The organism is Mycolicibacterium peregrinum (assembly GCF_001665625.1).
GTDB lineage: Bacteria > Actinomycetota > Actinomycetes > Mycobacteriales > Mycobacteriaceae > Mycobacterium > Mycobacterium peregrinum_B.
In genome coordinates this window covers 1-56892 of record NZ_LZSY01000044.1, presented here as the reverse complement: position 1 = coordinate 56892, position 56892 = coordinate 1, and the positions used below count along the sequence as shown (strand labels likewise).

Below are 56892 nucleotides of genomic sequence, written 5' to 3'. Positions count from 1 at the left end.
CCCGATGGAGCGACGGTGATACCGGTGAGCAAGGTCCGGCACCGGTCCGACAGCGGGCGAACCAGCTCAAGGCCGCTGGGGATTTTCGTCGTCAAGGACGGGACACCCACCTGGGTGCCCGCCGTCGACAACACGCGAATCGCCTTGCTGGGTGAACTGATCGGGTTGGTGGCAGCAACTTTGGCCACGGCCGCTATGGTGCGTCGTCCGCCGTGGCCGGACGTGCGTGGCGAGTTCTCGCGGCGACTCTGACCCGCCGGGTACGCCACCCGAGTCCGAGCACGACCAGTGTCAGCAGGGCGAGCACCCAAGGCCATGCGCCGTGCCGATGTACCCATCCCGCCAGGGCGCCTTGGACGCGTCCGGCGGCTGCGATCACCGGGTCAGCGGGATTTCCTGCGGCGCCGAACAATTGGATTTCATACCAGCCGTAGTAGGCGACATAGGCGCCGACGGCGATCAGCAGGGCTCCGCTGATCCGGCTGATGTACGGGACGACGCTGCGCAACCGGTCGATCACGACGGTGCCGGCCAGCGCCGTGGCCACGGCCAGCACGCCGACATCGAGGGCGAAACCCCCTGCGTAGGCGCCGAACACCGCCACGCGGTGCAGTGCGGTGTGTGATTCGAGGGTGGCACCGGTGACCGCCAGGAAGGGGCCCACCGTGCACGACAGCGATGCCAGCGCATAGCCGACGCCGTAACCGGCCATCGAGCCCAGCCGTGCGGTGGGCGCCCAGCCGGGGCGGCCCGCCACCGCATCGGGCAACAGCAACCCGAGCCTGCGACCGGCCAGCAACCAGACCCCCAGCCCGAGCAGGATGATCCCGATGACCAAGGTGACGTACGGAAGGTAGCGCTGCACCGTGTTTGCGGCGGCGACCGTCAGCAGCCCGAAGGTGCCGAACACGGCAACGAATCCGGCGGTCATCACGATAGTGGCGACCAACGCCCGTCCCAGCGCGTTCACCGGCCCTCGCGGCGAGGCGCCCCGCACCACCAGCGCCAGGTACCCGGGCAGCAGTGCAAAACCGCACGGATTGAGTGCCGCGACGAGTCCGGCGCCGAACGCCAACCCCACAAGGTTGTCTGGCACGCCGGGCGGCTAGCTCTTCAGGGCCGCGACCCGATCGGCCAGTTCCTGCTGCGGCATCGCCGACGTGGGGTTGTTGACGAACGTGGACGACCCGTCGGCGCGGTAGAAGACGTAGGCCGGCTGCCACGGGACGTTGTAGCGGGCCCAGATCGACCCGTCGGCGTCATTGAGGTTGGGGAAGTTGAGGTGGTACTTGTCGACGAACCCCTGCATGGCCCCGACATCGGAATGTGCCGCCACACCGACGAAGCTGACCTGTGGATTGGCCGCCGCGACCTGGCTCACCGACGGTGCCTCGGCATTGCAGAACGGGCACCACGGCGTCCAGAACCACAGCACTGCCGGCCGCCCGGCCAGGCTCGACCCGTTGAACGGGGCACCCGACAAGGTGGTGCCGGTGAACTGCAGCCGGTCGTCGGCGGCTGCGGTCGGCGCGAGCACCAGCGCCGACACCATCGCGATCGTGGACAGCAGGCCGGCCAGCACGGATATGACCGATGGGCGCAACTGCGGAAATCGAAGTCGCATCCTCATGACAGTCTCCTTCGCTCAGGGCGCAGCGCACGCTCGGCCTGCACATACCCCCTGACACGACTGTTGACACTCTCCGGTTCAAAAGCAGACCGGCCTCAGTCCTGCCGCGGCAACAGCTCGGTGGTGAACCGGTCCAGGAACGCGGCGCGACCGGTGGGGCCTGCCGCCCTGATCACGAACTTGGTCAGGCCGGCGGCCAGATAGCCGTCGATCTGGCGGTGCAGGTCGGGCCAGTCCGCCGCCACCAGTTCGGCCGGGTCGACGTCGGGCCTGCGACGACGCACCGCGGCGAGCAATTCGGCCGGCAGTTCGCCGTCCCCCACCGCGAGGCTGATGCCGTAGTGGTCGGGTTCGATGGTCCGGCCCGCGGCCTCCGCCGCGGCCTCGATGCCCCGGCGCGCCACCGCCGCCTCGTCCGGGGTGAGGAAGCTGCCCAGCCACCCGTCGCCGAGTCTGCCGATGCGGGTCAGCGCGGCCGGCGCCGATCCGCCCAGCCAGATGTCGATCGGTTTGGTGGGAAGCGGCTGCACCTGTGCGGAGCGGACGGTGAAGTACTCCCCCTCGAACGACACGTCGTGGCCGCTCAAAACGGATCTCAAGAGCTCGAGCGATTCGTCGAACACCGCGGCCCGGCGGCGGTCGGGAACCACGAAGATGTCCCGCTCGGCGGGCAGTGCCGAATGAAGCCCGAATACGGGCAGGACCCGCTTGGGCGCGAGTGCCGCCAGCGAGGCCAGTTGTTTGGCCACCAGCACCGGATGACGGCCCGGCAGGATGGCCACCGAGGTGCCGACCTTCAACCGCCGGGTACGCGCCAGCGAGTAGGCCATGCCGATGAACGGATCCACCGCCGGGGTGTAGACCAGTTCGGAGAACCACAGTGAGTCGACCCCGGAGTTCTCCAGGTGATCGACGATGCCGCCCAATTCGTCCGGGGCCGTGTCGGCGCCCACTCCCACACCGAACCGGACCTTCATCGGACGTTTCCCATGTCATCCATGATTGACGCAACACCGAGCGAGCGCCTCTTGTGCCCGGTCGTCCGGCGGTACAGAGTAAGACAATGAGCGAACAATGGATTCAAGGGTGCTTGGTCCAGCGGATCGCATTTCGCGATGGCCTGGTGCTCAACCTCGATGACTACAACGAACTGGTCATCTCGGTCCCGCTGGAACTGACGCTGCCGGCCATCGGTGCCGACGCCTCGGAAGTGGTGTCGCTGGACCCGCGGTCCCTGCGTAACGAGGTTCGGCCACTCTTCGATTTCGCGGGGCAGCGCTGCACACATGCGGACTGGGACGACAACGGCAGCCTCCACCTGAGCTTTTCCGACGGCCACCGCATCGATGTCCGGCCCGAGGAGAACCGGACATCGTGGGAGCTGTACGGGAAGTACCACGGCTACGCCGCGTGCCTGCCCCACGGGCGGGTCCGCGTCGTCCGTCACGATCAGGATGACTTCGATCAGGACGGTGACGAGGGACCCACCCGCGAAAGCGGCTGACCGCTACCGACAGGGCATCAGCCGACGCCGAGGATTGGGACCCAGACGCCGAACAGCCATACACCCCACTGCCGGAACCCGTTGTCCCACACTGGGTTCAAGTTGTATCCCCAGTAGTTGATGGTCGGTGGAAGCGGGCCGCCCCGCCATTGGAACGGCGGCGGTGGGCCCCACCCCCACGGCGGCGCGCCCCGGCGGTCGTCCCACCAGTCGTGCCGGTTGTTCGCCCACCACGGACCCTTGTCGTCCCAATGGTCGCGGCGGTCGAAGTCAGGGCCGCGATCGGGCCCACGCCCGCGACTGTCGAAGTCGCGATCATGCCCGGGCGGCCCACCGTTGCAGAACGGGAAACAGTCGTCGTTACCGTGCCCCGGCTTGAGCGGAGCGGGCACAGCGGGCGACGCCGACGCCACCGGGACCCCCAGTCCGGTGATGCCCATTGCGAACGCGCCGGCTGTCAGCGCTCCCGCCACGAACTTGGCCAGTTTCATACCTGAACCTCCTACAGTCTCGTGACCCCGGCGCCGGCCATCCCCCAATGGCCCGGCGCCGCAACGCCTTGCAACTCACCTGGCTGCGAGCGGCGAAACGTGCACCCCAGAGGGGTATCGCCACGGCTGATCCGAGCGTTACCCGTTTTCCGGGTCCGCGCGGCCCTACCCTGGCGGGGTGGGTATCGCACCGCGGATCAATGGGGCGCGTCCCGGCGACGTGCCGCGCTCGGAGATCGACCTCGGATCGTGGCAGTTCTGGCGGGAGGATGACGATGTCCGGGACGGCGCATTCGGTGTGCTGCGCCGGGAGGACCCGATCTCCTTCCACCGGGCCTGCGTCCTCGACGGTTCCCCGGAGAGCGCCGGGCACTGGGCGGTGACCAGGTACGACGACGTCTTCCACGCCAGTCGCCATCCCGACATCTTCAGCTCCGCCTCCGGAATCACCATCGGCGATCAAACCCCGGAACTGGCAGAGTATTTCGGCTCGATGATCGCGTTGGACGATCCCCGTCACACCCGGCTGCGCAACATCGTGCGCAGCGCGTTCACGCCGCGGGTGGTGGCGCTGATCGAGGATTCTGTGCGTGACCGGGCCCGGCGTCTGGTCAGTGACATGGTGGCCAGGAATCCCGACGGGACCGCCGAGCTGGTCACCGAGCTCGCCGGCCCCCTACCGCTGCAGATCATCTGCGACATGATGGGTATCCCCGAACACGACCACCAACGGATCTTCCACTGGACCAACGTGATCCTGGGATTCGGCGACCCGGACCTGACCACCGATTTCGACGAGTTCGTCACGGTCGCGACGGACATCGGCGCCTATGCGACCGCGCTGGCCGACGAACGACGCGCGGCGCCCACCGAGGATCTGACGACCAGCCTGGTCCAGGCCGAGGTCGACGGGGAACGGCTGACATCGGCCGAGGTGGCCTCGTTCTTCATCCTGCTGGTGGTCGCGGGCAACGAAACCACCCGCAATGCCATCAGCCATGGCGTGCTCGCGCTCACCCGCTACCCGGAGCAGCGGCAGAAGTGGTGGTCGCGGTACGACGAGCTGGCCCCCACAGCGGTGGAGGAGATCGTGCGCTGGGCGTCGCCGGTGAGCTACATGCGCCGGACAGTCACCCGGGACACCGTGCTCGGCGGGACACCGCTGCCCGCCGGCGCAAAGGTGACGCTTTGGTACGGATCGGCGAATCGCGACGAGTCGAAGTTTGCCGATCCGTGGATGTTCGACGTCACCCGCCGCCCCAACCCTCATCTCGGATTCGGTGGCGGTGGGGCGCATTTCTGTCTCGGAGCAAATCTGGCGCGCCGTGAGATCACCGTGGCGTTCGAAGAGCTGCACCGCCAGTTGCCCGACATCGTCGTGACCGAGGAACCCGACCGACTCCTGTCGCCGTTCATCCACGGCATCAAGCGCATGCCGGTGGCCTGGCCCAGCCGCGCAGCGTCTACTTGACGGTCAGAGTGCCCAGCATCGCGGGGTGATAGAGGCAGTAGAACGGGTACTCCCCAGGCTCCTGCGGAGCCGTCAGCGTCGCCCGTCCCTTGCCGTCGACGTGGACGTCGAACGCGCCCTTGGTCCTGGACGTCACCGAATGCTCGACCTCGTCCTTGTTGAGGATCGTGATTTCGGTTCCCGGCGCCACCGGCCCCAGTGCACTGAATCCCATACCTTCGATCGCGATGACGGGGCCGGTCGGCATGGCCGTACCCGGACTGGTGGTGACCGCCTCGGAATGCCGGCCGTGATCGGATGGCGAATTGGCTTGCCCACAGGCAACAGTCGTGCCGGCGAGCAGGAACAGCGGCACGACCAACACTGCGAGTCGATACATCCGGCACCCCCTGGGAATCGTCTGAGACCGCAGACAATTATCGGCCCCACCGAGGGTGCGATGTGCCGGATTCAGCCGACCCGGCGACCCACGACCACACCGGCCGTGAACGCAGCGACGAGGACACCGATGATCACCCAGGCCAGCACGCTGGAACCGCCGACCAGGTCGTTCAGGTTGGTCAGGATCAGCACCAGTGCGCCCAGCAGCCCGGCCAGACCCAGCGCGGGGGCGACACGCACGCGCCACAGTGAATGGCCGTGCCGGTCACGAGCGAAGAAGACCAGGACCGCCACGCTGGTGGCGATCATCAGCAGCACCACGCCGACCGTCGTCGCCCCGGCGAACCAGGTGTAGAACTGGGCGGCCGGGTCCAGCCCGAACACCACCGCCACGAGGACGCTGATCGCCACGACCCCGGAGATCCACAGCGAGGCCTGATGCGGTGAGCCGTGCCGATCGTGCGGTCGGCTCAGCCGCGCGGGCAGCACGTCACGCTGCGACAGCGCGAACACGTAGCGCGAGGCCACGTTGTGGAAGGCGAGAATGCAGGCGAACAGACTGGTGAAGTACAGGACCGTGATGATGTCGGCGCCCGCCGTGCCGATGTAGCGGTGCGCGGTGTCGCCGAGGAACGTGGCGCCTGAGTCGGTGGCGCGGGCGACGGCCTGCTCATCGCCCCAGCCCGAGATCATGGCCCAGCTGGTGACCGCGTAGAACACCCCGATGAGCATCAGCGCCAGGTAGGTGGCCCGGGGAATCGTGCGCTCGGGCGTGCGGGCCTCGTCGCGGAAGATCGCGGTCGCCTCGAATCCGACGTAGCTGATGATCGCGAACAACAACCCGATGCCCAGCGACCCGGAGAAGATCGCACTCGGATTGACGATGCCCGAGGACAGGCCGTGCTCACCGCCGTTGGCCACGATCACCAGGTCCAGCACCAGCACGATCGCGATCTCGGCGGTCAACAGCACGCCGAGTACGCGGCTGGACAGCTCGATGTTGCGGTATCCGAGGTAGGTGGTGACGGCGAAACCCACCGCGGCGAACACCCACCAGGGCAGCGTCGGCCCACCCACCAGCTCGACGACGCTCGCCCCCGCCGGGCCGAGCAGCCCATACACACCCGCCTCCAACGCCACGTAGCTGACCAGCGCCACGAATGCGATACCGATGCCGGCCGGCAGCCCGAGCGACTGACGAACGTAGGAGAAGAAGGCGCCCGCCTCGTCGACATACGGAGTCATCGCGGTGAAACCCACCGCGAACAGCAACAACACCAGCGTGGCTGCGATGAACGTGGCGGGGAATCCGGCTCCGTTGCCCGAGGCGATACCCAAGGGCACCACCCCGCCGATCACACCGAGTGGTGCGGCTGCGGCCACCACCATGAAAACGATCGAGGCCACTCCCAGGTTGCCGCGCAGTTGGCGCCCGGCCGCAGGCGGCGGATAGTCCAACGATTCTGGGGCTGTGGTGGTGGTTTCGGACATGCTCGACCGTCCTTCAGGCAGCGTGCGCAAATATGACCCGCGGAACATAGGGCCGGCACGGGGCCGCAGACCAGGTCTGGCGTCAGCGTGCGCAAAACCCGGCTTGTTACCCGGCCCCGAGCACGTCGAGCATTCCCGCCGCCGACCGCGGCCAGGTGAACTGCTCGGCACGCTGACGCGCTCTGCTGCGCCGCAGCGGTTCGGGCCGGCCGATCACGGAGGTGACGGCCTGTGCGATGGCACGTGGGTCGTTGTCGGCGGTCGCTCCGCTGTCGCAGGTGAGGATCTCGGCCAGCGCCGACGTCCGTGACACCACCGCGGGAGTTCCGCAGGCCAGCGCTTCCAGTGCGGCCAGACCGAACGTTTCGTGCGGGCCCGGTGCCAGCGCGACGTCGGCCGAGGCCAGGATGGTCGCGACGGTGTCGCGGCAACCGACATATCCGGTGAAGGCCACCGGCAACCCGCTGGCCTGTCTCTCCAGTCGGGCCCGCAACGGACCCTCCCCGACGACCACCAATTGCGCGTCTACGCCCGAATCACGGAGCGCGGCAACGGTATCGATGCTTCGATGAGCGTGCTTCTCCACCGACAACCTGCCGCAGTGCACCAGAAGGGTCTGCTGTGGCGCAGCCCAGCGCCTGCGCATCTCGGCGCACCGGCGCCGTGGGTGGAACTGCTCGAGGTCCACCCCGAGTGGCACGGTCGCGACATTGTCCGCACCGATGCGGTCGAACTCCTCCCGCGCAAAACCCGTCGTGCACACCACCGCGTCGTAGTTCGCCGCGGTGCGGCGGTTGGCGAAGTCCGCCACCATGACCGCCGCCGATCGCGGCAGTACCTGACCGACCAGCCGGTCCAGGCGTTCGTGGGAAATCATCACGGTGGCCACCCCATGCCTGCGGCCCCACGGTCCCAGCGACCGCAGGGTCAACCGGTCCGAAACCTCGATCGCATCCGGACCGAGCTGTTGAAGCAACGCGGTCACCGGCCCCGGCAGCACCGCGCGGTAGCCCGCGGTGAACGGGATGAGCCTGGCGGGCAGGGAAATTCGCACGACACCGCTGCCGAGGACGTGCCGCTGCGGATGTGAACCCGGAACGATGAGGTAAACCTCGTGGCCCAGCGCGCAGTACTCCGCGCCGAGGCGGTCGACCGCGGTGCGCAGACCACCCGATCGCGGGCCATAGAAGTTGGCAACCTGGACAACCCGCATGTCACGATGAGAACCGGGCCGCGTGTGCGGTCAACAACGACGCCGCAACCGGGGCCTGAACAGCCGCTGAACAAGCCCGGGGATCAGGCCAGATGCGCCCCGAACCAGTCATGGATCCGGCGCCAGGCATCGGTCGCGGCCGCGGGGTTGTACCGCTCGCCGGTGTCGTTGAAGAACGCATGGTTGGCGTCGGGTTCGGTGATCAGCTCGTGCACCATGCCGGCGCGTTCCAACGCCGCGCGTACCGTCGGTTCACTCGCGTTCACCCGCTGGTCCAGGGCACCGTAGAACGCGAGGACCGCGGCATCACGGGAACCACTGAAATCCAGATCGTCGGGAGCCGGGCCGTAGAACGGCACTGCGGCGGCCAGCGCCGGCGTACCGGCCGCCAGGAGTCGCCAGACCAGCCCGCCGCCCATGCAGAAACCGACAGCGGCGACCTTGTGGCCCGGCACGCGGCGTTGTACCTCTTCGATGCCGGACAACAGATCGGCAATCAACTGCGGCGGCTCGATCCGACTCAACGCAGCGGTGGCACCCGCCGGGTCGGCGAACGCCGCCGTGCCGCCCTGGCCCGAGAGCAGATCGATCGCCAGTGCCGAGTACCCGCTACCGGCGAACCTTCCGGCCACCGAACGGATGTGGTCGGTGAGCCCCTTGTTCTCGTGGATCACCAACACCGCGCCTCTGGGTTCCGGCGCGGCGGCCCAGGCTCCCTGCAACTCCCCCACCGGGCCCGACCAACTGACGGGCGTGGTGGGCAGCGCATTTTGCAGTCCCGGCGGCTGTGCCGGTCCCGGTGGCGCGCTGGGGGCGGTGACGGGCGCCGGCTCCTTCGCCTCGCCGCAGGCGGCGATCAGCGAGGCTGCCGCGGCCGCACCGATTCCCAACAGCGCCAGCCGGCGCAGCGCCTCACGACGCGACAAAAGTCCGTCGAGGTGATCGGTCGCGATTTCCTCGGCAATGTAGCGCTGAAGTGGAGTCACCTCAGCCAGTATGGGCTGAAATGCCGAACTGCAGCTATAGAACTGCGCGCGGCGGGATACTCATCGGATGGCCTGGACACCCGACCCGGAGGCGCTGCGCGGACGCATCGCCGTCGTCGCCGGGGCCACCCGTGGCGCGGGTCGGGGCATCGCCGCGGCTCTGGGCGAGGTCGGCGCGACCGTGGTGTGCACCGGCCGCAGCAGTAGATGCGGTAGCCGCGACTCCGACTATGACCGGCCCGAAACCATCGAGGAAACCGCCGAATTGGTCACGGAACTGGGCGGTTCGGGCGTCCCAGTACAGGTCGATCACCTCAGCGTGGCGCAAGTACGCAAGCTGGCCGGGCGGCTCAAGGCCGACTACGGCCACATCGACATCCTGGTCAACGACATCTGGGGCGCCGAGGTGCTCAAGGGACCGCCGGACACCTGGGGCCGGCCGATGTGGCAGCACGACCTCGACGACGGGTTGCGGATGCTCCGTCTCGGACTGGACACGCACCTGATCACGTCGCACTGCCTACTACCGCTGCTCGCCGACCGTCCTGGTGGGCTGTTGGTGGAAATCACGGATGGTACAACCGAATTCAATGCCGAGAACCCACGACTGTCGGTGTTCTACGACCTGGTCAAGAACGCGGTGAACCGACTGGCGTTCAGCCACGGGCACGAACTCGCCGCGTTCGGCGCCACGGCGGTCGCGGTCACGCCGGGATGGTTGCGCTCGGAGATGATGCTCGACAACTACGGCGTCAACGAGGCCAACTGGCGGTGCGCACTCGACCTCGCCCGCACCGACGGTTACCCGGCCGCACCGCCGGGATTCGCCGAATCCGAGTCCCCCCGTTTCGTCGGCCGCGGCGTCGCCGCCGTGGCGGCCGACCCGCACCGGGCGCAGTGGAATCAACGTTCCGTCAGCTCGGCCGCACTGGCGCGCCAATACGGCTTCACCGACCTCGACGGACGGGTACCGGATGCCTGGGCACCGCTATAACCCCTGGTCAGACCGCGCCGTCGGCGTTCAGTAGACATTTTTTCAAATCTGTTCACCATTTTCATTGACACTGCCACCAACGGGACTGTTCTATGACTGGGTGAGCTTCGACACAATCATTCGCAACGGCCGATGGTTCGACGGCACCGGAGCCCCGTCAGCGGTGCGCAACATCGGAATTCGTGACGGGCACGTGGTCACCATCTCCCCGGACCTTCTCGACGACACGGACTGCCCTCAGGTCATCGACGCCACCGGCAAGTGGGTCATGCCCGGCATGTTGGACATCCATACGCACTACGACGTCGAGGTCCTGGGCGGCCCGTCGTTGTCGGAGTCGCTGCGCCATGGCGTGACCACCGCGATGCTCGGGTCCTGCTCGCTGTCGACCGTGCACGTCGGCGGCGTCGACGCGGGCGACCTGTTCGGCCGGGTCGAGGCGATCCCGCGCGACCAGGTGATCGCCGCCGTCGACGACAAGAAGACGTGGACCACCTGCGACGAGTACGTGTCGGCACTCGAATCACTACCGCTGGGCCCCAACTTGGCCGCCTTCATCGGGCACTCCGACATGCGGACCGCGGTGATGGGACTCGACCGGGCGACCCGCAAGGATCAGCGACCGACGGCAACCGAACAGGCCCGCATGGAGCAGATGCTCAAGGAGGCCCTCGACGCGGGCTTCGTCGGGATGTCCTCACAGCAACTGCTTTTCGACAAGATCGACGGCGACACCTGCCGATCCCGCACGCTGCCGTCCACCTACGCCAAGTCCCGCGAGCTCCGCCGGCTCAAGTCGATGCTGCGGCGCGCCGGCCGGGTGCTGCAGTCGGGTCCCGATATCCAGAATCCGCTCAACCTGGCCTCGCAGGTGGCCCAGTCACTCGGCCTGTTCCGCAAGCAACTGAAGACCAGCCTGCTCTCGGCTGCCGACATCAAGGCCAACCCTTATGCGATCTGGATGATGGGCCCACTGGCCAAGGCTGCCAATGCGCTCGGCGGCAACTTCCGCTGGCAGCATCTGCCGGTGCCGTTCGAGGTGTATGCCGACGGTATCGATCTGGTGGTGTTCGAGGAATTCGGTTCCGGCGCAGCGGCTCTGCATCTGCGTGACGAGGTCGAGCGCAACGAACTGCTGCGCGACGAGTCCTACCGGCGCAAGTTCCGCAAGGACTACGACAGCAAGTTCGGCGTGCGGGTCTGGCACCGGGACTTCTTCGACGCCGAGATCGTCGCCTGCCCTGACGAATCCGTGGTCGGCAAGACGTTCGGCCAGGTCGGGCAGGAGCACGGCGAACTGCATCCGGTCGACGCCTTCCTGGATCTGGTGCTCGAGCACGGCACCGCGCTCCGCTGGCGGACCACCATCTCCAACCACCGTCCCGAGGTGCTCAAGAAGCTCGCCCGGGATCCGGGTATCCAGCTCGGCTTCTCCGATGCCGGCGCCCACCTGCGGAACATGGCCTTCTACAACATGGGACTGCGCCTGCTGCGGCACGTCCGCGACGCCGAGCAGGCCGGTACGCCGTTCATGTCGATCGAGCAGGCCGTGCACCGGCTGACCGGTGAACTCGCCGACTGGTACCGGATCGACGCCGGCCATCTACGCATCGGGGACCGCGCCGATGTGGTGATCGTCGATCCCGAGCACCTCGACGACTCGCTCGATGCGTACGCCGAGGAGACCGTCGACCAATACGGCGGGCTGTCGCGCATGGTCAACCGCAACGACGACACCGTCACCGCGGTGCTCGTCGGCGGACGCACCGTGTTCGCCGACGGTGCGCTGACCGACCTGGTGGGCCAGCAGCGCACCGGCCAGTTCCTGCGGGCCGCGCACCGCGTCCCGTCGATCTCCGCCGAGGATGGGAAGTTGACCAGTGTCCGTTGAAGACATCTCGATCGAGGAAACCGTCCACGGCATGTGGAAGGCCCTGTCGGAACGCGACTGGGACCTGCTCAAGACATACCTGTCGGACGACTGCATCTACCTGGACATGCCGGTAGGCGCAGCCGCTGCCGCCAGAGGCCCGGAGGACATCGTCAAGCGGCTCAAGATCGGCCTCGAACCGCTGGCGTCCTACGAGAACTTCCCGGGCCTGCTGGTCGATAACGGCCGTGATGCCATGTACGAACACCACGAGGAATGGCACTGGGCCACAGGCGAATCCGCCGTCCTCAAGTTCGTCACGGTGCACCGGGTCGAGAACGGCAAGGTGACGCTGTGGAAGGACTACTGGGACATGGGCGCCCTGGCCAACCACGCCCCGCCGGACTGGCTGGACAACTTTGCCACCGCCGACATGTCGTGGGTGTTCGACGCCACCGGGCTGGTCTGACCGCAGCCGCTCAGTCGATACCCCACACCAGGCAGAACGGGTGGCCGGCCGGATCCCGGAACACCCGGAACAAGGTCTCCCCGACGGCATCGGTGACGCGGGTTGCGCCCAGGGCCAGCACCTGGCGTTGGGCGACATCCGGATCGTCGACCTGGATGTCCAGGTGAATCTGCTGCGATCCCCGCGGATCGGGAAACAGCGGCGGCTCGTGCTGCGGTGAGTACTGGCAGGCGAGCCGCCGGCCCGCCGGGTCGGTGACGACCACCCATGTGTCGTCCTCGGCGGCGACGTCGCCGCCGAGGACTTCGGCGTAAAAGGCCGCCAGCGCACGAGGATCCCGGCAATCCAGCACGATGGAGCGAAGGCTTCCGATCATGGCATGCGGTATTGCCGTCACGAAGCCTGGGTAAACCGGGCCGTGATCGCGCGGGTTACAGCGTGATCCTGCAGGTTTGACCGATGTCGAGGGTCCGCAGCATCCGGCCCATGCCCAGCCACATCGCACACGACAGCGCCAGGTCGGTGAGCAGTTCGGCATCGAACTGCTCATTGGCGCGATCCCAGAAGTCCTCGTCGTCGCGCAGTCCGGTGTGATCGCTCGCGAAGCGCTCGGCGAACTCGGCGGCGATGCGCTCCTGCGCGCTGTAGCCCGGCCAGGTCCGCCACTCGGCGGCGTGGTCGTAGAGGTCCTCGTCCACTCCTGCTGCCGCGCCGTCGGAGTCGCGGGTGTTCTGGCACACCACGCACTCGTTGTTGAGTGCGATCACCATCCGGGCGAGTTCGCGCACCCGGAGGGGCAAGCGGCCCTTGGTGTACACCGCGTTGGTGAAGTTGGCCATCGCGGTGCCGATCTCGGGAGACTTCAAGATCCAGCCGGCCACGTCGTCGTCGGGAAATTCTCCGATTCGGCTCATGGCCGAATCGTACGCAGATTCCGGGAGTTCTGGAACAAGTTCTAGTTTTTGGTTCCCGAGCCGGTCAGCTCGGTGGCGCGGTCGTCGTCTCCCCAGTCCCGCTGCACCACAATCCGGTGCGCGATGCGCTCGAGCGCGGCCTCGACCTGGGCCCGGTCCGGGCGGCCCTCGTACGTCGACGACTCCCCCAGTTTGTCGACGATCCGACCCACCAGCGCCGCCGAGACACCCTCGACCTGCCGCACCCCGGCCTGGGTCAGCCACAGATTGTCCCCGGTACGCAGCACATAGCCGTCCTGCACCAACCGGTTGAAGGTCGGCTCGAGCACTTCGAAGGGCACAACCAGGCGGTCGGCGATCTCGGTCAGGCGAGCCGAGCCGAACACCTGACCGTGTCGGTAGATCTTGAGCAGCGCCCACAACCCCGCGACATCCAGCTCGCACCCCGGCCCTCCGGCCACATTTCGCAACCGGATCTCAGGTGAACTGCGCATCAGCCGGCTGACCACGGTTTCGAGCACCTGGTCCGCCGATTCCGAGCTCGGCATGCCGAAGCCCTCGCCGAGATCCGCCGCCATGGTCGCCTCGGCCTCCAGCAGGGGCACCTCCTTGAGGAACAGCGCCACGATCAGGCCGATCAGCGCCACCGGTGCGGCACAGAGGAACACCAGGTCCAGCGCGTCGGCATAGGCGTTGACGATCGGGGCGGCGACCTCGGGTGGCAGTTCGTGCAGCGCCTTGGGTGAAGCACCCGCCACCGCCGGCGCACCGCTGGCAGCCAGTGCACCGGGCAGGCGATCCGACAGGAAGCCGACGAACAACGAACCGAAGATCGCCGCACCGAACGAACTGCCGATGGTCCGGAAGAACGTCACCCCCGAGGTCGCCACGCCCAGATCGCTGAAATCGGAGGTGTTCTGGACGATGAGGACGAGCACCTGCATACACATGCCGATGCCGGCGCCCAGGATGAGTAGATAGAGCGACTGGATCGGAATCGGTGTCGCGGCATTCATGCGCGACAGCAGCACGAAGCCGACGAGCATGATCGCCGTGCCGGCGATCGGGTAGATCTTGTACCGGCCGGTGCGGCCCACCAGACTGCCGCTGACGGTCGAGGTGACGAGCAGCCCGATGACCATGGGCATGGTGCGCAGCCCGGATTCGGACGGCGATACGCCGTCGACGAACTGCATGAAGGTGGGCATGAACGTCAGGGCGCCCAGCATGGCGAAGCCGACGACCAGCGACAGCACGCAGCACATGGTGAACACCGGATTGCGGAACAGCCGCATCGGCAGAATCGGTTCGACCGCCCGGGTTTCCGCCCGGACGAACATCGCCAGCGCCAGGACAGAACCGATGACCAGCCCGATGATGGTCGGCGAGGTCCACGCGAGTTCGCCGCCCAGGCTGGTGGCCAGCGTGAGACCGGATGCCCCGATTCCGACCCACACGATTCCGGCGTAGTCGATCACCGGGCGCGCACCACGGGACGCCACTGCCGGGATCGTGGCGGCCGCGACGATCAGCACGACGACGCCCACCGGGATGCTGAGCCAGAACGCCCACCGCCAGCCGAGGTGATCGGTGACGAAGCCGCCCAGCAGCGGGCCGGCAACGGTGGTGACACCGAAGACCGCACCCAGCGCACCCTGGTAGCGCCCGCGGTCCCGCAATGGGATGACCTCGGCGATCAGTGCCGAGGACGTCACCATGATCGCGCCGCCGCCGATCCCCTGCAGCGCCCGCGCGGCCACCAGCATGGCCATCGATCCCGACAGTCCGCTGAGGACCGATCCGATCAGAAAACACAGGACCGCCGCCTGGTACACCACTTTTCGGCCGAAGATGTCGCCGACCTTCCCGACGACGGCGGTGACGACGGTGGAGGCCAGGAGATAGCTGGTCACCACCCACGCCTGATGGCCCGCACCGCCGAGGTCCGCCACGACAGTGGGCAGCGCGGTGGCGACGATTGTCTGGTTGAGCGAGGCGAGCAGCATTCCGAGCATGACGGCAACGAACACCAGGTTGCGCCTGCGCACGCTCAGGATCGGGGCGCCGGTCGGCTGCTCGCCGGTGGATGTTGTCGGGGTGGTCATAACTTCCTTTCGCCGGCCTGCCGGTTCACCAGCGATATCGTTAGATAGGCTATGAAAGTTACAGCACGAACAAAGCCGCCCCGAACAGCCGGCGGTTCACCGGCTACCCAGGGCGGCTTGGATTGAAACGGACCGAGCTGCCCGAGCTTATTGGGGCGGGCGGGAGACGCACTGCGCTGCGTAGAGCGCGTCACCCAGCTTCTCCATCAACTCGAGCTGGGTTTCCAGGTAGTCGATGTGCCCTTCCTCGTCCGCCAGGATCGTTTCCAGGATCCGCGCCGACGTCGCGTCCTGCTTTTCGCGGCACATGATGATCCCGGGCTTGAGGCGGGCAACCACCTCGTACTCGATCGCAAGATCGGCCTCGAACTGTTCCCGAAGTGTCTGCCCCACGCGCAGCGAAAAGAGTCGCTGATAGTTGGGCAAGCCGTCGAGGAGCAGGATTCGGTCGGTGATGGTCTCCGCGTGCCGCATCTCTTCGAAAGACTCGGAACGGGTATGTTCGGCCAGTTCGGTAAATCCCCAATTATCTTGCATCTTCGAGTGCAAGAAATATTGGTTAATCGCAGTGAGTTCGCTCGTCAATTGCTCGTTGAGCAATTTCAGAACATCTGGATCGCCTTGCATCGTCACTCCTAAGCACCTTGAGGGCTGGTCAAGTGTTGCCGTTTGCCGTGCACATCCAATCTAGTCCAGGAAGCACGGTGTGACGCAATGATTAACGACCAATTCGGCGTGTTCGTGCGACGCTTCCGGACCCACGGGGGCACCGAGCCTCAAGCGTGGCCACGAGGAGTGGACTGGCTGTCCTAACTAAGGTTAGACTGCGCTAATCTGCCATCGCGCCCCGAAAGAAAGGTCGGCAACAAATGAGTGAGTACGATTTACACTCGCTCATTCTGTCCTGCGATTTCCGCGTCGACGACGTCGACGAAATGTGGAAATGGATGCGGAAACATCGCTCGGGACTATTGTCGATCGGCGCGCATCATGTCGTGCTTTACAAATCAATTTGGGAGCCGGGCCGGGTATTGGTGACAATCGGCATTCGGCATGCGCGGTCCATCCGCGACGTACTGCGTTCACCCGCAATTTTCGAGTGGTTCGATATTTCCGGCGTCGAAGATATTCCGCCGATATTCGGCGGCGAAGTGGTGGAGAAGATCGACCTGACCGGCCCGTCGCCGCAGGGCCACGTGGCCGGGGTGATCGTGGGTGCGGTGGCCACCGTCGACGACGTACCCACCTTGATGCGCAAGGTGCACGACGGCCTCGAGCGCTTCGAGCAGGGCGGCATCCGCAAGATCTGGGTCTACCAGGCACTCGACGACGGCCAGGAAGTGATGATCCTGCAGGAGGTCGCCGACGAGATCAGCGCCCGGCAATGGATCGACCATCCGGATGCGGCGGCCGAGTGGATGACCACGGCGGGTTTCGGTGCCTACCCCAGCCTGTTCGTGGGCAAGTTGGCCCACATCATGAACGTCGACGAGCAGGACGACTGATGTTCGTCTGCCTGTGTACCGGGGCGACCAGTCAGGTCGTCAACGAGATCATCGAGTCCGGCGCCACCACCTCGAAAGAGGTGGCCGAGGCGTGCGGCGCCGGTGCAGACTGCGGCCGGTGCCGACGCACCATCCGCGCCATCATCGCCGCCCATCAGGCGGCCGAGGGGTGCCCCACCCAGTTCAACGGTTGCCCGTCACGGGCCACCCACTAGCGCTTGCGGTCGGCGAACTGAGCCAGCGCGTCGACGTTGGCCGCCGCACCCACCAGTTCGACGAACAACGCCTTCTCGCGCTCCACGGCCGCCGCGATCTGGTCGCGGATCGGAGCCACCATGGCCTGCTTGACGGCCACCAGGCTCGAAATAGGCTTGGCCGACAGGGTTTCGGCGTGTTTCCGAGCCTCGGTCAACAGCGCGTCGGGCTCGCAGACCTTCCACACCAGACCCATCTCGCGGGCCTCGGTGGCGCTCACCCACTCCGAGGACATCAGCAGCCACGCGGCATTCTGCCTGCCGAGCAGTCGGGGCATCAGATACGAGGAGGCCGCCTCGGGCGCCACACCCAGGCTGGTGAACGGGCACTTCAGCCGCGCCGCCGACGACATGAACACGAGGTCGGCGAACCCGAGGATGGTGGCGCCGATACCCACGCCTACCCCGTTCACCGCACAGATCAACGGCTTCGGGAAATCCGCGAGAACCTCGAGCATCCCGTAGAACCCGTGCTCGCCCGGGGTGGATTCCGGGTTGGTGATGCGCTCCTGCATCTCGACGAGGTCGTTGCCCGCACTGAATCCCCGGCCGGCGCCCGTCAACAGCACCACTGCGACGTCGGGATCCTCGGCCGCCGCACGCAGGGCAACGGTCGTCGCGTCGTACAGCGCCTCGTTGAAGGCATTGAGCGCGTCGGGGCGGTTGAGGGTCAGCGTGCGGACCCGGTTGTTGTCCTCGATCAGCAGGGTCATCTCTGTCTCCTCGCGTCGCGCCGTGGCCGCTGCAGCCTAACTAGAACACGTTCCACTCTTGTCGGCCGGGTCCGGTGAGCCGACGAACGGGCTGGAGTAGACGTACCGACTGGTCGGCACGGTGTCGATGTTGCTACTGGCGCCGAACGCATCGGTGCTGGCGACCATGCGGCGCATCCGATCGGCCAGATCGTCGTCGTCGGCGGCGCCGAAGAACGCGTGCAGATCCGACACGGCCTGCTGCCGGAACAGTTCCTCCACGATGCCGTCGATCGCCGGGGCGCCCTCGGTGAGGGCACGCACGACGGTGTTCTGGGTGTAGCCGAAGGTGTCCTGGGTTTCGATGGCCACCGCGGTGTGGTCGACGTGCCAGCGGTGCAGCCAGGTGGCCTGATCGAGGTCGGCGGGCCGGCGCAGCAGCGCGATATTGGCCAGACCGTCGGTGCGCTCACCCACCCCGGTCGGCGGCGCAGGCATCGGGACCGATTCGGTCACCAGGTAGGCGGCGAGTGAATCACATTCGGCAGCAAGCACTTCCAGCGCCTCAGAAATCTGCTCGCCGTAATACTGCCGGGCCCACAGACTGACCACCGCGACCACCGGAGGGTCCAGCGTGGTCAGTGTCATCAACGAATCCCGCACTGCGTCGTCGCGGACGTTGATCGTCAGGCCGGGCAACCCGAGCGCCAGCAACTGACCGGCGACGGTAGTTCGCAGCCGCTCACACCACTGCTGATCCGATTGCGGGGCCCGTAGCAGAACGATGACTTTCTCCACAGACGGAGAACCTACCGGCGGACCGATCCGCGCCACGCGCGGGCGGATGTGCCACCGGCAGCCCGTCGCGAGTGAGAATGGTGGGGTGCACACGGGTGGACAGGCAGCCGACGCACTCCGGCTCAACACCCCCGACGCCGGTGCGGTGGCCCGAAGCCTGATCGGCGTCCTGGCGGTGACTGGGGTCGCCCTGGCGTGGGGTTCCGGCGCGACAGCGATGTGGACGCTGGGCGGCGGCGTGATCGCGAGTGCCATCGCGCTGCAACGCAGCCCCGGGGGCCGGGTCCCGCTGGTGGTGACCGGCTCGATCGAACTGGCCATCGCAGTACTGCTGGGCACCCTGGCCGGGGGGTACAGCCCCGTCTTCATCGCGGTGGTTGCGCTGTGGTGTTTCGCCGCGGGCATGCAGTGGTCACTCGGAGCCAACGCGGGGCTGGTGGCCTCGGCGGCCAGCGCACTGCTGGTGCTGGCGCCGCCGGTCGCACCGACATTGGGCCAGTCACTGCTGGCACCTGTTCTGGTCATCGTCGCCGGAGTGGTCCAGGCCGCGCTCATCGCGGTATGGCCGCCCCGACGCTGGCGCGCCCAGCGCGACGGACTCACCCGGGCGTACCAGTCGTTGGCCGGTGACGCTCGCAACGTCGCCGCCGACTGCACCGCGGCCGTCGACGACGCCCCGCTCACGTGGTTGCGCGAGGTGTTCGCCGACAGCCAGGTGAGTCAACGGCCACGCGCCTACCACGGCGGCTATCGGCTCCCGGAGCGCCTCGCCGGCACCCTCGCCTCGTTGCGTTCCACCGCGGACCGCGACACCTCCACCGATGACGAGAACCCAGGTGACAGCGGACTCCCCCAGTTGCTGACCGCCGCCGCGGTGCTGCTCGACGCGATCGCCGACCACGGACACACCGCGCGCCGCGATGCCGAGCACGCACTGGTCCGCGTCCACACCGCAGCCGCCGCCGTCACCGGGCCAGAAGCGGCGCTGGCACAACGCTTCTGCGAACAGCTGCGCGAGGCCGCGGTGCTGAGATTCGGGCAGCTGCACCGGCCCGACCTGATCGGCTCGCTGGCCTCGGCGCCCGCCGTGGTCCGATCACACCTGACCTGGACCTCGCCGATCCTGCGCCACGCCATCCGGCTGTCGGTGACCACCGCGCTGGCGGTTGCTGCGGCCCGCTACGGCGGGCTGGAGCACGGCTACTGGATGCCACTGACCGCCGTGGTGGTACTGCGGCCGGAAACGGCGCACACCTACACCCGGTGCGCCGGGCGCATGGCCGGCCTCGGCGTCGGCATCATCGTCGCCTCGATCCTCACGTTCGTGTGGCAGCCCGGGCCGATCGGTTCGGCCGTGTGCGCGCTGGTTTTCGTCGGACTGGCCTACGGCGTCGCGCAGTTCGGTTATCTCGCGGTCGGCGCGGCCGTGGGCGCGATCGTCATGTTCGCGGTCGGCGTGAGCGCGTCCGCGCCGTGGTCGGGCAACACGGACCGACTGTTCGCCGTGATGATCGGCGGCGCCCTGGCCGTGATGGCCCACGTGGCCCTGCCCGACCACGCCCTCATCCGGTTACGCCAACGCGCCGGGGAACTGCTGATGACCGAGATCGACTACGCCGCACTGGTGATCAAGGCATTCGTGCACGAAATCGACCACCCGGCAGAGATCCTGTCGGCGGCCTGGCAACGGGCCTTCCGGGCCCGCGCCGCATTCGAGGCCGCGTGGGGCGCCACCAGCCTGGAGCCGCCGGTCCTGCGGCGTTGGCTGCGGTCCTACCGCACCGCACTGAATTCGGTGACCAGCGCCTGCACCACCCTGGAGAACAGCCTGCCGACGCACCCTTCGTCCGCCCTGCACGGCGAGTTCATCGCTGCGGTGGACGATTACGTCGAGGCACTGCGCGGCGCGCCGCCGAGCCCCGCGGTGCCCTGGAGCCTCGACACCGCCGAACTGTCCACCGCACTGCGACGGGTTCACAACGTGGCTTCGACGCTGTCCGCCGACAACGGTGCGGCGCGCATCCTGATCGGCGAACTGAGCACGATCACCCGAAGTCTGCAGGAGATCGCGATCGACCGGGTGGAACCCGCGGGTGATACGCGCTAGCTGCGCGCCCATTTCGGCAGGATGAACACTCCTTCGGCCTCGGCGGTGATTCCTTCAGCATCGGAAACATGGCCGGAGGCAAACGCTTTGATGCCGTCCGTGCGGGTGATCCGCCCCTCGGCGTGCAGATCACCCAACGGGGTGGCCCGCAGATACCGGATGGTCAGGGTTCCGGTGAATCGCGGACGATCGGAGTCGCTGGCAGCCACCTCCCCCAGCACATGATCGAGCACCATCGCCACCATGCCGCCGTGCACGTGGCCAGGCGGCCCTTCATAGGGCGCGCCGAGGTGAAAGTCGGTTCGTACCCCGCCGTCGGGCTCCTTGACCATCACCAGCGGCGGGGCGATCGGGTTGCGGATGCCGATCGCCGGGTTGCCCCACGGCATCCGGTCACCATCGGACGTGAAGCGCACACCGAAGGGACCGTCGATCTGTTTGGCCTGCAGGCGCGCGGTCGCGTCGTCGATCTCGGCCCGTACCGCGGCGACCTCCTCGGCATCCACCTCCGAGCGGATCGAGGCATCGATGAGCGCACGCACCGAGTCGGCCAGCGGTGACCACACCTCCCGCAGACGCTGCACGTCCGCGGAACTGAGACCTTCGACGTGCGTGTAACCCGGCATCCCAGCACTAGAACATGTTCGGCACGCCGGTGTCGAGCCACCCGGGTAGCGTCAGCCTCGTGACGGATCCCGCCCAGACCGAACCGTATTACCGGCTCGGGACCTATCACCGGCCGACGGACACCCCTTCGCCACCGGCCCAGGTCTGGTTCGACCGCGGCATGGTCTGGTCGTACGCCTTCAACCACGAAGAGGCGATCCGGTGCTTCGAGCGTGCCCTGCAACTCGACCCCGAGTTCGCCCTCGCCCGGTGGGGTATCGCCTACGCCGTCGGCCCCAACTACAACAAGGCCTGGGACGCATTCGACCCCGCCGATCTGAGCACGTCGCTGACCCGGGCCCGGGCCGAACTCGAGCGCGCTGCGACCGGCCGGGCATCGACGCTGGAACGCGACCTGATCTCCGCGCTGCAGAAGCGATTTCCGACCGCCGACCCCGATGACGATGAAGCCCTGACGGCCGGGCACGCCGACTACGCCGATGCGATGGCAGCCATGGCCGTGGCCCATCCCGACGACATCGATGTGCAGACCCTGGCCGCCGATGCCCTACTGAACGTGACCGCATGGGCACTGTGGGACGGCCGCACCGGTGAGCCCGCCCCGGGATCTCGTGTGGTGGAGGCCAAACGGATCCTCGACGTCGCGCTGGCGACCGCGGCCGGGCGGCAACACCCAGGGGTGCTGCACCTCTACATCCACGCGATGGAGATGTCGACGACACCACAGGCCGCGCTGCCGGCCGCCGATCTGTTGCGTGGATTGGTGCCCGATGCCGGACACCTGCAACACATGGCCAGCCACATCGACGTGCTGTGCGGCGACTACCGCAGTTCGGTGACGGCCAACCTCGCCGCGGTACACGCCGACCGCAAGTTCGTCGAACGCGAAGGTGCACTCAACTTCTATTCGCTCTACCGTGCCCACGACCTGCATTTCGTGGTGTATTCGGCCATGTTCGAGGGCAGTTCGCAGATCGCGCTGGACGCGGCGGAGGAACTGGCCGCCCAACTGACTCCCGAGGTGTTCTCGGTCGCCTCACCTCCGATGGCCGACTGGCTGGAGGCGTTCGTCCCCTTGCGGGTGCACGTGCTGGTGCGGTTCGGCCGCTGGAACGATCTGATCGCCGAACCTCTTCCCGCCGATCCCGAGCTGTACTGCACCACCACCGCGACGATCCACTACGGCCGGGGCGTCGCCTACGCAGCGACCGGGCAGGTGGAGCAGGCCCGCGCGGAACGAGACAGCTTCGTGGCGGCTTACGCGCGCATTCCCGACTCGCGCTACCTGTTCAACAACACCAGCCTGGACATCCTCGCCATCGCCGAACAGATGCTCAACGGCGAAATCGCCTATCGCGACGGCGATTACGACACTGCCTTCGGCTATCTGCGCCGGGCCATCGAACTCGACGACGCGCTGCCCTACGACGAACCGTGGGGCTGGATGCAACCAACAAGGCACGCCTACGGCGCACTGCTGCTCGAGCAGGGCCACGTCGAGGAGGCCGCCGGAGTCTATGCCGCCGACCTGGGCCTGGATCCGACGCTCAGCCGGTCCAGCCACCATCCGAACAACGTGTGGAGCCTGCACGGCTACCACGAGTGCCTCCGTCGGCTCGGCCGCGACGCCGAGGCCGCCATCATCGGCCAACAACTGGAGTTGGCGCGGGCACGGGCCGACGTTGCCGTGCGCGCCTCCTGCGCCTGCCGCCTCGACGTGGCAGATCCCTGCTGTGGCGGCGCGTGAGCTGCCCGAGGTCGGCACCGGCGTAAACTCGCCTCGTGGCCATCAGCGAGAACGACCTCGGTCAGCTGCGCAAATGTGTCGATTTGGCCCGTGAAGCACTCGAGGACGGCGACGAGCCCTTCGGCTCGATCCTGGTCGACGAGGCAGGGACGACGGTGTTCGCCGACCGCAACCGGGTCAAGGACGGGGATGCCACCCAGCACCCTGAGTTCGCCATCGCCCGCTGGGCCGTCGAGCATCTGAAACCCGAGGACCGGGCCCGCGCCACGGTGTACACCTCCGGCGAACACTGCCCGATATGCTCGGCGGCGCACGCCTGGGTCGGTCTCGGCCGCATCGTCTACGCCACGTCCTCGGCCCAGCTGAGCGGCTGGCTCGCCGAATGGGGCGTCCCGGCCGGACCGGTGGCACCACTGCCCATCACCACCGTGGCTCCTGGTGTAGACGTGGACGGGCCGGCCACCGAACTGGCCGAGACCATGAAAGACCTGTACGCGGCGAAGTTTCGTGGCTGAGCCCGCGTGGATCGCACATGCCATCTGGTGGCAGATCTATCCCCTGGGTTTCGTCGGTGCGTTCCCCGCGGACCCGCCGCCGTCGGCCGACGAGCACCGGTTACGCCGGATCGTCGGCTGGCTGGATCACGCCGTGCAACTCGGCGCCTCGGGCGTCGCGCTCGGACCGATCTTCTCCTCGCGCACCCACGGCTACGACACCACCGATCATTTCCGCATCGATCCGCGCCTGGGTGACGACGAGGACTTCGATCACCTGGTTGCCGAGGCCCGAGGGCGCGGGCTGCGCATCCTGCTCGACGGGGTGTTCAACCATGTCGGCACCGAATTCGCCCAGTACCGGCAGGCGCTCGACGGCGGACCCGACCACCCCGCGTCCCGTTGGTTTCGCCGCCGTGGCAACGGTTTTGACACGTTCGAAGGCCACGGCGAGCTGATCGCGCTCAACCACGACGAGCCCGCGGTGGTCGACCACACCGCCTCGGTGTTGCGGCACTGGCTGAGCCGAGGCGCCGACGGTTGGCGCCTCGACGCGGCGTACGCGGTACCCGACCGGTTCTGGGCGCAGGTGCTGCCGTCGGTGCGCCGCGAGTTCCCCGACGCCTGGTTCGTCGGTGAGGTGATCCACGGTGACTATGCCGCGACCGTCGACGCCTCCACCTTCGACTCGGTGACCCAGTACGAACTGTGGAAGGCGATCTGGAGCAGCCTGAACGACGGCAACTTCCACGAACTGGACTGGGGACTCAAGCGGCACAACGACTTTCTCGGCACGTTCGTACCGCTGACCTTCGTGGGCAATCATGACGTGACCCGGATCGCCAGCCAGTTGCAGAATGCCGCGCACCTAGAACATGCCCTGGTGTTGCTGCTGACGGTCGGAGGAACCCCGAGCATCTATGCCGGCGACGAGTCGGCCTACCGCGGCGTCAAGGAGGAGCGGCGCGGCGGCGACGATGCCGTGCGGCCGGAATTCACCACGGCACCAGAGGATTCCGATGCGCTGCGACTGCATCAGTATCTGATCGGGCTGCGGCGACGGCATCCGTGGCTGCACACCGCGACCACGTCACCGTTGCTACTGACCAACACGCAGTACGTCTACCGGACCGCCGCCGGTCCCGAATCGCTGATCGTCGCGCTCAACATCGGCGATGCACCGCTGCTGTTGTCGCTGCCCGACCTCGGAGTGGCATCGGGTCGGGTGATCGCGGGGTCGGGTGCACCACCCCAGGACGACCTGAGCCAGACGGAGGTTCCTCCGCACGGTTGGCTGATCATTCAGCCGCACTGAGCATTTCGAGAGTCCTCGGATCACCGAGTCCGTCGTAGAACTTGTCGAGCACGGCCTGGAAATCTGCGCGGTCGGCCGGATCGGCAACGGCGGCGAACAGCGTCATGGAGGAGCGGACCTTCAGGCAGTCCGGCCGGCCGAAGATCTGCTCGGCGGTGCGCCCCTCGACCTGCGCAACCAGCCGAGCGCATTCCCGAAGCCTCGAGCCCAGAGTCGGGTGGGCCAGGTACGCACGTGCCTCCTCGGCCGACGCGATGCCGTAGTGGGCAGCCGTCGAGCTCCGGCCGAGCCCGCGCAGCTGGGGGAAGACGAACCAGATCCAGTGACTGCGCTTGCGGCCGTCCCGCAACTCGGCGCAAACGTCTGCATAGACGCCGGCCTGGGCGTCGACGAATCTCTGCAAGTCCAACTGATCAGTCATGACGAAGTTTGTCGCGCAGCCTCACGCAATACATCGTGACAAGCTAATCTTCGGGATTCAATGACTACAACAGCCCCCGCCGAGCGCGTCGCTCCCACCAGGACTGTGCGTCGACGCGTCATGTCCCGGATCAGCATTCAGTCAAAGCTGCTGGTGATGCTGCTGGTGACCAGCATTCTGTCCGCCGCCGTCGTCGGCGCCATCGGCTACCAGTCCGGTAGGTCATCGCTTCGTCAGTCGGTGTTCGACCGGTTGACCGAGGTCCGGGAATCGCAAACACGTCAGCTGGAGTCGAAGTTCGCCGACCTCGAGGATTCCCTGATCGTCTACACCCGGGGAACGACGACGGTCGAGGCCGTGGAGGCATTCTCCGGCGCATTCGGTCAGCTCGGCAACTCGACGATCAACCCACAGCAATGGCAGTCGATCGTCGACTACTACAACGACCAGTTCAAGCCGGTGGAAGAGAAGCAGACCGGTGACACCGTGGATGTGGCACGGCTACTGCCCACCTCCAACGCACAGAAATATCTGCAGGCGAACTACACGGCACCGGTCGCCGACCCGGAGAAGTCGATCAGGGTCGACGACGCCCGTGACGGCAGTGCCTGGTCCGCGGCGAACGCCCGGTTCAACGACTACTTCCGCGAGATCGTCGAACGCTTCCAGTTCGAGGATGCTCTGCTGCTCGACACCGCCGGCAACGTGGTCTACACCGCGTACAAGGGCATCGACCTGGGCACCAACATCGTCACCGGGCCGTACCGGCAGAGCCTGCTGCGCGACGCCTACGAGAAGACCCTGGCGTCCAACACCGTCGACTATGTCGGGGTGACCGATTTCGGTGACTACCAACCGGCCGATGAGCCCACGGCCTGGATGATGGCGCCGGTGGGCCCACCCGGTCGGGTCGAGGGAGTGCTGGCCCTGCAATTCCCGATTTCCAAGATCAACCGGCTCATGACGGCCGACAAGCAGTGGGAAACCGCCGGGATGGGCACCACCGGCGAGACCTTCGTGGTTGGTCCCGATGGTCTCATGAGGTCGGATTCACGTCTGTTCCTGGAGAATCCGCAAAAGTTCGAACGCGACGTCATCGACGCCGGAACACCGCCGGCGGTGGCGCAGAAATCGCTCAGTCAGCACGGGACCACGCTGGTGCAGCCGGTCGAGACGGAGGCCACGCGATCCGCCCTGCGCGGTCAGACCGGGACCGTGATCGAGGACGACTACCTGGGCAACGAGACGCTGCAGGCCTACGCACCGGTGACGCTGCACGGATTGAACTGGTCGATCATCGCCAAGATCGACACGGCGGAGGCCTTCGCGCCCGTGGCGACGTTCACCCGCACCCTGGTGTTGTCGACCGTCGTCATCACCTTCATCGTGTGCCTGGCGGCGATGATGCTGGCCCGGTTGTTCGTCCGGCCACTGCGCAGGCTGGAGGCCGGCGCCCAACAGATCGGCGCAGGCGACTACGACGTGTCGCTTCCCGTGCAATCCAGGGACGAGTTCGGTGATCTGACAACAGCATTCAACGACATGAGCCGCAACCTGGCGATCAAGGAAGATCTGCTCGCCGAGCAGCGCCGGGAGAACGACCGGCTGCTGCGCACGCTCATGCCGGAGTCGGTCGTGCAGCGCTACCGCGACGGCGAGGAGACCATCGCGCAGGACCACCACAACGTGACGGTCCTGTTCGCCGACACGATCGGGTTGGATGAGCTGACCTCCGAGATGCCATCGGAGGAAGCGCTGGCCATCGTCAACCGCCTGGTGCACCAATTCGATGCCGCCGCAGATGATCTCGGCGTAGAACGGGTGCGCACCCTACGCAACGGCTATTGGGCCAGCTCCGGGTTGAGCGTGCCGCGGCTCGACAATGTGCGGCGGACGGTCGACTTCGCCCTCGAAATGCAGCGCATCATCGAACGGTTCAACACCGAGGCCGGGACCGAGCTGGAGCTGCGTGCGGGCATCGATACCGGCGCGGTGAGCAGCGGCCTGGTCGGACGCTCCAACCTGGCTTACGACATGTGGGGTTCGGCGGTCAACCTCGCCTACCGGGTTCAACGGGGCTCACCGCAGCCGGGCGTGTACGTGACCGAGCGGGTGTTCGAGGTGATGGGCGACACTCGCGATCTCGAGCCGGCGGGCACTGTTCAGGTCGACGGGGCCGACGAGCCGATCTGGCAGCTGCGGGACCGACGATGAGCGGCGTGCTCGACGCTCCCTGGTTCTACTGGGCCGTCGGTGTGGCGGTCGGCTTTCCGGTCTGCCTGGTTCTGCTCACCGAACTGCAGAACGCACTGCGCCGGCGCGGCAGCTTCCTGGCCGGTCCGGTTCACCTGGTCCGCACCTACATCCTGCCGCTGGGTGCGCTGCTGATCCTGCTGATCCAGGCGATGCAGATCTCCGGAGAAGCCACGCCGGTGCGGATCGTCTCGACGGTGTTCGGGTTCGTCGTGCTGGTGCTGTTGCTGTCCGGACTCAACGCGACGCTGTTCCAGAGTGCACCGGAAGGCAGCTGGCGCAAACGAATTCCGTCGATCTTCCTCGACGTCGCCCGGTTCGCACTGATCGCCATCGGTATCGGCTTGATCTTCGCCTACATCTGGGGCGCCAACATCGGTGGGCTTTTCACCGCCCTCGGTGTTTCCTCTATCGTGCTGGGCCTGGCCCTGCAGAACTCGGTCGGCCAGATCATCTCCGGGCTTCTCGTGCTGTTCGAGCAGCCGTTCCAACTCGGCGACTGGGTCGATGCGCCGTCGGCGCGCGGACGCGTCGTCGAGGTCAACTGGCGCGCAACACATATCGACACCGGCAGCGGCCTGCAGGTGATCCCGAACTCCGTGCTGGCCGGAGCATCATTCACCAACCTGAGCCGCCCGCTCGGTGCGCACACCATCACGGTGATCACGGTGTTCGCCGTCGATGACGCCCCCGACGAAGTCTGCCGCGTGCTCAACGAGGTGGCCCGCCGACTGCCCCAGCTACGTACCGACGGCACGGTGTCCACGGTCCCGGCCGGCGCATTGCAGTACAAGACCCAGATCCCGCTGCATTCCCCCGCCGACGATTTCTCCGCCAGATCCACCTTCCTTCGCTGGACCTGGTACGCCTCGCGGCGGGCCGGTCTGCACCTGGACGAGGCCGAGGACGAGTTCGCGACCACCGAACGCGTCGAACAAACGCTGCGTCTCATCGCACCGACGCTGCGCCTGAGCCCGGAGGACCAGGGCGAGTTGCTCCCGCACGCCCGGCTCACCCGTTACGGCAGGGACGAGGTCATCCAGGTCGTCGGGCAGGTTCCCAAGCGCATGACTTTCATCGTCGCAGGCACGGTGCAGTTGGCCGTGGCCGGTGCGGACGACCTGTTCGTCCCGGTGCTGTCCCTGGAACAGGGCGACTTTCTCGGGCAGACCGCTCTGACCAGAGAACCGGTCACCACCACGGCATACGCGCTGACCGAGGTCACCGTTGCGCAATTCGACCGCGACTGCATCGAGGATCTGGTGGCGCGAAAGCCGGTGCTGCTTCAGGACATCGGCCGGGCGATCGAGGAGCGCCGGGCCACCGTCAAGCAGGCGCTCACCACGGCCGGACGCTGAGCCTCCCGGCAAAGGGTCTCGGCGCCGAGTTCCAACCGTTAGTAAACCGCGATCTGCGCGACCGGTGTTGTTACGCGTGTGACTGATGTGGCACATGTTTCACTACCGGAGACAAGCGGCAAACTGCTTGAGATACGTGCAGAAAGGACGGTTGGTTGCCGTTATGAAGTTCCTCAACAAGATTCGCGGAGCGTGGACGCGTCGACTGGCGGCCGGGGCAATGGCCGCAGCCACACTTCCCGCGCTGATCGGTATCGCAGGAGGTTCGGCGACCGCTGGCGCATTCTCCCGTCCGGGGCTGCCGGTCGAGTACCTCGATGTGTTCTCGGCGTCGATGAACCGCAACATCCGGGTGCAGTTCCAGGGCGGCGGACCGCATGCGGTCTATCTGCTCGACGGCCTGCGCGCCCAGGACGACTTCAACGGCTGGGACATCAACACCCCGGCGTTCGAGTGGTACAACGACTCGGGCCTGTCGGTGATCATGCCGGTCGGCGGGCAATCCAGCTTCTACACCGACTGGTACCAGCCCTCGAAGGGCAACGGTCAGGACTACACCTACAAGTGGGAGACCTTCCTGACGCAGGAACTCCCCACCTGGCTGGCCGCCAACCGCGGCGTGTCGCAGACCGGCAACGCTGTCGTCGGCATCTCGATGGCGGGCAGCGCGGCGCTGACCTACGCGATCCATCACCCGCAGCAGTTCATCTATGCCGGAACGCTTTCGGGCTTCCTGAACCCGTCCGAGGGCTGGTGGCCGATGCTGATCGGTCTGGCGATGAACGACGCCGGTGGCTACAACGCCGAGAGCATGTGGGGCCCGTCGACCGACGCGGCCTGGAAGCGCAATGACCCGATGGTCAACATCAACCAGCTGGTCGCCAACAACACCCGCCTCTGGATCTACTGCGGCACCGGCACCCCGTCGGACCTCGACGCCGGGACCAACGGCGGCAACCTGATGGCGGCCCAGTTCCTCGAAGGGCTGACACTGCGGACCAACGTCACCTTCCGGGACAACTACATCGCGGCCGGCGGCACCAACGGGGTGTTCAACTTCCCGGCCAACGGAACCCACGCCTGGGGCTACTGGGGACAGCAGCTGCAGCAGATGAAGCCCGACATCCAGCGGGTGCTCGGCGCACAGTCCGCCACCTAGAGATCCACCCACCCGGGGAGCCTGTCGTCACCCCTAACGGCAGGCTCCCTGCCTGGTGTCCGGAGTAGGTTGGGTGACGATGACTCAGTCCTCGTCGTCCTCGTCGGGCCCCTCGTCCGAGCCCTCGCCGAACGCGCGCATGCTCGGCGGAGTTGCCGCCGCCGCGGTCGCGCTCGGCGTCGCCACGCTGGCGGGCATTCCGTTTGGGGCACCGGCCGATCCACGCAACGCGGTCGGCTCGGCGGTCGTGGACCTGACCCCGGGTCCGGTCAAGGAATGGGTGATTCAAACCCTGGGCAGCCTGGACAAGCTGTTTCTCGCCGTCGTCGTGCTGGCGGTCATCGCCACCGTCGCCGCCCTCGCCGCGACGTACGAGACCAGGCACCGTCCGATCGGCAGCGCGATCTTCATCGTCGCCGGACTGATCGCCTGCGCGGCCGTCCTCTCCCGGCCCGGCGCAGCAGTGCTCGACATCGTGCCCACGGTGGTGGGCACCGCGTGTGGGGTGGCGGCGCTGCGACTGCTCGTGCAGCGGGTCTGGACCACCCCCGACGCCGACGCCGCTGCCGACACCGACGCTGAGCACGTCGACACCTCCAGAAGGACATGGTTGGCCACCGCCGGTCTACTCGGATTCGGCGCGGCGACCGGGCTTCTCGGTTTCTTCGTCACCCGGGTGACGAGTTCGGTCGCGGCCGAACGCGAAATCTCGGTACTGCCCCGGCCCCGCGTGCCGGCTCCCCCGGTCCCGCCCGACGTCCAACCGAAAAACGTTGCCCTGCCGAGTTTCATCACCGACAGCGCCGACTTCTACCGCGTCGACACCGCGCTCAGCGTTCCCCAGCTGAGCCGCGACGCGTGGCGGCTACGCATTCACGGCATGGTCGCCCGCGAAATCACCTACAGCTTCGACGACCTTGACCGGTTCGAAGCCGTCGAGAAGGCCGTCACACTCACGTGCGTGTCCAATCAAGTTGGTGGCGACCTGATCTCGAACGGGATGTGGACCGGCTACCGACTCGCCGACCTGCTGCGGGCGGCGGGTGTGGACCCGGGCGCGGACATGTTGCTGTCGACCTCGGTCGACGGATTCACCGTGGGCACCCCGGTCGAAGCCCTGAACGATGGCCGCGACGCGCTGTTGGCCGTCGGCCTCAACGGACAGCCGCTACCCGTCGAGCACGGCTACCCGGCTCGGCTGGTGATCGCCGGACTCTACGGCTACGTGTCGGCCACCAAATGGGTCACCGATCTGGAATTGACCCGCTTCGACCGGGCCGAGGCCTATTGGACCAGACAGGGCTGGGCGCCGCGCGCCCCGATCAAGACCGAGTCACGCATCGACGTCCCGAAGCGGGGCCAGCAGGTGCCGGCGGGGCCGACGACATTCGGCGGTGTGGCCTGGGCGCAGAACCGGGGCGTCCGCGGCGTCGAGGTCCGAATCGACGACGGCCCATGGCAACCCGCCCAATTGGGGGCCGCCTATTCCGACCAGACCTGGCGGTTGTGGAGCCTGCCCTGGCAGGCGAGCGGCCCAGGCGACCACACCATCACGGTGCGGGCCACCGACAACACCGGGGCGGTTCAGACGTCAGACCAAGCCTCGACCGTGCCCGACGGCGCCACCGGCTGGCATACGGTGTACTTCACCGTGGCGTGACGCTATTTCGACGAGAGCTTGCGCCAGCTGAAAGCCGCGATCACGATGCCGATCACCGCGGTGATCGGACCGATGACCGACCAGGTGACGGTGTTGCTCATCGGGCTGCCCTGCAGCACCCCGAATCCCTGTAGCGCCCAGATGAGCCCGAACAGCGCCACGAGCACACCGACCGCGAACGCCACGACATATCCCCTGTTCATGATTGGGATGCTACGTCGCGCAGGCACCATCGGTCACGGCTGCAGCACCAATTTCCCTCTGGTATGGCGCTTTTCCAGCTCGGTGTACGCAGCCCGGACATCGTCGAGGGCGAACACTCCGGCAATCGGCACGTCGAGTTCCCCGTCGGCTGCGAGATTCGCCAACTCCGCGATGATCGCGATGTCAGCGCCCTCGGCATTTCCGGCACTCTGGACACCGAACTCCTCGATGGCCGGGAAATCAATGATGGTGTCGACGCGTTCGGGAGTCACACCCAGCTCGTCGACGGCCAGCTTCACGTATCCGCCGCCGAAGAAATCGAGGAAAGCGTCGACGCGCCCCGACGGGGACGCGGCGCGGATCCGGGCGGCCAGAGCGTCGCCGTAGTTGACCGGGATGGCGCTGTGCGCCCGCAGCCAGTCATCGTTCGCGGACCCGGCGATGCCGAGCACTGTGGCGCCGGCGCGCTTGGCGAGCTGCACCGCGATGGTGCCGACACCGCCGGCGGCACCCGCGATCGCCACCGTGTCCCCGGGCTGCAGTCGCACGGCGCGTACCGCGGCGTAGGCCGTGGCCCCCACGACATACAGCGATCCGGCTACCTCCCACGGCAGGGCGGGCGGCTTGGGAGCCAATTGGGTGACGGGCACGGCCACGTATTCGGCGTGGCTGGCGCGCGCGTCGGTGAACCCGAGAACCTCGTCCCCGACCTCGAACCCGGTCACCTCCGGCCCGAGCTCCGCCACCACACCCGCGAGGTCGCTGCCCTGCCCCGAGGGAAAAGTGGCCGGAAACCGGTCGTGCAGCGCACCACGACGGATCATGGCCTCACCGGGATTGATCCCGGCGGCGCGGACCTTCACGAGCACCTCGCCGGCAGCCGGCACGGGCCGCGGCACATCACGGACCTGCAGGACGTCGATCCCGCCGTATTCATCGAACTGAACTGCCTTGCTCATACGGCGTACGACGAATCGGCAGCCGAAAACATTCCGGACTGCCCGCATCTGTCCGACCCCGGGCGTAATATCGCACACATGTTCGAATCGATCGCGAAGGTTGATCCCACCGCCGACGAGGCGGCGCTGCAGGACCGAATCGCCGAACTCGAACGCCTCAAATGCGCCGCCGCAGCCGGACAAGCCCGCGCCACCGTCGCCCTGGAGTCCGCCCGACACGCCGCCGAAGCCGCCACCAGGGTCCCTGTCACACGACGTGGCCGCGGGCTGGGTTCAGAGATCGGACTGGCCCGCATGGATTCACCGGCCAACGGCCGCCAACACCTCTCCGCGGCCCGCATCCTCGTCCACGACCTGCCCCACACCCTCGCTGCCCTGGAATGCGGGGTACTCACCGAAGCCCGCGCCCGGCTGATCGTCCGCGAAGCTGCCTGCCTGTCCCCCGCCGACCGGAACCGCCTCGACCATCAACTCTGCGCCGACCACACCAGCCTGATCGGCCTCGGCGACACCCGCATCCGCAACGACGCCAAAACCATTGCCTACCAACTCGACCCGATAGCCGTCATCAACCGCGCCGCCCGCGCACCCGAAGACCGCAATGTCACCTTCCGCCCCGCTCCCGACGCCATGGCCTTTGTCACCGCGCTGCTGCCCGCCACCGACGCGGCATCCGTGCGCTCCGCCCTCACCGATGCAGCCGACCGCTGTGCCGACGGCCGCAACCGCGGCCAAGCCATGGCCGACACCCTGGTAGCCCGCGTCACCGGCCGCGACGTCACCACACCGGTCCCGGTCGCGGTCGACCTCGTGCTCTCCGACGACACCCTGTTCGCCGGCGGCACCCAACCCGCATACCTGCAGGGTCACGGACCCATCCCCGCCGCAACAGCCCGACACATGATCGGCAACGCACTCGCCCATGACGACTCCTGGGCCACCCTGCGACGGCTCTATGCAGCCCCCGACACCGGCGCCCTCGTCGCCATGGAGTCCCGATCGCGACGCTTCCCGAAAGGCCTCGCCCGGTTCATCACGCTCCGCGATCAAACCTGCCGCACCCCGTACTGCGATGCCCGGATCCGCCACATCGACCCCCACCACAACCACGGGCCGACCTCCGCGGCCAATGGCCAAGGGCTCTGCGAACACTGCAACTACGCCAAAGAAGCACCCGGGTGGCAGGTCGTGGCCGGAGTCGACGAGTTCGGCCGCCACACCACCGACCACATCACCCCCACCGGCGCCACCTACCGATCCACCGCGCCGCCACTGGCCGGCGGCCTGCGGATACTCACCCGCGAGATCCACGTCGTGATCAACAAACGCGCCGCTTAGCTTCCGTTCACTCACGGCGAACTCGGACACCCGGACGCGCAGGGAACAAACCTGGCCCCACCAAGGTTGAGCGCATCAGACTGAACTTTGGAGGTATTGATGCCTGAACAAATCGCAGTGCCCGTCCTGTTCTTGAGTGAGCCGATCGTGCTGCCCGGAATGGTGGTGCCCGTCGAACTCGACGACGCCGCCCGCGCGGCCGTCGACGCCGCTCAGGCCAGCGAATCGGGCAAGCTGCTGATCGCGCCCCGCCTGGACGACCGCTACCCCACACACGGGGTGATCGCGTCGATCGTGCAGGTCGGGCGCATGCCCGGCGGGGCAGAAGCCGCCGTCGTGCGCGGTGAACGCCGGGCACACATCGGCTCCGGAACCACCGGGCCGGGCGCGGCCCTGTGGGTCGAGGTGGAAGAAGCCGCCGAACCCGAATCGGTGACCGACGACACCAAGGCGCTGGCCGCCGAGTACAAGAAGCTGCTGCTGGCCATGCTGCAGCGGCGCGAGGCCTGGCAGATCGTCGACGTGGTCAACAAGATCACCGACCCGTCGGCCCTGGCCGACACGGCCGGCTACGCCTCGTACCTGACCGATGTGCAGAAGCGTCAGCTCCTGGAGACCGAGGACGCGGCCGAGCGGCTGCGTGTGCTCATCGACTGGACCGGCGAGCACCTGGCCGAGGTCGAGGTCAACGACAAGATCGCCGAGGACGTCCGGTCCGGGATGGACAAGCAGCAGAAGGAATTCCTGCTGCGCCAGCAGCTGGCGGCCATCCGTAAGGAGCTGGGCGAAGGCGAACCCGAGGGCTCAGACGACTATCGGGCCCGCGTCGAGGCCGCCGACCTTCCGGAAAAGGTGCGGGAGGCGGCGCTGCGCGAGGTCGGCAAGCTGGAACGCTCCAGCGACCAGAGCCCCGAGGGCGGCTGGATCCGAACCTGGCTGGACACTGTGCTGGATCTGCCATGGAACGAGCGCACCGAGGATTCGACCGACCTCAAGGGTGCCCGCGAGATCCTGGACGCCGACCACCACGGACTGGACGACGTCAAAGACCGCATCGTCGAATACCTGGCCGTCCGGGCCCGTCGGGCCCAGCGCGGCATGGCCGTCGTCGGCGGACGTGGTTCGGGTGCCGTGATGGTGCTGGCCGGTCCGCCCGGGGTCGGCAAGACCTCGCTGGGAGAGTCCGTGGCCCGCGCGCTGGGTCGCAAGTTCGTGCGCGTCGCCCTGGGCGGCGTCCGTGACGAGGCCGAGATCCGTGGCCACCGGCGCACCTACGTCGGGGCGCTACCCGGCCGCGTCGTTCGGGCTATCGGCGAAGCGGGCTCGATGAACCCTGTTGTGCTGCTCGACGAGATCGACAAGGTGGGCTCCGACTACCGAGGCGATCCGTCGGCCGCGCTGCTGGAGGTGCTCGACCCGGCGCAGAACCACACGTTCCGCGACCACTACCTGGAGCTGGATCTGGATCTGTCCGACGTGGTGTTCCTGGCGACGGCCAACGTCATCGAGAACATCCCGTCCGCGCTGCTGGACCGCATGGAGCTGATCCAGCTCGACGGCTACACCGAGGACGACAAGGTCGCCATCGCGCGTAACTACCTGCTCCCCCGGCAGGCCGAGCGCGCGGCGCTGACCGACGCCGAGGTGACGGTGACGGACGCGGCACTACGCAAGATCGCCGCGGACTACACCCGCGAGCCGGGCGTCCGGCAGTTCGAGCGGTTGCTGGCCAAGGCGCTGCGCAAGGTGACCACGAAGTTGGACTCGACAGAATCCCCCATCACGATTGATGAGCCGAATCTGGTTGAGTACCTGGGCCGTCCGCGGTTCACGCCGGAATCCACCGAACGCACCGCGGTGCCGGGTGTGGCGACCGGTCTGGCCGTCACCGGCCTGGGCGGCGACGTGCTCTACATCGAGGCCAACTCGAACGAGGGCGAGTCCGGGTTGAAACTGACCGGTCAGCTGGGCGACGTCATGAAGGAGTCGGCGCAGATCGCGCTGTCCTACGTGCGGGCCCACGCCGAACAGCTGGGCGTCGATCCCAAGGCACTGGACCGCCAGATCCACGTTCACGTGCCCGCGGGCGCGGTGCCCAAGGACGGGCCGTCGGCCGGCGTCACCATGGTGACCGCGCTGGTGTCGATGGCCACCGGGCGGCAGGTGCGCGGCGATGTCGGCATGACCGGTGAGGTCACGCTGAACGGCCGGGTGCTGCCCATCGGCGGCGTCAAGCAGAAGCTGCTGGCGGCGCAGCGGGCCGGGTTGAAGACCGTGTTCATCCCGGCGCGCAACGAGCCCGATCTGGATGAGGTTCCGGCCGAGGTGCTGGAGGCTTTGGAAGTCAAGCCGATGACCGACGTGGCCGACATCATCGCCCTGGCGCTGGAACCCGTCCGCGAGTCGACGTCGGCCGCCGCGTAAAGCAGCCGACGGCTTCCCGTCAAAACCGCCGTCCGCCGTTGTGACCGAAAGTCGCAACGGCGGACGGTTTATTTATTCGGTATTTGGGTCAATCTGGCGGCGATGGACGAAAGCGAGCTCGACCAGTGGGATCCCGCCGTCACCCGACAGATGAGGTCGTTGGCGGACCCGATCGCGAAGTGGTGGTTCCGCTCCGAGGTCCGCGGTCTGGAGAACATCCCGGGACACGGCGGTGCGCTCGTGGTCGCGAATCACTCCGGCGGCATGCTGACGCCCGACGTCCTGGTCTTCGCGCCGGAGTTCTACCGCCACTTCGGATACGACCGTCCGCTGTACACGCTCGCCCATTACGGCGTACTGCTCGGTCCGACCGGGGATCTGTTCCGGCGGCTCGGGGTGATCCACGCCAGCCGGGAGAACGCGGCGGCTGCCCTGCAGTCCCGCGCGGTGGTGCTGGTGTTTCCCGGCGGCGACTACGACGCCTACCGGCCCACCGCCGAGTCGAACACCATCGACTTCAACGGGCGAACCGGATACGTCCGCACCGCGCTCGCCGCCGGTGTCCCGATCGTGCCGACCGTCTCGATCGGCGCCCAGGAAAGCCAGCTGTTCCTGACCCGGGGCAACTGGCTGGCCAAGCGCCTCGGGCTGCCCCGCATCCGCCTGGACATCCTGCCCGTGAGCATCGGGCTTCCGTTCGGCCTCAGCGTCCTCGTGCCACCCAACCTGCCCCTGCCGACCAAGATCGTCACCGAGGTCCTGCCCCCGATCGACATCACAGCCCGGTTCGGCGCCGACCCTGATGTCGACGCCGTCGACACGCACATCCGGGAAGTCATGCAGACGGCACTGAACCGGCTCGCCTCACAGCGCCGGTTCCCGATACTGGGCTAGCCGCCGAGGAAATGCCGGGCTGGCTGCAGCCGTCATCTCCTCGCCTGCAATCCTTCACGGTGTGACGTCAGATACATCCACGGACGAACGGCACCTTTCCCGTCAGCTGTCGAACCGGCACATCCAGCTGATCGCCATCGGCGGCGCGATCGGAACGGGCCTGTTCATGGGCTCCGGAAAAACCATCTCGCTGGCCGGCCCGTCGGTGCTCTTCGTCTACATGATCATCGGCTTCATGCTGTTCTTCGTCATGCGGGCCATGGGCGAACTGCTGCTGTCCAACCTGCATTACAAGTCGTTCGCCGATTTCGCCGCGGACCTGCTCGGCCCGTGGGCGGGGTTCTTCACCGGCTGGACCTACTGGTTCTGCTGGATCGTCACGGGCGTGGCCGACGTGGTGGTGATCGCCGGCTACGTGGCCTTCTGGTGGCCGGACCTGCCGCTGTGGATACCAGCGCTCGCCACGGTCGTGGTGCTCATCGGACTGAACCTTCCGACCGTGCGGGCGTTCGGTGAGACCGAGTTCTGGTTCGCCTTGATCAAGATCATCGCGATCGTGACGTTGATCGTGATCGGCCTGGTCATGATCTTCACCAGCTTCACCGCCCCCACCGGCGCCCAGGCGTCCTTCGCGAATCTGTGGAACGACGGCGGCTTCTTCCCCACCGGCCCAATGGGATTCGTGGCCGGATTCCAGATCGCGACCTTCGCTTTCGTCGGGATCGAACTGGTGGGCACCACCGCCGCCGAGGCCAAGGACCCCGAGCGCAACCTGCCCAAGGCGATCAACTCGATCCCGGTGCGCGTCATGCTCTTCTACGTCGCCGCGCTGACCATCATCATCGCGGTCACGCCGTGGCGCGAGATCGATCCCAAGCTCAGCCCTTTCGTCGCCATGTTCAGCCTCGCGGGCCTGGGGATCGCGGCGTCGGTGGTCAACTTCGTGGTGCTCACCTCGGCGACGTCGTCGGCCAACTCCGGTATCTACTCGACGTCCCGAATGGTCTACGGCCTGGCCGCCGAAGGTGACGCACCCGGACTGTTCGGTCGGCTGACCTCGCGACGCGTGCCCGCCAATGCGTTGTTCCTGTCCGGCGTGTTCCTGCTGTCGGGTGTGGTGATGGTGGCCGCCGGCGACTCGATCGTCGCCGCGTTCACGTTGGTCACGACGATCTCGTCGCTGTGCTTCATCTTCGTTTGGACGATCATCCTGGTGAGCTACCTCGTCTACCGGAAGCGTCGGCCGGAACTGCACGAGGCATCGAAGTTCAAGATGCCCGGCGGCGTCGTGATGTGTTACGTCGTCTTGGCCTTCTTCGCGTTCCTGCTGTGGGCGTTCACTCAGAGGGAAGACACCCTGCAGGCCGAACTGGTGACACCCGCGTGGTTCCTGGTTCTGGGTATCGCCTGGATGGTGTTGCGGCGTCGCCCAGGACATCTGGCCCGCGAGGCCAAGTTCCACGCCGACCTCGAGTCCGCCGAGTCGAAGGATTCCGACTGATCTTCGGTAGGGTTGCGCCATGGTGGACCTTCGTGATCTGAAGCGACGCGTCATCCACGGCGCCCAACGCCGCATCGTCAACCCGGTCGGGCGCCAACTCCCCCTGACCATGCTCGAGACCGTCGGCCGCAAAACCGGCCAACCGCGGCACACCGCCGTGGGCGGCCGGGTCATCGGGAAGTCCTTCTGGATGGTGTCCGAGCACGGCGACCGATCGCATTACGTGCTGAACATCAAGGCCGATCCTGCGGTACGGGTCCGGATCAACGGGACCTGGCGGACCGGGACGGCGCACCTGCTACCCGACGACGACCCGGTGGCCCGGCTCAAAGAGCTACCGACGCTCAACAGCGCGGTGGTCCGCACCGTGGGCAGCGACCTGCTCACCGTTCGCATCGATCTCGACTGACATGGCCTTCGACCCCGACCTGGCCAACCGCATCCGCGAGCTGACCGCCTCCGAGGGCGGTCTCGACGAGAAGCGCATGTTCGGGGGGTTGGCGTTCCTGGTCAACGGCAACATGGCGGTGGCCGCGACCCGGGAAGGCGGCCTGATGGTGCGGGTCGCGCGGGACGACGGCGAGAAACTGCTGCAACGCGAGCACGTCGAGCCCATGGTGATGGGTGGCCGGGAGATGCGCGGCTGGCTGCGGATCGCCGGCCCCGGCGTGAAGACCCGACGGCAGCTGCAATCGTGGGTCGCCCGGGGTATCGACTACGCCAAGAGCCTGCCGCCCAAGTAGTTTTCGGGACGCCGACCAGAATCGCCATTAACATAGAGCCCGCCTGACAACGACGGGGGCGCACTTCTCATGTTGACCGCAGTACGCAAGATTCTCGGCTTTCAAATGACCATCGCCGAGTGGATCGGGACCGCCATCATCCTCGCGGTCCCCTATCTGCTCATCGGCCTGATCTGGTCGCTCACCCACACCAGCCACCTGGCCGGCATGCACGGGGCCGACGCCGTGGTGTCCTTTCTGGGCTCCATCGTGTCCTGGCCGGTGCTGCTGTTCACCAACGTGTGCATGGCCTGACGGGGAGAGTGCGCATGACTTCCACCTCTGCCAACCGGATCTCGATCACCCGGCGAACGTCGCGCTGGTCCGACGACGACGTCACCATCGCCGATGCGATGGACCTCTGGGGCTTCGCCGCAGGCGCGGCCAACGTGATCATGCAACTGTCCGCGCCCGGCGTCGGCTACGGCGTCGTGGAGAGCACCGTGGATTCGGGCAATCTGCTCAAACATCCGTGGAAACGGGCCCGCACCACCCTGAGCTATCTGGCGGTGGCCATCCTGGGCAACGCCGAGGACCGGGCGGCGTTCCGCGATGCCGTCGACACCGCGCACCGGCAGGTCCGTTCCGGGCCGGCAAGCCCAGTGCAGTACAACGCCTTCGACCGTGACCTGCAGATGTGGGTGGCAGCCTGCCTGTTCGTCGGGCTCGAGGATGTCTACCAACTGCTGCGTGGCGAGATGACCGAAGCCCAAGCCGAGCAGTTCTACCACTCCGCCGCCACACTGGGCACCACCTTGCAGGTCGACGAGCAGCAGTGGCCGCCGACACGGTCCGATTTCGACAGCTACTGGGATACCGCCTGCGCGCAGGTGCAGATGGACGATGTGGTCCGGCAATACCTGCATGACCTCGTGGATCTGCGGATGATAAACCCGTTGCTGCGCATACCGTTCCGGCCGCTGCTGAAGTTCCTGACCGCCGGATTTCTCGCGCCGGTGTTCCGGGACGCCGTCGGCTTCGGTTGGGGCCGCGGACGGCAACGGTTGTTCGAATGGCTGTTTCTGTCCGTGGCGTTCGGCAATCGGTTCCTGCCCGTGTTCATCCGGCAGGGCGGCAGCTATCTGCTGCTCGCCGATGTGCGCCGGCGGGTGGCGGCCGACAAGGCGCTGATCTGATGCACCGGATTCACCGGATCCTGGGCCACAAGCTCAGCGTCGAACAGGTGCTGGAGACCTTGATGTGGCTGGCCCTGCCCTACCTGGTGATCGGGCTGGTCTGGACGTTCTTCCATCCAGAACAGGTGCAGCTGATCGAGTCGAGTCTGCTGACCAAATTCCCGGCCGGGGCCGACCTGGTGGCCTTCGGCCAGGTGACACTGCTGTGGCCGGTGCTGTTATCGGGCGCCGATGTGTGCGTCGCGATGTGAGCGCAGCAGTCGCGCGCCCACGGCAGCGATGAACAGCCACAGCATTGCTCCGACGACCCAGACCGGCACGTAGTTGAACGTCTCGGGCTGCGCGGCGGCGCCGGCGCCCATGTAGGCGAGGACCGCCAGGATCGCGACCCCGGTCGCCGCCGACATCACCGCCCACACCCGATCGCCGATGCTCGCGAAATACCTTGCCAACACGAAACATCCGCACGTCATGGCCAGGAAGCCCAGCCCGCCGGCCACGCCGTGGATCTTTGCCGAGGTGCTCATCACATCGACGCCGGGATAGCCTTGCGGCGCGTCCGGCGGAAACCCGAACGCCGGATCAGTGGGGTTCAGCCCCGCCACTACACCGGCAGAAAGTCCGTAGAGCATCACGCATACCGCCGCGACCCGGCCAGACAGCACACCCGGGGAGGCGCGCCAGATCCCCGCTCCGAAGGCCATCAGCAGCAGGCCGGAGACGATGAAGTTCGTCGTTTGAACCCAACCCCAATCACCCAGGGCCAGAGTAGAATTGGCGTGCCGCGTCAGATCGAAGCCGGGACGGGTGAACGCCAGGATGAGCGACACCGTCGAGATCAGCAATCCAGCGGCCACTCCGGCGGCGAGCAACGCCGTGGTGAATCGGGGCGCCGCCGCCGGGCGCGCGTCGGGAGTCACGGAAAGTCGACGCTACCGTTCCGGCCTCGACGACAGTTGGCTAGGGTCTTGCGTCGTGAAGGCTTGCCTCGTCCGCTGTGCAATCTTTGGAGCCGCCGCCGCCGCGCTCACCGGATGCACGTCGGGAACCGTCGTAAACACCGACGATGCCGCCGCGCCCCCACCGGCCAGCACCACCGCATCACCGCCCCAGTTCGGCACCGCAAACCTGGTCAACGCCGCCGAGTACGCCATCGAGGTCAACGGCCGCAAGGGCTATTACTTCAGCACCCCGAGCGGGCGCTGGCAGTGCGCGATCCTGCCCCGCGACCGCGCCGGGTGCCAACCGGCCGGTGGCACCTCGACGATGAGCGTGACGGGTTCCCCCGAAACGGTGCCCGATGCCACGGGCGCTACCGCGGCGCCGAATGCCCTTGTCCTCGACCGGGACACCGACGCGCATTTCGCCAACCTCGCGCAGCCGGATTTCGCGCAGTCGGCCGCGGTCGTACTGCCGTTCGGCAAGGTGCTCGCGGTGGCGGGATTTCGCTGCAACGTCCAGGAGCAGTCCGGGGTGTCCTGCGTGCGGGAAGTGACAGGCCGAGGTTTCACGTTCTCTGCCGAGGGCTACACCCTGCACTACACAGACGTCCCCTAGAAGTGACAGATGATCAGGATCGGCACCTCTGGCTGGTCGTACGACCACTGGAACGGGGTGCTCTATCCACGCGGCACCCCGGCCAAGTCCCGGCTCGCCCACTACGTTGACGAGTTCGACACCGTCGAACTCAACGGCAGCTTCTACCGCTGGCCCGCGGATGCGACGTTCACCGGGTGGCGCGACCAGATGCCCGAAGGTTTCACCATGTCGGTCAAGGCGCAGCGCGGTCTGACGCATTACCGGAGACTGCGGTCGCCCGAGAGCTGGACGCCGCGGTTCGAGAAGTACTGGCAGCTGCTCGAACCGCACAACGAAGCACTGCTGGTCCAGCTTCATCCGGCGATCGAGCGGGACGACGAACTTCTCAGCGGTTTCCTTGCCCAACTCCCGCGCCCGATCCGGGTGGCGATGGAGTTGCGGCATCCCTCCTGGCACGAGCCTGCGGTGTATGGGCTGTTGGAGAAATACGGCGCCGCGTATGTCGTGATGAGCGGTCCCGGCTTGACCTGCCGGGCCGTGACCACCAGCGACCTGGTGTACGTCCGCATGCACGGCCCGGCAGACGACGGCCTGTACGCCGGCTGCTACTCCGACGACCAGCTCTCGGAGTGGGCCCAACAGATCCGGCAGTGGGACCGCCACGATCACCGCGTCGTCGTGTATTTCAACAACGATCTCGGTGGTCACGCGGTGCGCAACGCCCGAAAGCTGAGGCTGCTGGTCGCCGGCGAGTAGGCTGGACCGATATGACAACGTCGTCCACAATTGCGATCGTCGGCGGTGGCCTGGCCGGAGCCAAGGCCGCTGAAGCACTGCGGGACAACGACTTTGATGGTCATGTTGTGCTGTTCGCCGCTGAGGACCACCTGCCCTATGAGCGTCCGCCGCTGTCCAAGGAGTACCTGGCCGGCAAGAAGAAGCTCGATGATTTCACCGCCGATCCGGCGGCGTGGTACCGCGACCACAACGTCGAACTACGGCTGGGAACCGAGGTCACCGCCGTCGACGCCGCCGAGCACACGCTTGCACTACCTGACGGCACCACCGTCGGCTACGACAAGCTGCTGCTGGCCACCGGGTCCGCCTCACGGCGACCACCGATCCCCGGAGCCGACGCCGCGGGCGTGCACTATCTGCGCACCATCGACGACGCCGCAGCCCTGAGCGCGGCCCTGACCCCGGGTTCGTCCCTGGCCATCGTGGGGGCCGGATGGATCGGACTGGAGGTCGCCGCCGGTGCGCGCGGCCGCGACGTGAAGGTCACCGTGGTCGAGGCCGCACACCTGCCGCTGCTGGCGGCGCTGGGCGCCGAGGTCGGTGAGGTGTTCGCGAAACTGCACCGTGAACACGGAGTCGACCTACGCCTGGACCAATCGGTGCAGGAGATCACCACGGACAACGGCACCGCCACGGGACTGCGGCTCGGGGACGGCTCGACCGTCGCCGCGGACGCGGTCCTGATCGCCGTCGGCGCGGCACCGAACATCGGACTGGCCGAACAGGCGGGGCTGGCCATCGCAGACGGCGGGGTGCTCGTCGATGCGTCGCTGCGCAGCAGCGATCCCGACATCTACGCCGTCGGCGACATCGCGGCCGCGCAACATCCGTTCTTCGGGGCGCGAATCCGTACCGAGCACTGGGCAAACGCGCTCAAGCAACCCGCGGTGGCTGCCGCGGGGATGCTGGGCAAAAGCGCCGAATACGACGAACTGCCCTATTTCTTCACCGATCAGTACGACCTCGGCATGGAATATGTCGGCCATGCACCCGAATATCAGCGCGTCGTTTTCCGCGGCGACGTTGCTGGGCGCGAATTCGTGGCTTTCTGGCTCGACGCCGACAACCATGTTCTGGCGGGGATGAACGTCAACGTGTGGGATGTCCTTGACGACGTCAAGGCGCTGATCCGATCGGCCGAGCCGGTCGATCCCGACCGCATCGCCGACCCGGCGCAGCCGCTGTCGATCCGGTAGCTGCGGGCACTTCGCCCACTGGCTGGGCGAAAACCCTGCGGCGCAACAAGTTTCTCGCGCGGTCAGGGGTACGCGCTAACGTGCATGGAACACGTGCCCGGCATCAACCCGTCCGCGTGCAAAAAGCGACGACGGCAGGAAGGTGAGCAACCGGTGAATGTCACGCCCGACGACCTGACCGGCACCGAGCAGGCGGTCCTGCTGGTACTGATGGCCGAGTCCCGTCCGGTGGCCAACGCCGAGCTGGAGCGGCTCGGGCCCAAACTCGACAAACCGAAACGCGACCGGCTCAACCGGTTGGGCCTGATCGAGTCCACCGGAACCCGGCCGCTCGTCCATGAACTGACCGACACCGGATGGGCGCTGTGCCGATCCCTGTTCGGCACCGACGCGCCGGCCAGGTCCACCGGACAGGGCAAGGCCCTGTACACGCTTCTTGGTGCGCTGCACCGCTACTTCGAACACGCCGACCTCGTTCCCGCCGACGTGTTCCTGCCTGCCGAGGTGCCCGCCACGGCAGCCGCGCCTACGCCCGCGGCCGGTCCCGAAATCCAGCTGCGTACCGCCTATGCCGGGCTGACCACCCGGCCCGGCGGCTGGGTAAGTCTGCTGCGGCTCCGTCAGGCCGTGCCCGGGCTGCCCCGACCCACCGTCGACGCCGCGCTGATCAGCCTCTACCAGCAGCCTGGCGTCAGCCTGATCCCCGAGGAGAACCAGAAGGTGCTCACCCCCGCCGACCGCGAAGCCGCGGTGGAGATAGGCAACCAGGACAAACACCTGATCGCGATCGAGTCCTGATGGAGTTACAGCATCGCGAAGCGCTCAGCGCGCTCCGCCTGACCTGGGCACCGACCGCCGACGATCTGTGGCATTCGCAGGGCGCGCTCCACGTACGCGGGCTGCACGACCGGCCGATGGCCGACGTGATGGCCGCCTTCGGCGATGCCGAACGCGAAACCGACTCCAGCCCGCTGGGTGTGGTGGTGCGGGGCCCGGCCGGATCCGGCAAGACCCATCTTCTCGGCCAGGTGCGCGAACAGGTGCAAACCGGCGGCGGCTTCTTCTTCCTGGTCGAACTGCTGGATGCCGCCAGCTTCTGGCAGTCCGCCCGCTCAGGGATCCTGGAGAGCCTTGGCCGGCCGGGCAGCGAGCGCGAGACCCAACTCAAAGACCTGCTGTGGGAGCTGTCCTCGGTGGCCCACATCTCCCGGGCCAGCCGGCGGGCCGTGATCGGCGACGACGACCTGACGCCCGAGATCCTGAACGACTTCGTCAACGCGCTGCACAAGGTCCACCGCCACACTGTCAAACGCGCCCACCACACCCTGCGCGCCCTCGTGCTGCTCGGTGCCGGTGACCTCGAGCTGCAGGACATCGGCGAGGCCTTCCTGACCGGCAGCGGCGAAAGGGAGTCCTGGGGGCTGCCCGCACCGACGCTCACCGCGCAGGAATCGGTCCGCGACATCTCACGGCTGATCGCCCTGGCCGGGCCGTCGGTCCTGGCGCTCGACCAGATCGACACGCTGCTGGCCCAGTCCACCGAGCGCACCGACACTGCCGACGCGGGCCCCGACAGAACTGCGGGCAACACCGATCTCGAGCACATCGCACACGGCCTCATGTCGATCCGGCAGACCATGCGTCGCACCGTCGGCGTGGTGGCCTGCCTACCGGCTGCGTGGGAAGCCATCCAGGACCGCGCCACTGCCACCGTTCAGGACAGGTTCCGCACCACCGCGCTGCTGCAGGGTCTGCCGACACCAGACGTCGGTCGCGCCATCCTGGAACGCCGGTTCACCGCCAGCTACGCCTCGATCGGGTTCACCGCGCCCTACCCGAGTTGGCCGATCCTGCCGGCAGCATTCGACGAAGCCACCCAGTACACGCCGCGTCAACTGCTAAAACGCGCCGACACGCATGTCCGCCGGTGCCTGGACCGCGACACGATCGAGGAGCTCTCCAGTCTCACCGCCGAGGCTGCCGGCACGCCCGAAACCGGCTCGGGCGGCGCTGCCCAGGGCGACACCGGCGAACTGGACCGCCGCTTCGCCGATTACCGGCGCCGCGCCGTGACGGTCGCTGCGCTCGACCCCGACGGCGAGGACACCACCATGCCCGGCCTGCTGTCGGCGGCGCTCGACGCCTGGATCACCGAACTCGGTGAGGCCGGGCAGGCGTTCCGTCCCGATCCGCTCCCGGGCCAACGAGTGGTGCTGCATGGGCGGCTTCGCCAGACTCTCGACGCGACTACCGACGACGAACGGCACTGGGCATTCCGCGCCATCTCGTCCGGCAACGCCGTCGCGGTGCAGAACAGGATCCGGAAAGCTTGGGAGGCAACCGGTTTCAATCCAGACCGGCGCCAGCTGTTCCTTCTGCGCAACACCGCGTGGCCCAAGGGCGCCAAAACCACGGTGATGATCGCCGAGTTCGAGGCGGCCGGTGGCCGGGTGCTGCCCATGAGCGAGGACGACGTGCGCACCATGACCGCGCTGCGTGACCTCATCGACGACAACCACCCCGACCTACCCGATTGGCTGCGCCGCCGCCGTCCGGCCCACGGGATCGGCTGGCTGCGTGCCGCCCTCGGAGACATCGCGGGTGATCCTCCGCCACCGGCCCAGATCGATGTGGACGCCGAGCTCGCGACCGGACCCATACGTGTGCAGCCGCCCGCGCCGGCGATCGAACACTCGCCTACCGCGGTGACCCTCGGCCTGGACAGCCCAGGCGGGCGTCCGGTGTCGGTCGACCTGGCCGCGCTGCGCAAGCACACCGCCATCTTCGCGGGCTCCGGGTCGGGGAAGACCGTGCTGATCCGGCGGCTGGTCGAGGAGTGCGCGCTGCGGGGCGTCTCGTCGATCGTGCTCGACCCCAACAACGACCTGTCCCGGCTGGGTGCCCGCTGGCCCGAGAACCCGCCGGGGTGGACGCCGGCGGACGACGAGCGCGCCGACGCGTATTTCGACAATGCCGAGGTCGTGGTGTGGACTCCGCGCCGCTCGACGGGGCGCCCGTTGTCGTTCCAGCCGCTACCGGACTTCGCCAGTGTCATCGACGACGACGACGAGTTCGCCGACGCCGTCGAATCTGCGGTCGCCGCGCTCGAACCGCGCGCCCTGATTGTCGGGAGCACGGCCAAGGCCGAGCGGTCCCGCGCGGTGCTGCGCGAGGCGCTGCGCTACTACGGGGCGAGGCCCTCGACCAGCCTCGACGGCTTCATCGACCTGCTCGCCGACCTGCCCACCGAGGTCAGCGCACTGGGCGGGGCGAACAAGCTGGCCGCCGAGTTGGCTCAGAACCTGCGCGCGGCGACGGTCAACGATCCGTTGTTCGGCGGCGCCGGCGCCGCAGCCGATCCGGGGGTGTTGTTGACACCGTCGCCGGGCTACCGGGCTCGGGTGTCGGTCATCAACATGGCCGGCCTGACCAGCGACCAGCAGCGCGAAGGATTCGTCAACCAGTTGCAGATGGCGCTGTTCGCCTGGATCAAACGCAACCCGGCCGGTGACCGGCCGTTGGGCGGATTGCTGGTGATGGACGAGGCGCAGAACTTCGCCCCGTCCAGCCATACGACCGCGTCGACACACAGCACCCTGGCGCTGTCATCGCAGGCCCGGAAGTATGGGCTCGGGTTGGTGTTCGCCACGCAATCCCCGCGCGGTCTGCACAACCACATCCCTGGCAATGCGACCACGCAGTTCTATGGTCTGCTGAACTCCCCCGCCCAGATCGCGGTGGCCCGGGAGATGGCCCGGGTGAAGGGCGGCCACGTGCCCGACATCAGCAAGCTGCGTTCAGGCCAGTTCTATCTGGCGTTGGAAGGCAATGCCTTTCACAAGATCCAGACTCCCTGGTGCCTGTCCTACCACCCGCCCAGCCCGCCGACCACCGACGAGGTGCTGGCGCTGGCGGCTCAGAGCAGGGTCGCGCTGCCGTCGGCGTGAACCCGTACCTTCGCCCCGGCGATGTCGGATGTCATGGTCGCCGCTGCCTGTGACTCGTCGACGATCCGGGCCAGCGTACGTCCGTCATCGGGGGTACGCACCGCCAGGAAGGCGCGCTCCGCGGTGCCGTCGCGACCGACCGGCGTGGTCCACGATTCCACCGTGCCGGTGCCTGTGAACTCCACCTGCAGTGCCCGGGTGGGCTCGGCGTCGACCTCGGACTGCACGTCCTGCCAACGGAATTCATGAGTCGGTGGCTCTGTGCCGTACACCCCGAAACTGTGTTTGGTGAGGTAACCGCCGTTGGCGGTGATCAGCCCCCGGGTCCCGGGATTCGCCACGAGTTTCTCGGCCATGGTGGCGATCGAATGGGACACGTAGTTGTTCCACGGCCCACCGGCGAAGGTCAGCCCGCCGGTGACCGTCAGCGGCCGGGCCGGATCGGCCAGCAGCAGACCGATTTCGGCCGCCGCCACCTGCACCGCAGACGGGAAGCAGGAGTACACGTCGATGAAGTCGACCTCGTCGACGTCCACTCCGGCCAGTTCGAGAACGCGCCGTCCGGCGATCCGGATCGCCGGCGACTTGTAGAGTTCGGCCCGCTCGCCGATCGCGTAGGTATCGTGCGAATCCGTTCCGGCATACGGGAAAACCCAACGGTCGGTGGGGATCTGAAGATACGTTGCCTTCTCGACGGTAGTCAGGATCAGCACCGCACCCTGGTTGACCATGTTGTTCGAGTTCATCAACTTGGTGTAGGGCCAGCTGATCATCCGGTTGTCCGGGCCCGGCTGCCAGATCTGCTCGGCAGGCACCGTCTCCCGGCTCCAGGCGTGCGGGTTGTCGGTCGCCACCGCACTGAACCGAGACCACAACTCGCCGATCCGCCTGCGGTGCTCATCGCTGGTCTCACCGGCCGCGATCCGCAGTGCCTGCTCGAGCATCGGATACACGTAGGCCGGTCGGTCCAGATTGATCCGGAGTTCGGCCTCACCGGCCATCGGCACGCCCTCGTGCGCGCCCGGCGCCTCCGGCACCGATTCGTCCTGACGGGTCCAGTCCGGCTTGGTCCCGAGTTTGCGCAGCCGGCTTCGGGTGCGCCAGGTCTCGGCGCCCGCGATCAACACCACCTCGGCCCGTCCGCCCTGCAGGTCCAGACAGGCCTCGTTCACCAACGACTGCGGGACGTTGCCGCCCACCCCCGTATAGCGTGTCGCCGCCTTGCCGGCCCGGATGCGTTGCGCCAACAGCAAACCCGGATCCCGGTAATGCCAGGACAGCAGGTTCACGATCCGCACCGAGTCGACAACCTCCAGCACCCGCGGATCTGCGGCCTCCCGAGCGGCCGCGACCATCAGATCGACCGGCTCGACATCCGGATTCTCCGCCCGGTGGTTGACCTGGCCGTAACCGACGAGGACCGGAGTGCGTGGGTCGACCGTGCTGCGGACGGGCATGCTGTCGAACCTAACCGACGCGAACGCGACCGCGTCGACGGTGCGCTTCGCGCGGCGTTGGTTGAGCGGTACGAATTCGGGTACCCGGAACGCGCGCACCATTCACCGACAACCGCCACTATGGGGACATGAGCGACGCGACTGGATCACCGGCACTCACCGACACAGAACTCGAGCAGCTCAACGCTTACTGGCGGGCGGCGAACTACCTGTCCGTCGGCCAGATCTATCTCCTGGACAACCCGCTGCTCGACGAACCGTTGGCCGCCGAACACGTCAAGCCGCGACTGCTGGGCCACTGGGGCACCACCCCGGGGCTGAACCTGCTGTACGCCCATCTCAATCGGATCATCCGGGAACGCGACGCGAACATCATCTACGTCACCGGACCCGGTCACGGTGGCCCGGGGCTGGTGGCCAACGCCTACCTGGAAGGCACCTACAGCGAGGTCTACTCCGCCATCGGGCAGAACACCGACGGTCTGCGGAAACTGTTCCGCCAGTTCTCGTTTCCCGGTGGGATACCGAGTCACGTGGCCGCGGAGACACCCGGCTCCATCCACGAGGGTGGCGAACTCGGGTACGCCCTGGTGCACGCCTATGGGGCCGCGTTCGACAATCCGGACCTGGTGGTGGCCTGCGTAATCGGCGACGGCGAAGCCGAGACCGGACCGCTGGCTGCCAGCTGGCATTCGAACAAGTTCCTCAACCCGGTCGTCGACGGCGCGGTGTTGCCCATCCTGCATCTCAACGGCTACAAGATCGCCAACCCCACAGTGCTGTCCCGGATTCCGCAAGAGGAACTCGAATCACTGTTGTACGGCTACGGCTACCGGCCCATCACCGTCGCCGGGGACGACCCGGCCAACGTGCACCAGCAGCTGGCCGCGGCCATGGACGAGGCGTTCGACCAGATCGCCGCGATCCAACGTGCGGCCCGTCTCGACGGGGAGGCGGGCCGTCCACTGTGGCCGATGATCATCCTGCGCACCCCCAAAGGCTGGACGGGCCCTCATGAGGTGGACGGCAAACTGGTCGAGGGCACCTGGCGCTCGCATCAGGTGCCGCTGTCGGAAACCCGGACCAACCCGTCGCACATGGCCCAGCTCGAGACATGGCTGCGCAGCTACCGACCCGACGAACTGTTCGACGCCGACGGCGCGCTGCGGCCCGATCTCCGGGCCCTCGCCCCGTCAGGCACCCGGCGGATGAGCGCCAACCCGCACGCCAACGGCGGCCTGCTGCTGCGTGACCTCGACCTGCCCGACTTCGCCGACTACGCGGTCACCGTGGAGAGCCCCGCCACGGACACCGCGGAGGCCACCCGCGTGCTCGGCACATTCCTGCGGGATGTCATCGCGAACAATCCGGACCGCTTCCGGCTGATGGGTCCCGACGAGACCGCCTCCAACCGCCTGGCCGCCGTGTTCGAGAAGACCGACAAGACATGGCAGGCCGAGACCCTGCCCGTCGACGAGAACCTGGCCCCCGACGGCCGGGTGATGGAGGTGCTGTCCGAACACCTCTGCCAGGGCTGGCTGGAGGGCTACCTCCTCACCGGCCGGCACGGGCTGTTCAACTGCTACGAGGCCTTCGTCCACATCGTCGACTCGATGATGAACCAGCACGCCAAATGGCTGTTCAGCAGCTCGCACCTGACGTGGCGCCGGCCGATCGCGTCACTCAACTACCTGCTGACCTCGCACGTCTGGCGTCAGGACCACAACGGCGCGTCGCATCAGGATCCTGGCTTCATCGACCACGTCGCCAACAAGCGCCCCGAGGTGGTGCGGGTGTACCTGCCGCCGGACGCCAACACGCTGCTGTCGGTGGCCGACCACTGCCTGCGCAGCCGCCAGTACGTGAACGTGATCGTGGCGGGCAAACAACCGGCCCTGACGTATCTGACGATGGACGAGGCCATCGCACACTGCACCCGCGGGTTGGGGATCTGGGAGTGGGCCAGCAACACCACCGGCGAACCCGACGTCGTGCTCGCCTGCGCCGGTGACATCCCGACCCTGGAGACGCTGGCGGCGGCCGACATCCTGCGTCGCCGGCTCCCCGAGGTGAAAGTCCGGGTGGTCAACGTCGTCGACATCATGCGCCTGCAACCCGAGTCCGAACACCCGCACGGCCTTTCCGAGAGCGAATTCGATTCGATCTTCACCACGGACAAACCGGTCATCTTCGCCTATCACGGCTACCCGTGGCTGATCCACCGGCTGGCCTACCGCCACACCAACCACGACCAGCTGCACGTGCGTGGGTTCAAAGAGCGGGGCACGACGACCACACCGTTCGACATGGTGATGCTGAACGACCTCGACCGCTTCCATCTGGTCATGGACGTGATCGACCGGGTCGACGGGCTGGCGGTCAGGGCCGCCGGGCTGCGCCAGGAGATGGTCGACGCCCGGCTGGCGGCCCGCAGCTACACGCGCGAGCACGGCGAGGACGATCCGGCGATCTCGGAATGGACCTGGACCGTGGAGTGATCAACCGCTGTGACCTGGGTAATTGCGCCGCACCGGTACGATTGCGACGTTATGTCTGATCAGAGCGCCGTGGCCGCGCACCCACATCCGCTGGTGGCCCAGCTCTCTGCATTGCATCACTTCCGCATCTATGCCGACATCGGCATCGTCGTCGTCATCCTCACGGTGACCAACCTGATCGCGCACTTCACCACCCCGTGGGCCAGCATCGCCACGGTTCCGGCCGCCGCGGTCGGCCTGTTGATCCTGGTGCGCGCCCGAGGCCTGGGCTGGGCCGAACTAGGGCTCGGCCGCGAGCACTGGCGCGCGGGTGTGGGCTATGCGCTGGGCGCCGTCGCACTCGTGGTGTCGGTGATCGCAATCGGGGCGGCGCTGCCGTGGACCCGACCGATGTTCATGAACGACAACTACGCCACCGTCTCCGGCGCACTTCTGGCGTCGATGGTGATCATCCCGCTGCAGACCGTGATCCCCGAGGAACTGGCGTTCCGCGGTGTCCTGCACGGAGCCCTCAACCGGGCCTGGGGTTTTCGCGGTGTGGCCGCCGGCGGTTCGCTGTTGTTCGGCCTGTGGCACATCGCCAGTTCGCTCGGACTGACGAGCGAGAACGTCGGCTTCACCCGACTGTTCGGCGGCGGCGTGTTCGGCATGATCGCCGGTGTCGTACTCGCCGTGATCGCCACCGGCGTCGCCGGCTTCGTGTTCACCTGGCTGCGCCGGCGCAGCGGCAGCCTGATCGCGCCGATCGCCCTGCACTGGTCGCTCAACGGCGTCGGTGCACTGGCCGCCGCCCTCGTGTGGCACCTGTCGACCTAACTGCCTGCGCGTCTGCGCGCTCTGAACTCCCGGTTCTTCAGCATGTTCCCGCAGCTGGACATGTCGCACCAGGTACCGCCGTGGTTGCGGGACCGGTCATAGAACGCCCACGTGCATTCGTCGTTCGCACATGCCTTCAGGCGGGCCCAGGTACCGTCCCGCTGCGCGTCGCGCATCACCAGCAGCAGCTCGAGCAGGCGCTCACCCACATTCTCGCCTGCGGCTGACAACTCCACCTGCCCGTCGGGGGCCAGGTCGACCTTTGCGGTCGAGGTATCGGCGAGCGCCTTCAGTACCGCGAGGTGATCGGCCTGCGGTGCCGGGCCGCCGCTGTGGTGGATCAGCAGCGCACGCAGCGCCTCGCGCACCTTTCGCACCAGGTCGAGCTCGGCTGCCGTCGGGCTGGCACCGGCAGCGAGCAACCCGTTGGCGACCAGCCACGGTGTTGCGTCGTCGGGATGGGCGAGGCGATCTGTTCCGGCAGGCAGTTCGATCGTGTTGACCAAGGCCTGGATCCGGGCCAGCGGCCCGGGCGCGGGTTTGGTCTCGGTGTCGCCGATCCACCTCGTCGTCATGACACCAGCGTACCGCCGTGACCGTTAAATTGGTTTGACTAGTCACTCGTGACCGGCGTACGGTTTTAGATAGTCATGATCAACGGACTCGGGCACCACGGAAACTACGAGGTATCGCCATGAACGACAACCGAATTTCTGCGACACCGGCGCTCACACCCCGTCGTGCACCCGTCCCCCGCCGCCCGTCCATCCGGGCACGCCTCACCGCACGGATCCGATCCGGTCGCCTCGACGCCATGCTGGCCGTCGGCACCCCGACACCTCCGGGAAGCGCCATCGCGGCCCGCGCCGCACGACTCACGTCGATCACCGAGCGTGTTGCCATCGCTCGGGTGTTACGCCGCTGTGTACACGAAGGCGCCAACGACACCATCGTCTGGTCGTCACGAATACCGTTGCACCGAAAGAACATTGCTGCAGCCGAGACGACGATCGATGCCATCACCCTTCGGCTGCATTCGCCACTGCCGGTCAATGCGCGCGGGATGGCCCGACTCAACAGGGTGATCAACGACGGGCTCGGCCCTCTGTACGCCTACGGCCACGGCGATCTCGACGGTCGACTGGGCGCCGCGCTCGCAGCGCTCTGAAGGTCTCCGCTACCCGCGGAGCACCGCCGCGCCCGCGATGCGGCCGGCACTCAGGTCGGCCAGCGCCTCATCGGCGCGATCCAGGGCGTACTCGGGTGTGCTGACCGCCATCCGGTGCGCACCGGCGAACGCCAGGAAATCGCGGGCATCGGCGCGGGTATTGGCGGTCACCGAGCGGATCTCCCGCTCCTGGAACAGGTGCCGTTGATAGTTCAAGGCCGGGATGTCGGTGAGGTGGATGCCCGCGATCGCCAGGACGCCGCCGCGATCCAGGGCCGCCAGCGCAGGCAACACCAGATCCCCGACCGGGGCGAAGAGGATTGCGGCATCCAACGGCTCTGGCGGCATGTCGGCGCTGCCCTGCACCGACGACGCGCCCAGCGCCAGGGCGAGTTCGCGGGCCCGCTCGCCACGGGTCATCACATGCACGCGGGCCCCCTGCGCCAACGCCACCTGCGCCGTCAGGTGCGCGCTGCCGCCGAAACCGTAGAGCCCCAACCGCCCAGCCGACGGTAGGTCGGTGCGCAGCAGGGCGCGATAGCCGATGATGCCGGCGCACAGCAGCGGCGCCAGCTCGACGTCGGAGTATCCGGTCGGTAACCGCAAGGCGAAGGCCGCCGGGACGGTGGTGAAGTCGGCGTAACCGCCGTCGGCATCCCAGCCGGTGTAAAGCGAAGACGGACAGAGATTCTCTCGTCCGCGCAGGCAGTAGACACACTGCCCGCAGGTGTGCCGCAGCCACGCCACACCAACCCGATCACCGACGGCGAACCCGCCACCCGCATCGGCACCGACCGCGACGACCTCTCCGACGACCTCATGCCCGGGGATCACCCGTGGCCGATGCACGGCCAAATCCCCTTCGGCCACATGCAGATCGGTACGACACACCCCGCAGGCCAGGACCTTGACGAGCAGTTCGTCAGGCCCGGGCTGCGGGGTGGACACGGTAACCCGTTGCAGCGGATGGGAACTCATCGGACCGGGGACAACGACCTGCCAGGCCGTCATGGTCCCCGTGTCCATCATCGACGCCGGATCAGTTGCCTCTGCGCACCAGTCCGACGAGCCAGAGCAGGATCACCGACCCGAGGATGGCGGTGAAGAGGGTGAACCACCAGCCGCCGCCTCCTGTGTTGAGGAAGAAGCTGAGCAGGAATCCACCGATGAGCGCACCGATCACGCCGATGACGATGTTCATCAGAATGCCGGAGCCACCGCCCTTGACGATCTTGCCGGCGATCCAGCCGGCGATCGCACCGATGATGATGTAGCCGATCCAGCCAACGCTGGTCAGCGTGGAGGAACGAGCCAGGATTTCGGTTGCTGCCATTACATCCATTACAGGTCTCCTACCTGTCACTGGCTATGCCCAGCGGGCTCGCTGAGCCACACCCCAGATGTACCTCCCGAACGTAACAATTCGGTTGGCCAAATGGGAACGATCAGCGCTCGCCTGCGAGATTCTGGCGTTCCGCGTACCCCGGCGTCAGGCCGGGGGCTGCATCTCCGGCGGAGCGTTGGTGACCGGGACCGGCACGCCGACACCCGGGTGCGCCGGGTCGGCCGGCGGTGGCGGCGCGTTGGGGTCGGGAGCGGCTGACGCCGGCGGCGTCCACGGCCGGATCGAGTTGGCCAGGGTCGCGGCCGCCGCCTTGTCCACGGGATGGCTCGCCGAACCCAGCCAGACCACGAACCAGCGTTCCGGAGCCCGCTGTCCGCGCGGGGTGCCCGGGGCAGGCGGTGCACCGACCACGCCGGCCCAGATCTGGCCGTTGGGCTTGTTGGTGTCGGTGAACTTCACCTCGTAGTACGAGGCGACGCCGGACAGCCCGTTGGCGTCGAGCGGCACGGTCTCCTGGTTCACCCGGGTTCCGGGGAACGGCATGAAGAACTCACCCATGTCGGAGGCCAACCGGACAGCTGCCTTCGCATTGTCGGCCTCGGCGCCCGCGAACAGCTTCAGGTCCAGGCGCCCCAGCAGCACGCTGGTGTCGTTCGGCGGCTCGGGTGTGCCCTCGGGCGGAAGCTTGGTCAACAACGCCTGCCCGTAGGACAACTGGGTCGCGTCGGACACCTTCCATCCGCCGGGTACGACATAGCTGAAGCCGCCGGCGGCGTTGTCCACACGGCCGGGTTCCGGCGCGGGGGCCGGGGCGGGAGCGTTCGGGTCGACCGGCGCAGGCGCAGGCGCGGGTGCGTTGGGATCGACAGGCGGAGCCGGAACCGGAGCTCCGGGGGCGGGCGCCGGGGCCGGAGCCGGCGCGCCAGGTGCAGGTGCAGGAGCGCCAGGTGCAGGCGCGGGGGCGGGCGCCGGGGCCGGCAT

Annotated in this window: 57 protein-coding genes (1 of these 57 only partly in view); 33 read left to right on the top strand and 24 right to left on the bottom strand. The window is 67.3% G+C overall.

Annotated features, from left to right (window positions below; all coding sequences use genetic code 11):
- Positions 1 to 252 carry the 3' portion of a hypothetical protein gene (locus A5779_RS32810; protein WP_082941546.1) on the top strand. Its footprint begins 81 nt before the window's first position, so the window shows 252 of its 333 coding nt (coding positions 82–333); the start codon falls outside the window, past its left edge; it ends in the stop codon at positions 250 to 252.
- On the opposite strand, the gene A5779_RS06045 is transcribed toward A5779_RS32810, so the two are convergent.
- The 3 genes from A5779_RS06045 to A5779_RS06035 form a co-directional block, all read right to left on the bottom strand.
- A complete protein-coding gene (locus A5779_RS06045; RefSeq protein WP_064879942.1) occupies positions 194 to 1096 on the bottom strand; it encodes a cytochrome c biogenesis CcdA family protein in 903 nt (300 codons plus the stop codon). The two genes, A5779_RS32810 and A5779_RS06045, sit on opposite strands and share 59 nt — an antisense overlap.
- 9 nt (positions 1097 to 1105) lie before the next feature.
- A complete protein-coding gene (locus A5779_RS06040; RefSeq protein ID WP_236734662.1) occupies positions 1106 to 1552 on the bottom strand; it encodes a protein disulfide oxidoreductase in 447 nt (148 codons plus the stop codon).
- 173 nt (positions 1553 to 1725) lie between these two features.
- Complete coding sequence (locus A5779_RS06035; protein ID WP_064879938.1) at positions 1726 to 2607, bottom strand: TIGR03854 family LLM class F420-dependent oxidoreductase; 882 nt, start codon at positions 2605 to 2607, stop codon at positions 1726 to 1728.
- An 86-nt stretch (positions 2608 to 2693) separates the two neighbouring features.
- On the opposite strand from A5779_RS06035, the gene A5779_RS06030 reads away from it, so the two are divergent.
- Complete coding sequence (locus A5779_RS06030; RefSeq protein ID WP_064879936.1) at positions 2694 to 3134, top strand: DUF6188 family protein; 441 nt, start codon at positions 2694 to 2696, stop codon at positions 3132 to 3134.
- A gap of 17 nt (positions 3135 to 3151) precedes the next feature.
- On the opposite strand, the gene A5779_RS06025 is transcribed toward A5779_RS06030, so the two are convergent.
- Positions 3152 to 3625, bottom strand: a complete 474-nt coding sequence (locus A5779_RS06025) for a hypothetical protein (protein ID WP_064879934.1) — start codon at positions 3623 to 3625, stop codon at positions 3152 to 3154.
- A gap of 178 nt (positions 3626 to 3803) precedes the next feature.
- Here A5779_RS06025 and A5779_RS06020 point away from each other — a divergent pair, with 178 nt between their 5' ends.
- The gene (locus A5779_RS06020) at positions 3804 to 5096 is read left to right on the top strand and encodes a cytochrome P450 (RefSeq protein ID WP_064879932.1); all 1293 of its coding nucleotides are present in this window, start codon (positions 3804 to 3806) and stop codon (positions 5094 to 5096) included.
- Here A5779_RS06020 and A5779_RS06015 read toward each other — a convergent pair.
- From A5779_RS06015 to A5779_RS06000, 4 genes are all read right to left on the bottom strand, one after another.
- Positions 5089 to 5475, bottom strand: coding sequence for a cupredoxin domain-containing protein (locus A5779_RS06015; RefSeq protein ID WP_064879930.1), 387 nt, complete (start codon positions 5473 to 5475; stop codon positions 5089 to 5091). The genes A5779_RS06020 and A5779_RS06015 overlap by 8 nt on opposite strands.
- A gap of 71 nt (positions 5476 to 5546) precedes the next feature.
- Positions 5547 to 6968 (bottom strand): APC family permease, encoded by a 1422-nt coding sequence (locus A5779_RS06010; protein WP_064880005.1) that lies wholly within the window; start codon positions 6966 to 6968, stop codon positions 5547 to 5549.
- Between the two features lie 106 nt (positions 6969 to 7074).
- Positions 7075 to 8181: a glycosyltransferase gene (locus A5779_RS06005; RefSeq protein ID WP_064879928.1), complete on the bottom strand. Its 1107-nt coding sequence runs from the start codon at positions 8179 to 8181 to the stop codon at positions 7075 to 7077.
- Positions 8182 to 8264: 83 nt separating this feature from the next.
- Positions 8265 to 9167: a dienelactone hydrolase family protein gene (locus tag A5779_RS06000; RefSeq protein ID WP_064879926.1), complete on the bottom strand. Its 903-nt coding sequence runs from the start codon at positions 9165 to 9167 to the stop codon at positions 8265 to 8267.
- Positions 9168 to 9234: 67 nt separating this feature from the next.
- On the opposite strand from A5779_RS06000, the gene A5779_RS05995 reads away from it, so the two are divergent.
- The 3 genes from A5779_RS05995 to A5779_RS05985 all read left to right on the top strand — a co-directional run bounded on the left by A5779_RS05995 (position 9235) and on the right by A5779_RS05985 (position 12500).
- Positions 9235 to 10161 carry an SDR family oxidoreductase gene (locus A5779_RS05995; RefSeq protein WP_064879924.1) on the top strand — a complete coding sequence of 309 codons (927 nt, stop codon included), beginning with the start codon at positions 9235 to 9237 and terminating at the stop codon, positions 10159 to 10161.
- Positions 10162 to 10261: 100 nt separating this feature from the next.
- Positions 10262 to 12052, top strand: a complete 1791-nt coding sequence (locus A5779_RS05990) for an N-acyl-D-amino-acid deacylase family protein (protein WP_064879922.1) — start codon at positions 10262 to 10264, stop codon at positions 12050 to 12052.
- Positions 12053 to 12056: 4 nt separating this feature from the next.
- Complete coding sequence (locus A5779_RS05985) at positions 12057 to 12500, top strand: nuclear transport factor 2 family protein (RefSeq protein WP_064880003.1); 444 nt, start codon at positions 12057 to 12059, stop codon at positions 12498 to 12500.
- Positions 12501 to 12510: 10 nt separating this feature from the next.
- On the opposite strand, the gene A5779_RS05980 is transcribed toward A5779_RS05985, so the two are convergent.
- The 4 genes from A5779_RS05980 to bfr all read right to left on the bottom strand — a co-directional run bounded on the left by A5779_RS05980 (position 12511) and on the right by bfr (position 16146).
- On the bottom strand, positions 12511 to 12897 hold the full coding sequence (locus A5779_RS05980) for a VOC family protein (protein ID WP_413784894.1): 387 nt from the start codon (positions 12895 to 12897) through the stop codon (positions 12511 to 12513).
- Between the two features lie 34 nt (positions 12898 to 12931).
- Positions 12932 to 13414, bottom strand: coding sequence for a carboxymuconolactone decarboxylase family protein (locus tag A5779_RS05975; protein ID WP_064879916.1), 483 nt, complete (start codon positions 13412 to 13414; stop codon positions 12932 to 12934).
- 41 nt (positions 13415 to 13455) lie between these two features.
- On the bottom strand, positions 13456 to 15519 hold the full coding sequence (locus A5779_RS05970) for an MDR family MFS transporter (RefSeq protein WP_064879914.1): 2064 nt from the start codon (positions 15517 to 15519) through the stop codon (positions 13456 to 13458).
- 147 nt (positions 15520 to 15666) lie between these two features.
- On the bottom strand, positions 15667 to 16146 hold the full coding sequence (gene bfr, locus A5779_RS05965; RefSeq protein ID WP_055120222.1) for a bacterioferritin: 480 nt from the start codon (positions 16144 to 16146) through the stop codon (positions 15667 to 15669).
- A 242-nt stretch (positions 16147 to 16388) separates the two neighbouring features.
- Here bfr and A5779_RS05960 point away from each other — a divergent pair, with 242 nt between their 5' ends.
- Both A5779_RS05960 and A5779_RS05955 read left to right on the top strand, forming a co-directional pair.
- Positions 16389 to 17024 carry a hypothetical protein gene (locus tag A5779_RS05960; RefSeq protein ID WP_064879912.1) on the top strand — a complete coding sequence of 212 codons (636 nt, stop codon included), beginning with the start codon at positions 16389 to 16391 and terminating at the stop codon, positions 17022 to 17024.
- On the top strand, positions 17024 to 17239 hold the full coding sequence (locus A5779_RS05955) for a (2Fe-2S)-binding protein (RefSeq protein WP_064879910.1): 216 nt from the start codon (positions 17024 to 17026) through the stop codon (positions 17237 to 17239). The genes A5779_RS05960 and A5779_RS05955 overlap by 1 nt, the downstream gene beginning before the upstream one ends.
- On the opposite strand, the gene A5779_RS05950 is transcribed toward A5779_RS05955, so the two are convergent.
- Together A5779_RS05950 and A5779_RS05945 are read right to left on the bottom strand one after the other, a co-directional pair.
- Positions 17236 to 17991 (bottom strand): enoyl-CoA hydratase/isomerase family protein, encoded by a 756-nt coding sequence (locus tag A5779_RS05950; protein WP_064879908.1) that lies wholly within the window; start codon positions 17989 to 17991, stop codon positions 17236 to 17238. The genes A5779_RS05955 and A5779_RS05950 overlap by 4 nt on opposite strands.
- Before the next feature lie 36 nt (positions 17992 to 18027).
- The gene (locus A5779_RS05945) at positions 18028 to 18768 is read right to left on the bottom strand and encodes an EthD domain-containing protein (RefSeq protein ID WP_064879906.1); all 741 of its coding nucleotides are present in this window, start codon (positions 18766 to 18768) and stop codon (positions 18028 to 18030) included.
- 85 nt (positions 18769 to 18853) lie between these two features.
- On the opposite strand from A5779_RS05945, the gene A5779_RS05940 reads away from it, so the two are divergent.
- Entirely contained in the window at positions 18854 to 20875 is a 2022-nt protein-coding gene (locus A5779_RS05940) for an FUSC family protein (protein ID WP_064880001.1), read from the top strand.
- Here the strand turns inward: A5779_RS05940 and A5779_RS05935 are convergent.
- Complete coding sequence (locus tag A5779_RS05935) at positions 20872 to 21501, bottom strand: PaaI family thioesterase (RefSeq protein WP_064879904.1); 630 nt, start codon at positions 21499 to 21501, stop codon at positions 20872 to 20874. The two genes, A5779_RS05940 and A5779_RS05935, sit on opposite strands and share 4 nt — an antisense overlap.
- A 14-nt stretch (positions 21502 to 21515) precedes the next feature.
- On the opposite strand from A5779_RS05935, the gene A5779_RS05930 reads away from it, so the two are divergent.
- From A5779_RS05930 to A5779_RS05920, 3 genes are read left to right on the top strand one after another with little or no spacing between them, the layout of a single operon-like run.
- Complete coding sequence (locus tag A5779_RS05930; protein ID WP_064879902.1) at positions 21516 to 23249, top strand: tetratricopeptide repeat protein; 1734 nt, start codon at positions 21516 to 21518, stop codon at positions 23247 to 23249.
- Between the two features lie 35 nt (positions 23250 to 23284).
- Positions 23285 to 23764: a nucleoside deaminase gene (locus tag A5779_RS05925; RefSeq protein WP_064879900.1), complete on the top strand. Its 480-nt coding sequence runs from the start codon at positions 23285 to 23287 to the stop codon at positions 23762 to 23764.
- A complete protein-coding gene (locus A5779_RS05920) occupies positions 23757 to 25058 on the top strand; it encodes an alpha-amylase family protein (protein WP_064879898.1) in 1302 nt (433 codons plus the stop codon). The genes A5779_RS05925 and A5779_RS05920 overlap by 8 nt, the downstream gene beginning before the upstream one ends.
- On the opposite strand, the gene A5779_RS05915 is transcribed toward A5779_RS05920, so the two are convergent.
- A complete protein-coding gene (locus A5779_RS05915; RefSeq protein WP_064879896.1) occupies positions 25042 to 25479 on the bottom strand; it encodes a DUF1810 domain-containing protein in 438 nt (145 codons plus the stop codon). The two genes, A5779_RS05920 and A5779_RS05915, sit on opposite strands and share 17 nt — an antisense overlap.
- 60 nt (positions 25480 to 25539) lie before the next feature.
- On the opposite strand from A5779_RS05915, the gene A5779_RS05910 reads away from it, so the two are divergent.
- The 4 genes from A5779_RS05910 (at position 25540) to A5779_RS05895 (ending at position 31909) form a co-directional block, all read left to right on the top strand.
- Positions 25540 to 27693 carry an adenylate/guanylate cyclase domain-containing protein gene (locus A5779_RS05910; RefSeq protein WP_064879894.1) on the top strand — a complete coding sequence of 718 codons (2154 nt, stop codon included), beginning with the start codon at positions 25540 to 25542 and terminating at the stop codon, positions 27691 to 27693.
- Positions 27690 to 29090, top strand: a complete 1401-nt coding sequence (locus A5779_RS05905) for a mechanosensitive ion channel family protein (RefSeq protein WP_064879892.1) — start codon at positions 27690 to 27692, stop codon at positions 29088 to 29090. Before A5779_RS05910 ends, A5779_RS05905 begins: the two co-directional genes overlap by 4 nt.
- A gap of 163 nt (positions 29091 to 29253) precedes the next feature.
- The gene (locus A5779_RS05900; protein WP_064879890.1) at positions 29254 to 30249 is read left to right on the top strand and encodes an esterase family protein; all 996 of its coding nucleotides are present in this window, start codon (positions 29254 to 29256) and stop codon (positions 30247 to 30249) included.
- A gap of 79 nt (positions 30250 to 30328) precedes the next feature.
- Positions 30329 to 31909, top strand: a complete 1581-nt coding sequence (locus A5779_RS05895; protein ID WP_064879888.1) for a molybdopterin-dependent oxidoreductase — start codon at positions 30329 to 30331, stop codon at positions 31907 to 31909.
- Between the two features lie 2 nt (positions 31910 to 31911).
- Here the strand turns inward: A5779_RS05895 and A5779_RS05890 are convergent, their stop codons facing one another.
- Positions 31912 to 32112, bottom strand: coding sequence for a hypothetical protein (locus A5779_RS05890; protein WP_064879886.1), 201 nt, complete (start codon positions 32110 to 32112; stop codon positions 31912 to 31914).
- A gap of 33 nt (positions 32113 to 32145) precedes the next feature.
- Positions 32146 to 33072 carry an NADP-dependent oxidoreductase gene (locus A5779_RS05885; RefSeq protein ID WP_064879884.1) on the bottom strand — a complete coding sequence of 309 codons (927 nt, stop codon included), beginning with the start codon at positions 33070 to 33072 and terminating at the stop codon, positions 32146 to 32148.
- 78 nt (positions 33073 to 33150) lie between these two features.
- Here A5779_RS05885 and A5779_RS05880 point away from each other — a divergent pair, with 78 nt between their 5' ends.
- The 9 genes from A5779_RS05880 (at position 33151) to A5779_RS05840 (ending at position 41398) form a co-directional block, all read left to right on the top strand.
- Positions 33151 to 34410, top strand: a complete 1260-nt coding sequence (locus A5779_RS05880; protein WP_064879882.1) for an HNH endonuclease — start codon at positions 33151 to 33153, stop codon at positions 34408 to 34410.
- A 99-nt stretch (positions 34411 to 34509) separates the two neighbouring features.
- Positions 34510 to 36834 carry an endopeptidase La gene (lon, locus tag A5779_RS05875; protein ID WP_064879880.1) on the top strand — a complete coding sequence of 775 codons (2325 nt, stop codon included), beginning with the start codon at positions 34510 to 34512 and terminating at the stop codon, positions 36832 to 36834.
- Between the two features lie 102 nt (positions 36835 to 36936).
- The gene (locus tag A5779_RS05870; RefSeq protein WP_064879878.1) at positions 36937 to 37728 is read left to right on the top strand and encodes a lysophospholipid acyltransferase family protein; all 792 of its coding nucleotides are present in this window, start codon (positions 36937 to 36939) and stop codon (positions 37726 to 37728) included.
- A gap of 61 nt (positions 37729 to 37789) precedes the next feature.
- On the top strand, positions 37790 to 39229 hold the full coding sequence (gene cycA / locus A5779_RS05865) for a D-serine/D-alanine/glycine transporter (protein WP_064879876.1): 1440 nt from the start codon (positions 37790 to 37792) through the stop codon (positions 39227 to 39229).
- A 19-nt stretch (positions 39230 to 39248) separates the two neighbouring features.
- Positions 39249 to 39638 (top strand): nitroreductase/quinone reductase family protein, encoded by a 390-nt coding sequence (locus A5779_RS05860; protein ID WP_064879874.1) that lies wholly within the window; start codon positions 39249 to 39251, stop codon positions 39636 to 39638.
- A 1-nt stretch (position 39639) separates the two neighbouring features.
- On the top strand, positions 39640 to 39972 hold the full coding sequence (locus A5779_RS05855; protein ID WP_064879872.1) for a TfoX/Sxy family protein: 333 nt from the start codon (positions 39640 to 39642) through the stop codon (positions 39970 to 39972).
- Between the two features lie 69 nt (positions 39973 to 40041).
- The gene (locus A5779_RS05850) at positions 40042 to 40266 is read left to right on the top strand and encodes a hypothetical protein (RefSeq protein WP_003881986.1); all 225 of its coding nucleotides are present in this window, start codon (positions 40042 to 40044) and stop codon (positions 40264 to 40266) included.
- 14 nt (positions 40267 to 40280) lie between these two features.
- Positions 40281 to 41147: an oxygenase MpaB family protein gene (locus A5779_RS05845; RefSeq protein ID WP_064879870.1), complete on the top strand. Its 867-nt coding sequence runs from the start codon at positions 40281 to 40283 to the stop codon at positions 41145 to 41147.
- Positions 41147 to 41398, top strand: coding sequence for a hypothetical protein (locus tag A5779_RS05840; RefSeq protein ID WP_064879868.1), 252 nt, complete (start codon positions 41147 to 41149; stop codon positions 41396 to 41398). Before A5779_RS05845 ends, A5779_RS05840 begins: the two co-directional genes overlap by 1 nt.
- On the opposite strand, the gene A5779_RS05835 is transcribed toward A5779_RS05840, so the two are convergent.
- Complete coding sequence (locus A5779_RS05835) at positions 41366 to 42067, bottom strand: DUF998 domain-containing protein (RefSeq protein ID WP_064879866.1); 702 nt, start codon at positions 42065 to 42067, stop codon at positions 41366 to 41368. The two genes, A5779_RS05840 and A5779_RS05835, sit on opposite strands and share 33 nt — an antisense overlap.
- 55 nt (positions 42068 to 42122) lie before the next feature.
- Here A5779_RS05835 and A5779_RS05830 point away from each other — a divergent pair, with 55 nt between their 5' ends.
- From A5779_RS05830 to A5779_RS05810, 5 genes are all read left to right on the top strand, one after another.
- A complete protein-coding gene (locus A5779_RS05830) occupies positions 42123 to 42704 on the top strand; it encodes a hypothetical protein (RefSeq protein WP_064879864.1) in 582 nt (193 codons plus the stop codon).
- Between the two features lie 9 nt (positions 42705 to 42713).
- A complete protein-coding gene (locus tag A5779_RS05825; RefSeq protein WP_064879862.1) occupies positions 42714 to 43442 on the top strand; it encodes a DUF72 domain-containing protein in 729 nt (242 codons plus the stop codon).
- A gap of 11 nt (positions 43443 to 43453) precedes the next feature.
- Positions 43454 to 44680 carry an NAD(P)/FAD-dependent oxidoreductase gene (locus A5779_RS05820; protein ID WP_064879860.1) on the top strand — a complete coding sequence of 409 codons (1227 nt, stop codon included), beginning with the start codon at positions 43454 to 43456 and terminating at the stop codon, positions 44678 to 44680.
- 153 nt (positions 44681 to 44833) lie between these two features.
- Positions 44834 to 45478 (top strand): hypothetical protein, encoded by a 645-nt coding sequence (locus tag A5779_RS05815; protein WP_064879999.1) that lies wholly within the window; start codon positions 44834 to 44836, stop codon positions 45476 to 45478.
- Positions 45478 to 48627: a helicase HerA domain-containing protein gene (locus A5779_RS05810; protein ID WP_064879858.1), complete on the top strand. Its 3150-nt coding sequence runs from the start codon at positions 45478 to 45480 to the stop codon at positions 48625 to 48627. The genes A5779_RS05815 and A5779_RS05810 overlap by 1 nt, the downstream gene beginning before the upstream one ends.
- Here the strand turns inward: A5779_RS05810 and A5779_RS05805 are convergent.
- A complete protein-coding gene (locus A5779_RS05805; RefSeq protein WP_064879997.1) occupies positions 48597 to 50084 on the bottom strand; it encodes an acetyl-CoA acetyltransferase in 1488 nt (495 codons plus the stop codon). The two genes, A5779_RS05810 and A5779_RS05805, sit on opposite strands and share 31 nt — an antisense overlap.
- Before the next feature lie 128 nt (positions 50085 to 50212).
- On the opposite strand from A5779_RS05805, the gene A5779_RS05800 reads away from it, so the two are divergent.
- Both A5779_RS05800 and A5779_RS05795 read left to right on the top strand, forming a co-directional pair.
- On the top strand, positions 50213 to 52582 hold the full coding sequence (locus A5779_RS05800; protein WP_064879856.1) for a phosphoketolase family protein: 2370 nt from the start codon (positions 50213 to 50215) through the stop codon (positions 52580 to 52582).
- Positions 52583 to 52633: 51 nt separating this feature from the next.
- Complete coding sequence (locus tag A5779_RS05795; RefSeq protein WP_064879854.1) at positions 52634 to 53398, top strand: CPBP family intramembrane glutamic endopeptidase; 765 nt, start codon at positions 52634 to 52636, stop codon at positions 53396 to 53398.
- On the opposite strand, the gene A5779_RS05790 is transcribed toward A5779_RS05795, so the two are convergent.
- The gene (locus A5779_RS05790) at positions 53395 to 53973 is read right to left on the bottom strand and encodes a CGNR zinc finger domain-containing protein (protein ID WP_064879851.1); all 579 of its coding nucleotides are present in this window, start codon (positions 53971 to 53973) and stop codon (positions 53395 to 53397) included. The genes A5779_RS05795 and A5779_RS05790 overlap by 4 nt on opposite strands.
- A gap of 119 nt (positions 53974 to 54092) precedes the next feature.
- Here A5779_RS05790 and A5779_RS05785 point away from each other — a divergent pair, with 119 nt between their 5' ends.
- Positions 54093 to 54566: a hypothetical protein gene (locus tag A5779_RS05785; protein WP_064879849.1), complete on the top strand. Its 474-nt coding sequence runs from the start codon at positions 54093 to 54095 to the stop codon at positions 54564 to 54566.
- A gap of 9 nt (positions 54567 to 54575) precedes the next feature.
- Here A5779_RS05785 and A5779_RS05780 read toward each other — a convergent pair whose 3' ends face one another.
- The 3 genes from A5779_RS05780 to A5779_RS05770 all read right to left on the bottom strand — a co-directional run.
- Entirely contained in the window at positions 54576 to 55577 is a 1002-nt protein-coding gene (locus tag A5779_RS05780; RefSeq protein ID WP_064879995.1) for a zinc-binding alcohol dehydrogenase family protein, read from the bottom strand.
- A 28-nt stretch (positions 55578 to 55605) separates the two neighbouring features.
- Positions 55606 to 55908: a GlsB/YeaQ/YmgE family stress response membrane protein gene (locus A5779_RS05775; RefSeq protein ID WP_055114503.1), complete on the bottom strand. Its 303-nt coding sequence runs from the start codon at positions 55906 to 55908 to the stop codon at positions 55606 to 55608.
- Between the two features lie 147 nt (positions 55909 to 56055).
- Positions 56056 to 56892: APA family fibronectin-binding glycoprotein (locus tag A5779_RS05770; protein ID WP_064879847.1), on the bottom strand; the 837-nt coding region annotated here is incomplete at its 5' end.

Coding starts and splice junctions, on each gene's coding strand:
- A5779_RS06040 (WP_236734662.1), bottom strand. CDS start 1,552: ATGGTGTCGGCGCTGGTGCTCGCGCCGACCGCAGCCGCCGACGACCGG.
- A5779_RS06035 (WP_064879938.1), bottom strand. CDS start 2,607: ATGAAGGTCCGGTTCGGTGTGGGAGTGGGCGCCGACACGGCCCCGGAC.
- A5779_RS06030 (WP_064879936.1), top strand. CDS start 2,694: ATGAGCGAACAATGGATTCAAGGGTGCTTGGTCCAGCGGATCGCATTT.
- A5779_RS06025 (WP_064879934.1), bottom strand. CDS start 3,625: ATGAAACTGGCCAAGTTCGTGGCGGGAGCGCTGACAGCCGGCGCGTTC.
- A5779_RS06015 (WP_064879930.1), bottom strand. CDS start 5,475: ATGTATCGACTCGCAGTGTTGGTCGTGCCGCTGTTCCTGCTCGCCGGC.
- A5779_RS06010 (WP_064880005.1), bottom strand. CDS start 6,968: ATGTCCGAAACCACCACCACAGCCCCAGAATCGTTGGACTATCCGCCG.
- A5779_RS06005 (WP_064879928.1), bottom strand. CDS start 8,181: ATGCGGGTTGTCCAGGTTGCCAACTTCTATGGCCCGCGATCGGGTGGT.
- A5779_RS05995 (WP_064879924.1), top strand. CDS start 9,235: ATGGCCTGGACACCCGACCCGGAGGCGCTGCGCGGACGCATCGCCGTC.
- A5779_RS05975 (WP_064879916.1), bottom strand. CDS start 13,414: ATGAGCCGAATCGGAGAATTTCCCGACGACGACGTGGCCGGCTGGATC.
- A5779_RS05970 (WP_064879914.1), bottom strand. CDS start 15,519: ATGACCACCCCGACAACATCCACCGGCGAGCAGCCGACCGGCGCCCCG.
- bfr (WP_055120222.1), bottom strand. CDS start 16,146: ATGCAAGGCGATCCAGATGTTCTGAAATTGCTCAACGAGCAATTGACG.
- A5779_RS05960 (WP_064879912.1), top strand. CDS start 16,389: ATGAGTGAGTACGATTTACACTCGCTCATTCTGTCCTGCGATTTCCGC.
- A5779_RS05955 (WP_064879910.1), top strand. CDS start 17,024: ATGTTCGTCTGCCTGTGTACCGGGGCGACCAGTCAGGTCGTCAACGAG.
- A5779_RS05950 (WP_064879908.1), bottom strand. CDS start 17,991: ATGACCCTGCTGATCGAGGACAACAACCGGGTCCGCACGCTGACCCTC.
- A5779_RS05935 (WP_064879904.1), bottom strand. CDS start 21,501: ATGCCGGGTTACACGCACGTCGAAGGTCTCAGTTCCGCGGACGTGCAG.
- A5779_RS05930 (WP_064879902.1), top strand. CDS start 21,516: ATGTTCGGCACGCCGGTGTCGAGCCACCCGGGTAGCGTCAGCCTCGTG.
- A5779_RS05915 (WP_064879896.1), bottom strand. CDS start 25,479: ATGACTGATCAGTTGGACTTGCAGAGATTCGTCGACGCCCAGGCCGGC.
- A5779_RS05910 (WP_064879894.1), top strand. CDS start 25,540: ATGACTACAACAGCCCCCGCCGAGCGCGTCGCTCCCACCAGGACTGTG.
- A5779_RS05905 (WP_064879892.1), top strand. CDS start 27,690: ATGAGCGGCGTGCTCGACGCTCCCTGGTTCTACTGGGCCGTCGGTGTG.
- A5779_RS05900 (WP_064879890.1), top strand. CDS start 29,254: ATGAAGTTCCTCAACAAGATTCGCGGAGCGTGGACGCGTCGACTGGCG.
- A5779_RS05895 (WP_064879888.1), top strand. CDS start 30,329: ATGACTCAGTCCTCGTCGTCCTCGTCGGGCCCCTCGTCCGAGCCCTCG.
- A5779_RS05890 (WP_064879886.1), bottom strand. CDS start 32,112: ATGAACAGGGGATATGTCGTGGCGTTCGCGGTCGGTGTGCTCGTGGCG.
- A5779_RS05885 (WP_064879884.1), bottom strand. CDS start 33,072: ATGAGCAAGGCAGTTCAGTTCGATGAATACGGCGGGATCGACGTCCTG.
- A5779_RS05880 (WP_064879882.1), top strand. CDS start 33,151: ATGTTCGAATCGATCGCGAAGGTTGATCCCACCGCCGACGAGGCGGCG.
- lon (WP_064879880.1), top strand. CDS start 34,510: ATGCCTGAACAAATCGCAGTGCCCGTCCTGTTCTTGAGTGAGCCGATC.
- A5779_RS05870 (WP_064879878.1), top strand. CDS start 36,937: ATGGACGAAAGCGAGCTCGACCAGTGGGATCCCGCCGTCACCCGACAG.
- A5779_RS05860 (WP_064879874.1), top strand. CDS start 39,249: ATGGTGGACCTTCGTGATCTGAAGCGACGCGTCATCCACGGCGCCCAA.
- A5779_RS05855 (WP_064879872.1), top strand. CDS start 39,640: ATGGCCTTCGACCCCGACCTGGCCAACCGCATCCGCGAGCTGACCGCC.
- A5779_RS05850 (WP_003881986.1), top strand. CDS start 40,042: ATGTTGACCGCAGTACGCAAGATTCTCGGCTTTCAAATGACCATCGCC.
- A5779_RS05845 (WP_064879870.1), top strand. CDS start 40,281: ATGACTTCCACCTCTGCCAACCGGATCTCGATCACCCGGCGAACGTCG.
- A5779_RS05840 (WP_064879868.1), top strand. CDS start 41,147: ATGCACCGGATTCACCGGATCCTGGGCCACAAGCTCAGCGTCGAACAG.
- A5779_RS05825 (WP_064879862.1), top strand. CDS start 42,714: ATGATCAGGATCGGCACCTCTGGCTGGTCGTACGACCACTGGAACGGG.
- A5779_RS05820 (WP_064879860.1), top strand. CDS start 43,454: ATGACAACGTCGTCCACAATTGCGATCGTCGGCGGTGGCCTGGCCGGA.
- A5779_RS05810 (WP_064879858.1), top strand. CDS start 45,478: ATGGAGTTACAGCATCGCGAAGCGCTCAGCGCGCTCCGCCTGACCTGG.
- A5779_RS05805 (WP_064879997.1), bottom strand. CDS start 50,084: ATGCCCGTCCGCAGCACGGTCGACCCACGCACTCCGGTCCTCGTCGGT.
- A5779_RS05800 (WP_064879856.1), top strand. CDS start 50,213: ATGAGCGACGCGACTGGATCACCGGCACTCACCGACACAGAACTCGAG.
- A5779_RS05795 (WP_064879854.1), top strand. CDS start 52,634: ATGTCTGATCAGAGCGCCGTGGCCGCGCACCCACATCCGCTGGTGGCC.
- A5779_RS05790 (WP_064879851.1), bottom strand. CDS start 53,973: ATGACGACGAGGTGGATCGGCGACACCGAGACCAAACCCGCGCCCGGG.
- A5779_RS05785 (WP_064879849.1), top strand. CDS start 54,093: ATGAACGACAACCGAATTTCTGCGACACCGGCGCTCACACCCCGTCGT.
- A5779_RS05780 (WP_064879995.1), bottom strand. CDS start 55,577: ATGACGGCCTGGCAGGTCGTTGTCCCCGGTCCGATGAGTTCCCATCCG.
- A5779_RS05775 (WP_055114503.1), bottom strand. CDS start 55,908: ATGGATGTAATGGCAGCAACCGAAATCCTGGCTCGTTCCTCCACGCTG.